This window comes from Saonia flava (genome assembly GCF_011927795.1).
GTDB lineage: Bacteria > Bacteroidota > Bacteroidia > Flavobacteriales > Flavobacteriaceae > Saonia > Saonia flava.
In genome coordinates, this window is sequence record NZ_JAATJJ010000001.1 from 1 (window position 1) to 57,671 (window position 57,671).

Consider the following 57,671-nt stretch of genomic DNA (forward strand, 5'->3'; position numbering starts at 1 on the left):
TGCGCCGATGGTACTGCCCCACAAGGGTGGGAGAGTAGGCCGCCGCCTTTCTTGAAAGCCCCTTACACATGTAAGGGGCTTTTTTTATGCACTATTTTTTAGATTTTTTTGAGGGAAAGAATTTAGGTGGTCGATAATGGATGGGCCACGTCCTGTATTGGTCTTAGATAAATGTACTGCCAATTCTTGGTCTATATAAAATAAAGGTCTCTATTCTAATATGATAGAACTTTCGTTTATAAAAAATAAGCGGTAACCACACCTAACACAATAACGACCAATTTACTAAGATTAAATGTGTGCCCCTCAGAACTTTCGAACAAAATTACTGTAGAAATATGCAAAAACACTCCTACCACCAAGCCTGTAATTAAAGATTCATACTTTATTAAGAAATCTAAATTAGAAGCTAAATAAGTTCCTAATGGAGTCATTAATGAGAATAGAAAGATAAATATAAAAGCTCTTGATAGCTTTATATTGGAGCCAACCAAAAAAATACTTAAAATTATGGCGATAGGTATCTTATGTACTAAAATCCCATAAATGATAGTTTCATGTTTTTCAATAGGAAAACCTTCCAATAAGGAGTGAATAGATAGACTAATCAGAAGTAGAACGGGAAAATTATTCGCATTCTTATCTAAATGCACATGTCCATGTTCTGCACCTTTTGAAAAGAATTCAAGAAAAATTTGAAGCAGAATTCCTAGCATTATAAATACTCCAACAATTTTTGTGTTGGAATCTTGGTAAACTTCTGGAAAAAGTTCAAAAATGGTTAAGGCCAGTAAGAAGGAACCACTAAACGCCAGAAGTAATTTAACTCCGGATTTACTCTTTGGTTTGATTATGATTACAAAGGCAAAACTTAACAATACAGCTAGTATAGGTAATAAGTAAATCATCTATTTATCGTAGAAAAATTGGTTGTTTTTTGGAAGGTATGCATAAGGGTTAAAATTAATGTATTTTTGCCGTATTCTTAAAATTGACAATGGGAAATAATTATAAAATGGTAGCTAAAACCCTTTTTGGGTTTGAGGAAATACTGGCAAAGGAACTACGGAATCTTGGGGCTGGGAATGTTAAAGAGGGAGTTAGAAGCGTTTCTTTTGATGGAGATACTGGCTTTATGTACAAAGCAAATCTATGTTTAAGAACTGCTATTAAAATTATTAAGCCCATTCATTCTTTTCAAGTAAGAAATGAGGATGATTTATATAGAAAAATGTATACCATCAATTGGGAAGAATATATTACTCCTGATATCACATTTGCCATTGATACTACGGTCAACTCGGATAATTTTACCCATTCACTATATGTGTCCCAAAAATCAAAAGATGCCATTGTAGATAAAATTAGGGACATTAAGGGAATTAGACCCAATGTTGATGTTAAAGACCCAGACTTACGCCTAAACATTCACATACAAAAAGAGCAATGTAATGTATCGTTGGATTCATCAGGTAGGTCACTGCATCAACGTGGTTATAGAATTGCCACCAATATAGCACCTATCAATGAGGTTTTGGCCTCTGGACTTTTATTGTTAAGTGGTTGGGACGGAAGGAGCGATTTTATTGATCCAATGTGTGGTAGTGGTACATTTTTGACAGAGGCTGCCATGATTGCCTGCAATATCCCTGCAAATATCAATAGAAAAGGATTTGCATTTGAAAAGTGGGCTGATTTTGATGAAGAATTGTATGACAAAATAGTTGCTGCCAGCTTAAATAAAACTAGAGAATTTCATCATAAAATTATTGGATATGATAAGGCACCTTCAGCTGTAAGGAAGGCCATAGAAAATATAGAAAATGCCAATCTATCTGAGTATATAAACGTAGAAAGAAAAAACTTTTTCAAAACACTAAAACCTACAGAAAATCATTTGCACATGGTTTTTAACCCACCCTATGGCGAACGTTTAAATATTGAAATGGAAGAGTTTTACTCTTCTATTGGAGATACCTTAAAGCAAAACTACCCAGGTACGGAGGCTTGGTTAATCACCTCAAATTTGGAAGCATTAAAACATGTAGGACTAAGACCTTCAAGAAAAATTAAAGTTTTTAATAGCCATTTGGAATCTCGCTTGGTAAAGTATGATATTTATGAAGGAAGTAAAAAAGCATCTAAGAACCGCAAGGAATAGGCTACTTAAAATCATCCGTATTTCTTATAATATAACTTGAATAGTTTTGAATAATATAGTTTAATATATTCTATTAATTATCTCATATCATTGTTTTAAACTTAAATATTTTTAAGCAATGAAATTAAAGAGAATCCTCACTTTTTCAAATATTATATTCTTTACCACAGTTGTACTACTACTTTTTTCAATTAAAACTTATGCCCAATGGTCTTATGGAATGGAGGTTTCGCCACGTCAAAGTCCTGATAAAAAACTTTTTCATAAAATAGGGTATACCGATATAGAAATTAAGTACGGAAGTCCATCAGTAAAAGGAAGAAAGGTTTGGGGAGAGCTTGTTCCTTACGACAAAGTATGGAGAGCAGGTGCCAACAATGCTACAGTAATTGAATTTGGTGAAGATGTGGAAATTAATGGTAAAGCCTTGGCTGCAGGTAAATACGGTTTTTTTATTCTTCCAATGGATAATGACCGTTGGGATATTATATTCAATAAGGTATATGATCAATGGGGTTCTTTTAGATATGATGAAAAAGAGGATGTACTACGTGTTCAAACTCTACCTGTTGAATCTAAATTCACTGAAGATTTAACCTATTCAGTTGAAAGTAAAGGTCCAGAGTATGGTATCATTTATATTAACTGGGAACGATATAAAATTGGATTTGAAGTTAAAACAAACCATTTGTCACACATTGAAATGGTTTTGACCAAGAGTTATAGAAAGGCCGACCCGATTCTTAAATGGGTTTGTTATGTGGAGGGGGCAGATTATTTATTGAAGCACAATGCTAAATTGGATTTGGCAATTAAATGGATAAATCAGAGTGAAAAGGAAGTCCTGGCTCTTAAACAGGAATGGAATCCAAAATATACTTCTAAAGAGTTTGTTATGGGAAATATGTACTGGATAAAAGCTAGACTTTTGGCCATTAAGTGTGATTTCAAAGGAGCTTTGGAGGCCGCAGATAAAATGAAAATGCTTAAAGCTGGATTTCTGTATTACCCTACATTTAAGGACAATATGAAGATTGATGAAACTATAGCAAATTGGGAGAATGGCAAAAATTAAAGTGCTGTAGTTAGTTAATTCCTAGGGCCTGTGTAAACTCCCATATTTTGTTAAAAGCCATAGTCATTTCAGCTTTGTTGAAATTTCCATGTTTTTTTCCTTCAATAGTTAGAAACTCGTTTCTTAAACCCATTTCGTTTAACTTTTTATGAAGTAGAACAGATTGCTCATAATGTGCAGAAACATCCAAATCTCCATGAATGGATAGGATAGGAACTGAGTTTTGTGTTAAATATGAAATTGGAGAGCACATTTTTAAATATTTTTCAGAATTAGCAGCATTACCTGTTACTTGTCTTATACGGTCTTCATCCCAGTTTTTTGAATCTATATAAATGTCTGTAACTCCAAACCAATTAACAATACCTGCGACGCTTAGTATTTTGCCAGTTTTTGGCATTTGAAAATCGAGGTCCTCGCTTATTAAACCAGTCATTAATGCTAAATGACCACCTGCAGACTCTCCCGACACTATAATTTTTGAGGTATCAAACTTATATTTATCACTGTTATCATAAATCCAGTTAAGGGCAGATCTGGAATCACTAATACAGCCTGCTAAATCCGTTTGGTCCAAAAGACGATAATTTGCGGTTACCACACACCAGCCTTGTTGTACAAAGGGCATTAGGAATAGGGAACGAGATATTTTATCTCCACTTGTCCAACCACCTCCATGTAAAAATAATAGAGTAGGTTTTTTATCTTCGGAATACTTAATCCAAGGTGGACCACCTAATCTAATTGCAGGAACATATAGGTCCAATTCTAGACTCTTACCATCTATATTTAAGTATTCTATATTTGAGATAACTTGATGTTCAGAAAAAAGCCCTGATACCTGATTAATTTTTGGGGCTACTTGTTGTTTTTTAACCACATTGAATTGGGTGCTTAAGTATATTTGCTTCCAATTACCATCATTATAATCACCTACTTTAAAATTATAGGTCGAATCATTTACATATTCCCACATATCCGTAACAACGGAATCCCCATAATCATATGTATAAACTATGTTCTTTCCTTGGGAAGAAACTTCCCCTTCTGTAAGCCCACCAAAAACATCAAATTCCCAAAATTTTATTTGCCCCGCTTCCTTGTCAAATCTTTTTATTCCGTGATTTCTTAAACCTATTTTGGTTTGCTCTTTATTTATAAATCCCTTGGAACTGGCTACCACTATAGTGCCCTCCAATGAATATTTAAACTCTATTTCTTGCTTGAATATACTTCCATCTTCCCAGTTTCCATCGGCTTCCCAAGTTTTCCCAACTAGATTATCAAATAAAGACAATTGTGAGTTTTGTCCATTTATAAATAAAGGAAGTAGAATAAGGATTACAAATATATTAGTTTTCATACTTTATAGGCATTGATGATTTTTATCTTATCAAGATACCTTTAAATAAACAAAATGAATATATCAGTATTGATATTAGTACAAGATATAATTTAGATTAAAGCAGCAAAAATATTTTATTTACCTTCTTGCGGTTCTTCCTTTTTCTTTTTGGCCTTTTTATAGAGTGGCAAAAAATAGGTGATAGAGTAATTGTAACCTACGCCAAAGTTACTGCCATCTGTAATTCTATTAAATCCAGGAATCCAAAGGTTTGGAAATTTATCAGATTCCTTGTTGGAGACCAAGTACCCCATACGAACACTACCTCCGAGATAAATGTTGGCAAAAAGCTCTGCTTTAATTCCTAGAACAAATTCTAACCAACTGGCATTAAGTCCGCTAAATTCTTCACTATCTTCTATACCCGAAGCAAAATCATTTGAACTCCAATACCTATTACTGTCATATATCTGATAATTATTTAGGGTTTGGCTAAAAGAGCTAAAAGCATAGCGCCCCCCAATATGAATGGAATTGTCCATACCGTACCAATTCTCATATGTGTTGTAATCTATTCCAAACTTAAGATAACTTCCAACTGTTGTAAAATTGTATAGGTCTTCTTGAGATGTTTTTTCTTCATTTCCCAATTCTGCCGCCAAATATAGTTTATAAGTTAATCTATAATCTCCAACCAGTTCTAAACCAGTATAGTCATCATTTAAAAAAGACAGGACAATTCTACTTAAATCTACCCCAGCTCTAATTCCATATTGCTGTTTGTGGACTATGGTGTCCTTGGGTTGTAAATCTATAGACTCACTTTGGGCATGCCCTAAACCAAAATGCAGAACAAAAAAAAGACTAATGATATATTTTAACATGGGCCGCAGCTTGATTTTCTATTATGGTATCCGCTATAATAACATCCTGTATCCATTCATTGGCATCTGGTTCTAGGCCCACACTTAAATTTTCAAAATTGGCGACAAAACCGCATGCTCTTGATACAAATTTCTTTTTTATGGTATAACTGAAAGTAAGCACATCCCCATTTCCTATTTCATTATTGTCTTCATCATCAGCAGAATCCTTAATTAGGACATAACTGGTGGAAACATCATTGGTTTTTAGCGGTAATCCTATGGAATCCAAATTTGTTCTGTCAGAAATTGTATTTACAGTAAATTCATTATCTATACCCCCCACTCTTAACTTAGGTACTGCCTTTGCGACTGCGGTATCGGCAATGTTATAAAAGGCAATGACCAATAATGGAGTATCACCATCTACACAGATGTCATCTTTTTCGCAACTGCCAACAAAAATGATAGTAAGGACTATAAAAAGGGCCATGCTAATTTTCTTCATAAGGGAATTGGGAAAAGCAGTTTATGATTTTCTTTTTTTCAAAAGTACAACATTTTCAACATGGTGAGTTTGGGGAAACATATCAACAGCTTGACATTTTTCGATACTGTACATATGGTTCATTAATGCCAAATCTCTTGCCTGCGTTGCACTGTTGCAACTTACGTAAACTATTTTTTCTGGTGCTATATTTAATATTTGATTAACAACATCTTTATGCATACCATCCCTTGGAGGATCAGTAATTACTACATCAGGAACACCATTTGTATCTATAAAATATTCATTAAAAACATTTTTCATGTCTCCAACAAAAAATTCAACATTATCAATTTTATTTAATACTGCATTTGCCTTGGCATCATTTATAGCCTCTGGGACCGCTTCTATACCTACAACTTTTTTTGCCTTTTTAGAAACAAATTGTGCAATGGTTCCTGTACCTGTATATAAATCGTAAACTAATTCTTCTCCTGTTAATTCAGCAAAATCTCGGGTTATCTTATACAGTTCGTAGGCTTGTTCCGAGTTGGTCTGATAAAAAGATTTAGCATTTATTTTAAAGCGTAATCCTTCCATTTCCTCAAAAATATGATCTTTACCTGCATAGCACTTTACCTCTTGGTCATATATGGTATCGTTTTGTTTTTGATTGATGACATATAGAAGTGAAGTAATTTCAGGAAATAAGGTTCTTAAATGTTCCAATAACAAAATTCTTTTGGCTTCATCATTTTCATAAAATTGAACAAGAACCATAATTTCTCCAATGGAAGTTGTCCTAATCATTAACGTTCTAAGCTGCCCAATTTGGTTTCTGGGGTTAAAGAATGTAATTCCATTTTTAATTGAAAAATCTTTGGTTTCCAATCTAATTGCGTTGGATGGATCCTCTTGAAGGTGACATTTCTTTATATCCAATATTTTATCCCACATACCAGGAATATGGAAACCCAATGCATTTTTATTTGTAATTTCTTTGTCTGAATTTATTTCGTCCAAGGTCAACCAACGGCTATCAGAAAAAGAAAATTCCATTTTATTTCGGTAGAAATATTGCTTCTTGGAGCCTAGAATAGGAGATACTTTTGGCAACTCTAAATGCCCTATTCTAACTAAGTTGTTCTCAACTTCTTTTTGTTTGTAGAATAATTGATGCTCATATCCCATATGTTGCCATTTGCAGCCTCCACAAACTCCAAAATGCTCACAAACCGGTTCTACTCGCTTGTCTGACAAAGTATGAAAGGTGGTAGCGATACCCTCAAAATATGCTTTTCGTTTTTTTGTTGTTTGTACATCGACCACATCACCAGGTACTGTATTGGTTAAAAAAATTACTCTACCATCTGGAGCTTTGCCCACAGTTTTTCCCTTGGCACCGGCATCCACAACTTCAACATTCTCAAAAACCAGTCTTTTGTTTTTTCTACGCATGCCGCAAAAATAGGAATAGGTTTGCATATAGAACAGTTATCTTTAAGATGAACCATAAAAAAGTTAAACATTTTTGAACCTTTTACGTTTTTCTCGTTCTCTATAATAGAAACCAAGCATGAAAGACACCCATAAAACATTTGATGGATTATTGGTATTGGAGTATCAATCTGGAAACACGAAGGCCATGTCCTTATTGGTAAAGAGATATCATAAAAAATTGTGTGGACATGCTTTTTGGTATACCAAGGACATTGATGTTTCCAAAGATATTGTCCAGGATTCTTGGAAAGTTATCATACAAAAAATGAACAGCCTTAAAGAGCCCAATAATTTTGGGAGCTGGGCCACGAAGATTGTCACTAGGAAATCCTTGGATTTTATAAACAAGGAGAATAGAAAAAGGGAGCATTTAAAAGGATATTATGAAGCCTCAAAAAATGGTGAGGATAGGCTTGATAAAGAATCTGAAATCAATAAACTTTTACATGCAATTCGCTTGTTGCCCAAAAACCAACAAATTGTGTTGAAGCTTTTTTATATAGAAGAGTATTCATTGAAAGAGATGAGCAATATTTTGGAAATATCCGTTGTAACAGTTAAATCTAGACTGTTCCATGCACGAGAAAAATTAAAAACAATTTTAAAAAAACAATAAAAATGAAGAAAGACATTGAAAAAATAGATGAGTTGATAAAAGAGGCCTTAACCCAAGAAGAAGCAAAGTTTTATGATGATTTGGGCGAGCAAAATCTTTTTGGAAGACTAGGAGGGGTATTTAAAGGAAAAATGGGCTGGCTGGCAGTAGTAATGAACATAGTAAGTGTTGCCTTTTTTGGATTGCTCCTTTTTTGCGCTGTACATTTTGTAGATACAAATGTTACTAATGAGCTAATAGTTTATGGGGCAGGTGTTTTTATTTCTTTGTTGGCAATGAGCATGATTAAACTATACCTTTGGATGCAAATGGATAAAAATGATATTTTACGAGAATTAAAACGGTTGGAACTCCAAATATCTGCTTTATCAAATAGGTAAGAAAACAAAAAAAATAAAAAAAAGCCTTATTCATATAAGGCTTTTTTTCTTGCATGTAGCAGGGTTAAATATATGGGAACCACCAAAATTAATTCTTCTATGTATTTAATTTTTAATCACTTGCTATATATTTGACACTACATTTATTGTTTGGTCACTTTTTATTTCATTTCTTTTTTAATGAGTGTCAACTGACAATGGAGATGCATGAGATATCATAAAAATTAGTAATTTAGCAGCTCTACAAAGGATGATTTCTCTCCCAAAGAAGGAATTGCTATAGTTTTACTTAAATAATTAATAATCATGTCAGTTTTGGAAAGAATCACTTCTGAGGATGCTATTGCTTTGGAAAATAAATATGGTGCCCATAACTATCATCCTTTACCGGTTGTTTTAAGTAGGGGAGAAGGTGTTTTTGTATGGGATGTTGAAGGGAAAAAATATTATGATTTTCTTTCGGCCTATTCGGCGGTTAATCAGGGTCATTGTCACCCTAAAATTGTGGGGGAAATGGTCAATCAGGCTCAAACTTTAACGCTTACCTCAAGAGCGTTTTATAATGATATGTTGGGCAAGTATGAGAAATATGCCACAGAACTTTTTGGTTTTGATAAACTCTTACCTATGAACACAGGGGCGGAAGCGGTTGAGACTGCTTTAAAAGTATGTAGAAAATGGGCGTATGAAAAAAAGAATATTCCAGATAATAAAGCACAGATTATAGTTTGTGAAAATAATTTTCACGGAAGAACAACAACCATCATTTCTTTTTCTAATGACCCAGTAGCACGTGAAAATTTTGGACCCTATACAGAAGGATTTATAAAAATAGCATATGACGACCTAGATGCTTTAGAGGCAACTCTAAAAAATAACAAGAATGTTGCTGGCTTCCTTGTAGAACCTATCCAGGGAGAAGCGGGGGTTTATGTGCCATCTGAAGGGTATCTAAGTTCAGCAAAAGCACTTTGTAAGAAGTACAATGTCTTGTTTATTGCTGATGAAGTACAAACTGGAATAGCTAGAACAGGAAAAATGCTTGCCGTGGACCATGAAAATGTAAAACCAGATATACTAATTCTAGGAAAGGCATTGAGTGGCGGAGCTTATCCTGTTTCTGCAGTTTTGGCGGACGACAGCATAATGAATGTTATTGGCCCAGGAAATCATGGAAGTACTTTTGGAGGAAATCCGGTGGCAGCTGCTGTGGCAATTGCTGCATTGGAAGTTGTTAGGGAAGAAGAGTTGGCGGCTAACGCAAATGAATTGGGACAACTTTTTAGAGAAGAATTAAATAAGTTTATCCCAACATGTGATTTGGTTAGTGCCGTAAGAGGTAAAGGTTTACTGAACGCTATTTTAATAAATGATTCGGAAGAAAGCTCTACAGCGTGGGATATTTGTATGGCATTAAAAGAAAACGGATTGTTGGCAAAGCCAACACATGGAAATATAATTCGTTTTGCGCCACCTTTGGTAATTAATGAAACTCAGTTGTTGGATTGTGTTTCCATTATTATTAATACATTAACTGACTTTAATAATTAAAAAAACCTCGGTGAAAGCCGAGGTTTTTTATTCAAATATATATTTTGTTTATGGAGTTGGGATAGCTTGACCACTATTGTTTTTAGCCCGCCTCAACTGTCTCTGTATTTTTTTAATTGCAGATTCAATGGACTTTTCAGGTTCTATTATATTATATTCTCCCCAAAAATCAGGGTCTGAAAAACCAATGGCTTCATCACTTAAAATAATAGATGATTTAAGTCTGTCTTTAGATTTGGGAACTTCTCCATTTATGTTACTTTCCCAATCTGTAACGGCCATTTCGGCTGTCATACTGTAGACTGAGTTGAAAAATTTATCATCCCAATTAATTTTAAACTCCAATAGAACATTGCTGTACCCATAATACCACCTACCATCTTTTTCTCTATAATTTACCCTATAGGCCATTTCTGTTGGGTAAACTTTGGCATTTTTGGGTTTTCTACGAACAAATATTCTAGCAGCCATATCTTTATTGGTAATATTTAAAGAATATACCGCAGTTGTAAGTGTTTTCTTTTCTGCATCAATATATAGCTTGCCCATATAAAGTGGTTCCAAAATGTGCGCTTTTTGTTTAAAATCAATCACAAAAACATTTTTATCATTAATTTTTGTGGAATGGTCAAAACTAAAGGTGTAATTTTCAAACGACTCTTCGGTAAAAATGTAATCGGGATATTTCATGATGTCTACAAAAAGTGTGTTGAAAGGCCCTCCTTGAAGCTTTAGAGCTACCGTGTCCAACTTACTATAGTCAGTACTTTTCCTAGCTTTGTATAGTTGCAAGGCATCCTTACGATTGGATGTATAGGGAGTTTTGTATATATTCACTACTGCTTCCGAAAGCGAAACATTCTTTTTTCTTTTTTTAATGGTTTCTCTATAAAAGGCCGTCATTAACGTTGGGTCGTTAAAATAATTTTCTCCTTTTTTCGCTAGAGTTTGCTTCACCAGTTCTCTGGCATCTTTTGGAATTGTAATATCCACTCCTGACAATTCTATCATTGACACATCCAATTTTATAACATTTTTGTCACTTTTAAATTGAGATAGGGGAATTAATTTAGTACTATATCCCAAAAATGAAATAAGAACGTTTCCATCAGTTGTAGTGTTAGGCACCTTTAGTAAAAACTCTCCCTCGGTGTTGGAAATAGTGCTGATATTTGTTCCGTCCAATGCAATTGTGGCAAAAACTAAAGGTTTTTTAGTTTGGCTGTCAACAACCTCACCTTTATATTGATTGAATGATGTTTCTTGGTCATCTTGAAAAAAAGCAGATGCCTTTATAGTTCCAGTTGCTCCCACCCATAGTAAAATAAGTATTAAAATTGCAGGAAATTTTTGCTGTAATTGTTTTTTTCTTTTTAACATGGCTTTTAAACTTTAGGATTATTTCAATATAAAATATTCCAAATGTGTAGTATAAGGTAGTGATTTTTAATGAAATAAGAATTATTTATTTTCATAAAATTAGAAGTTCTTTCCTATTTGGCATGAGTTTCGTCAATACAAAATGGAAACAAAAGCATTCAAATTGATATGGCTTTGGCACTATTAAAGAATATTTGGTTTATACCAATATGGATACCCCGTTTGCCTGAGCATTTTTATCACTGTCCAAATAAAAATCTATTCTCCCCAGATTTATACCATAACACCCAACTTGGTTCACAAGTACATTATTTCCCTGCCTATTTTTCTTTAGGGTTGGCTTATCTAAAAAAGTATGTGTATGCCCACCAATTATTAAATCGGTATAAGTTGTTCTAGTTGCTAAATCCAAGTCATGGGGCCTGTCCATATCTTGATATGTATATCCTAAATGGGAAAGACAAATTATTAAATCACATTTTTCCTCATTTTTTAACTTTTGTTCTATATCAGATGCAATTTCAAATGGATTTAGATATTGGGTTTCTTTATAGAGCTTTTTGGTAACCAAACCATCCAGAGCAATTCCCAGCCCATAAACCCCAATCTTTATATCATCAACTAAATATGTTTTATATGGTTTTACATAACCCTCTAAAAGCGTGTTGGAAAAGTCATAGTTTGCTGAAAGTAATTCAAATTTCGCATGGGGCAATTGGGCGAGAAGACCTTCTATTCCATTGTCAAAATCGTGATTTCCAATGGTTGCTGCATCATATTTTAGCATGCTCATCAACTTAAACTCCAGCTCCCCTCCATAAAAATTGAAATATGGGGTTCCTTGAAAGATATCCCCAGCATCAAAAAGTAAGGTATTAGGATTTTCATTTCTAATCTGTTCAACCAATTCTGCCCTACGGGCCAAGCCTCCTAAATTCGGAAATTGGGAATGGTCCAAGGGAAAAGTATCTATATGGCTGTGTACATCATTGGTATGAAGTATGGTGATATGTTTTTTTGAATTGGTATTACAGGAATCCAATGTTAGCCCTCCCAATCCAACAAATGCAGAAGTAGCCGTAGTCTTTTTTATAAACTTTCTTCGGTTCATTAGTATCATAATTTAATAAATCTATCATCTACCACTGGCGCGATTGTATCAATTTTTTTAAAATAATCTATCATGGCATTGCGAATCATATAGTCAACATCAGTAACACCAACATTGTCTTTGAAAAAAGACATTTTGTCGCCCCCCGTTAATAAATAGCTGGATGTTGCCACAAAATAAGTTCTATCCTCATTAAAAGGCTCACCTTTTATATTAACAGATTGTAAGTTGTTATTCTTGTCAAGAATAATTTGAAGTCCTGAAATTGGATGTGGTACTCCTGAATTTGTTAGAAAATAGACCAGCTCTCTAACTGACTTCCCCGTTAATTCTGCGATAACTATTGAATTTTCAAATGGCATAACTTGATAAGCCGTTCTAGCACTTACATTTCCTTTTGATATTATAGATCTTATTCCACCGTAGTTCAAAAGCACAAAATCTATTTCATTGGATGTACGTGATTTAAAAATGGGATTGGCCTCACTCATTATGATATCGGCCATTAGATTTCCCTCAGTCGTATTATATTTTCCGTCTTCTCTACTGATAACTCTAGGTGCATAGGCCAAAGTACTGTCCAGAATTTCATTTATTCTGTCCCTATATGGAGCCACAAAATTAGTTATGGAATCCATATCCGCGATGGAATCATTTAGTTCTATTTGTTGGCCATGTATGGATGTGAGTATAAAATTCTTTTTCTTGCATGAAAACAAACAAGACATTGTTGTAAATATAACAAAATGTTTTATTTTTAAAATCATTATAGTCCCTATCTTAGCATTAAAGTTATGTGGATATTTTTACATTTGTAAAAATGTAAAAAAATAAATGTTTATAAAGGTTCTTAAGGATAAATTTAAGGTTAAATCTGGTTTAAAGCACTTAAAGGAGGAACTTAGAAAAACTTCTCCCGTTATTGACCGAAAGAAAGGAATAGCTTCTATTGGTTGTATTGTCGATTTGGATCAATTTTCCGATGCGGAAGTCTTTTTTGAATTGTCAGAAGAATTTTCTTTGAGACCTAATGCAGTTAAGATTATAGGATATAAAAGTTTTTATGATAAAAATTCACCGTATTCCACACCTGTTTTTTCTGATAAGGATTTAGGATGGAACGGATCTGTGGAAAATAGTTATGCATTGGAATTTTTGAGTAGGGAGTATGATTTATTGATAAATTATTATACACAAGACAGTCTATTGATGAAGCTGATGACTTTAAAAACCAAATCCAGAATAAAAGTTGGTTTTGGTGAAGTTGATGAGAATTTTAATGATTTAATTTTGAATGTCCCAATCAAGGATTTTAAGACATTTAAAAAAGAACTAAAAAAGTATTTAATTGTACTAAAGGAGATTAAATAATGGAGCAATTACATGGTACAGGAGTAGCATTGATAACGCCTTTTAAAGAGGATTTTTCCGTTGATGTGGTGGCGTTGGAAAAAATTGTTGAGTACAATATAAATTGGGGAGTGGATTATTTGGTAGTTTTGGGAACTACTGCCGAGTCTTCAACCCTTTCAAAAGTAGAAAAACAAGTAGTCATTGATACCATTGTGAGTGCCAATGCTGGCAGATTGCCTTTAGTATTGGGGATTGGAGGAAACAATACTGCGGATGTTGTAAATGAGCTTCAATATTGGAATCTTGATAGTTTTGTTGCTATACTCTCTGTTTCTCCATATTACAACAAGCCTAGCCAAGAAGGTATTTACCAACATTATAGGGCGTTGGCGTTGATTTCTACAAAACCTATCATTTTATACAATGTTCCTGGAAGAACGGGAAGTACTGTTTTGCCAGAAACAGTCTTGCGTTTAGCAAATGATTTTGAGAATATTATAGGTGTAAAGGAAGCTTCTGGAGATATGGTCCAGGTTATGAAAATTATACAAAAAAAACCTGAAGGCTTTATGGTTATTTCTGGTGATGACTTTACAGCACTACCTACGGTTTTGGCTGGGGGAGTAGGGGTAATATCTGTCTTGGGACAAGGGCTTCCTCGCGAATTTTCTAAAATGATAACTTTAGGATTGGAACGGGAAGTAGATGAAGCATATAGATTACACTATGCTTTACAAGAAGGAATGGAACTTATTTTTAAGGAAGGTAATCCAGCTGGTATTAAAGCTATTTATGAAGTCTTTGAGTTATCTGGAGCAGCAGTAAGATTACCGTTGGTTGCAGCCACGGACACATTAAAAAAGGAAATTTCATATTTTTTAAAAGTATTTTCACGAGTACATGCTTAATTTTCGCAGTTTTATATAAAGTTAAAGCTTAGCCAAAATTATTGTCTGAAGATATGTACGGTCTTATTTTAGCATTGTAAAATGTTTTTTAAATCCGTTGATTATCCGTAATTTTGCAAAATGTTTTTGAAAATGAGACGACTACTTCCTATATTATTTTTTCTAACACTTTTAACATCGTGCAGTGAGTACCAAAAGGTGCTTAAGAATGAGGATGTAAAGGCCAAGTACGACATGGCCCAGAAATTCTATGATGAAGGTGATTTTAAAAGAGCAAATAGGCTTTTTGAACAAGTAGCTCCAAAATATGTTGGAAAACCGCAGGGAGAACGTATTATGTTCTTTTTTGCTGATTCCTATTATAAAATTAAAGATTATTATACTGCAGGATATCAATTTGAACGTTTTGTAAAATCTTATCCCAAGAGTGATAAAACTCAGGAGGCTTTATTTCTTGGTGCCAAAAGTTATTATGAACTATCCCCTAGATATTCTTTGGATCAAACGGACACGGATAAAGCTTTATTGAAGCTTCAAAACTTTATCAATACCTACCCAGATTCTGAATATTTGCCTCAAGCAAATATTATGGCCAAAGAACTTACAACCAAAAAAGAGAGAAAGGCCTTTGAGATAGCAAAACAGTTTACAAAGCTGGGAGAATTCTATACGTTGGATTATAATATTTCTGCAATAGCAGCTTTGGACAATTTTATTTCAGATTTCCCTGGCTCTATATACAAGGAAGAAGTTATGTATCAAAAAGTAATAGCAACTACCAATTTGGCATTGAACAGTACGGCAAACAAAATGGAACAAAGGCTATTTGATGCCCAAGAGGCATATAAAACATTAAAGAAGAACTTCCCGGAAACAAAATATCAAAAGAAAGCAGATGATTTGATGGGAAAGGTAGAAAAACAATTACAAAATTATTCTAAATAAAATCTTTATAGGATGAACATGAACGATTTAAAAAATTCGAAGGCTCCAGTATCAACTATTACCATTAACAAAAATGAGTTTGATGCACCGACCGAAAATATTTACGAAGCAATTTCAATAACTGCAAAAAGAGCAATCCAAATTAATTCTGAGATCAAGAAGGAACTTTTGGAAAAATTGGAAGAGTTTGCCACTTATAGCGATAGTTTGGAAGAAGTTTTTGAAAACAAAGAACAGATAGAAGTTTCCAAGTTCTATGAAAAATTGCCAAAACCACATGCTTTGGCTGTTATAGAATGGTTAGAGGATAAAATATACCACAGGAATACAGAGAAAGACGCATAGAGTTATGTTGGGCGGAAAAAATATCCTTTTGGGAATAACAGGGGGTATTGCTGCCTACAAAACAACTTTTCTTGTACGATTATTGATAAAAGCTGGTGCAGATGTTAAAGTAGTTTTAACGGATAGTGCCAGCTCTTTTGTTTCTCCACTTACATTATCCGCGCTTTCTAAAAATCCAGTGCTTTCTTCCTTTGTCAAGGAAGAGGACAATAGTATTTCGTGGAACAACCACGTAGAATTAGGTCTTTGGGCAGATTTAATGCTAATAGCCCCTGCTACTGCCAATACAATGTCCAAAATGTCACATGGTACGTGTGACAATCTATTATTGGCAACCTATCTATCCGCCAAGTGCCCCGTTTTCTTTGCCCCAGCCATGGATTTGGATATGTATAAACATGAATCCACCAAACTATCTTTTGAGCGATTAAAGTCTTTTGGTAATATTATGATTCCTGCCACTTCCGGGGAATTGGCAAGTGGACTTCACGGCGAAGGCAGAATGGCAGAACCTGAAGACATTGTCCAATTTATCCAGACTTATTTGTCAAAAGGACTTCCTTTAAGTGGAAAGAAAATATTGATTACTGCCGGGCCTACTTATGAAGCAATCGACCCTGTGAGGTTCATAGGTAATCATTCTTCTGGCTTAATGGGGTACGAGCTCGCTAAAGCTGCAGCCAATATGGGGGCAGAAGTTGTTCTGGTTTCTGGTCCTTCAGATTTGTCTGTTCAACATCATTCTATAAAGTTGTTAAAAGTGGTTTCTGCCGATGAAATGTACAATACAGTGCACGAGTATTACAAAGATATTGATATTGCTATTTCTGCCGCAGCAGTGGCGGACTACAAACCAAAGAAGGCTGCAGACCAAAAAATTAAGAAAAAGGAAAGTAAATTGACCATAGATTTGGTGAAAAACAAGGATATATTACTTTCTATGGGTGAACAAAAAGAAAATCAGTTCATTGTTGGTTTTGCTTTGGAAACCGAAAACGAAATTGAAAATGCACAAGGGAAGCTTAAAAGAAAGAATCTGGACGCTATTGTTTTGAATTCCTTGAATGATTCTGGTGCTGGATTTGGCAAGCAAACAAACAAAATATCTTTTATTGATAAGAATTTGAATATTAAGACGTTTGATTTAAAGACGAAGGCAGAAGTTGCCTTGGATATATTGAATGAAATAATTACCAGAATCCATGCGTAATTTTCTTATTGCATTTTTTAGTTTTTCTTTTAGCATTTTTCTTGGGGCGCAGGAATTAAACTGTACAATTACAGTTAATTCTGACCAAGTGGGACAAACCAATCAACAAGTTTTTAAGACTTTGGAACGTTCTTTAAATGATTTTGTAAATAGAACAAAATGGACCAACAAAGTTTATAAAGAAAACGAAAGGATTAATGCCAGAATGTTCATTACAGTGACAGAGTATGAATCTGATAGGTTTAAAGCCAACATACAGTTGCAATCTTCCAGACCCGTTTTTAACACTTCTTATGAAACCCCTGTTTTTAATTATAAGGATAATCAATTCGATTTTCAATATATAGAGTTTCAGCCTCTGGCATTTAACGAGAATGTTTTTGATTCCAATTTGGTTGGAGTCATTTCTTATTATGTATACATAATTTTGGGATTGGATGCAGATACCTTTGCATTGGAAGGTGGAAGCGACATGTATAGAAAGGCTCAGAATATTGTTACCCAGGCACAAGGCACGAGTTTTTCTGGTTGGAAACAAACAACAGGAGATAGAACACGTTTTGAATTGGTGGATAATTTAATGTCCAACACGTTTAGGGAATATAGAATAGCTATGTACAATTACCACAGGAAAGGATTGGACATATTGGCCGATAACAATAGTACGGGAAAACAAATTATTTCTGGAAGCATGAGATTGTTTGAAACATTGATTACTAGACGTCCCAATGCTTTTTTAATACAAACTTTTTTTGATGCTAAGTCAGAGGAAATTAGAAATATCTTTTCTGATGGCCCGAAAGTGGACATAGTTACATTAAAGGAAACACTCAATAAAATAGCTCCCTTCTATTCCACTACTTGGAATGAAATAAAATTCTGACCTCCATTTTTTTACAGGGTATAAAAAAGTATCTTTACAGCACTAATTTTCTATAAGTTGCTGTCAAACCTTTCTATAAAAAACTACGCCTTAATAGACCATTTAAACATTGAGTTTACCAATGGTTTTACTGTAATTACAGGTGAAACAGGTGCCGGTAAATCAATTTTATTGGGTGGACTGTCCTTGGTTTTGGGAAAAAGAGCAGATTTGTCTTCTTTGCGTGATAAGGAAAGGAAATGTATAATTGAAGCCGAGTTTGAAGTTGGGAGGTATAATCTCGAGTCATTTTTCAAATCCAACGACTTGGATTATGAAGCTTTGACTGTGATTAGGAGAGAAATCCAACCTAGTGGCAAATCCCGTGCTTTTATAAATGACTCACCGGTCACCTTGGATGTGTTGACAAAGTTGGGAAATAGGTTGATAGATGTGCATTCGCAGCATCAAACATTGCAATTAACCGATAATGATTTTCAAATGAAAATGATTGATGCTTTGGCAAATAATGGTTCTTTATTAGCTAATTATCAGAAAGAATTAAACAATTATAATTTAATTTTTGCTGAGTTGAAACAATTACAAGAGTTTCAACAAAATGCATCAAAAGACCAAGATTATAACAACTTTTTGCTGAAGGAACTAGAAGGTGCCCCCTTAAGGCCTGGTGTGCAGGAAGAGTTGGAAGAACAGTATGAGCAGTTGAACAATGTAGAGGTGATACTAGAAGAGCTGTCAAAAGGAAACCAGCTTTTAAATAATGAAGATATTGGAGCAGTTGCTTTGTTGTCACAGCTTAAGCAAGTTTCAATTAAATTGACATTTTTTGGAACACAATATAAATCTTTAAACGAAAGGATACAGTCAATTTTTATTGAGTTGGATGACATTGCCACTGAAATTGTAAGTAAACAGGAAGAAGTTGAGGCCAACCCGCAATTATTGGAAGAAGTAAATGGGAAGCTTCAAGTTTTGTACGACTTGCAAAAAAAGCACCATGTACAAACTGTTGAAGAATTAATTGATATAAAAGAGGAATTAACAATAAAGGTTTCTGCTTCAGAAAATGTAGAGGAGAATATTTTGGAAAAGGAAAACCAATTAAAAGAACAAGAAAAGGCACTTACTAAGTTGGCAGTAGAAATTAGCGGTAAGAGAAATAACATAATTCCTTTCTTGAGCAAGCAATTAATGGAAACGCTAACCTCTTTAGGTATGCCAAATGCTTCCTTTAAAATAGAGCTTCAGCCCGCAACTAATTTTAGAAGTAGTGGAAAGGATGATTTAACCTTTCTGTTCTCGGCCAATAAAGGAGGAGATTATGGAGAACTTAAAAAAGTTGCATCAGGTGGGGAAATGTCAAGGATTATGTTGACAATTAAATCCATTCTAACTAAATATGAACAGTTGCCCACCATAATGTTTGATGAGATTGATACAGGGGTCTCTGGAGAAATTTCAAATAAAATGGGTGATATCATGGAAGAAATGAGCAATACCATGCAAGTGTTTTCCATTACACATTTACCCCAAGTTGCATCTAAAGGTGCACATCACTATAAGGTTTATAAAGAAGATGATGGAGAACAGACACATACCAGAATCAAGAAACTATCTACAGATGAAAGAGTAGTGGAGTTGGCAGAAATGTTGGGAGGAAAGGATTTGTCCGATTCTGCTATTGCCCATGCGAAACAACTACTGAATTAACTTAATTTTAGATATCTTTGAATACTACTATTAAAATTTAAAATACAACATGGCATATAATTTATTGAAAGGTAAAAAAGGAATCATTTTTGGAGCATTGGATGAAAATTCAATTGCTTGGAAAACAGCAGAAAGAGTGCATGAAGAGGGAGGGACATTTGTGCTGACCAATGCACCTATTGCCATGAGAATGGGTCAAATAAAAGAATTGGCGGAAAAGACAGGTTCTGAGATTATACCCGCGGATGCAACTAATGAGGAGGATTTAGCTAATTTGGTTACTAAATCTATGGAAATTCTTGGTGGTAAATTGGATTTTGTACTTCATTCAATAGGTATGTCTGTAAATGTGCGTAAGGGAAGAGCCTATACAGATGAAAAATATGATTTTACAGCAAAAGGCTGGGATGTTTCTGCATTGTCTTTCCATAAAGTAATGCAAAGCTTATATAAAGAGGATGCAATGAATGAATGGGGAAGTATTGTAGCGTTAACGTATATGGCTGCACAAAGAACATTCCCAGATTATAACGATATGGCAGATAACAAAGCGTATTTGGAATCTGTTGCCAGAAGCTTTGGTTATTTCTTTGGAAAAGAGAAGAAAGTAAGAGTGAATACTATTTCCCAATCCCCAACGCCCACTACTGCAGGTCAAGGTGTTAAAGGGTTTGATGGTTTTATTAGTTATGCCGAGAAAATGTCACCACTTGGGAATGCAACCGCAGGGGACTGTGCCGATTATACGGTAAGTTTATTTTCTGATTTGACTAAAAAAGTTACTATGCAAAATTTATTCCATGATGGTGGTTTTTCTAACACAGGAGTAAGTCAAGAGGTGATAGAGAAGTTTTCATAAAAATCTTTTCATATAACGAAGGCCATCCCATTTGTGTGGATGGCTTTTCTTTTTTACATTCATGTATAATGGATTTGTACTATTCTTTTATAATTCCTGTGTACAACAGACCTGATGAAATAGGGGAGCTGTTGGAAAGCCTATTGTCCCAAGACTATAAGTCTGAATATGAGATTGTAATAGTGGAAGACGGTTCTTCATTAAGTTCACAGAATGTTATAGAAGGGTATAAAGATAAATTACCTATTACCTACCTACAAAAACCGAATACAGGCCCAGGAGATTCTAGGAATTTTGGAATGAAACATGCAAAGGGCAATTATTTTATAGTCCTAGACTCTGATTGTATTTTGCCACCCCATTATATAAGTTTTATGAATGCTTCTTTGCAAAAGGAATATGTACATTGCTTTGGAGGGCCAGATGCTGCCCATGAGTCCTTCAGTATTGTTCAAAAGGCCATTAATTATGCTATGACCTCATTTTTTACCACAGGTGGAATACGGGGAAGTAAAAAATCATTGAATAAATTTCAGCCTAGAAGCTTTAATATGGGAATCTCTAAGAAGGCTTTTGAGGCTACCAAGGGATATGGAAACATTCATCCAGGAGAAGATCCAGATCTTACTTTTAGAATTTGGAACAAAGGATTTAAAACCAAACTGATTCCTGAAGCGTATGTATATCACAAACGTAGAATTGACTGGAACAAGTTTTATATACAGGTAAATAAATTTGGAATGGTTCGGCCTATTCTTAACAGTTGGCATGCTGGAACTGCAAAAATAACCTACTGGTTCCCAGCATTCTTTTGTGTTGGACTATTAGGTTCAATTATGTTGATGTTTATAGGTATTAATATACCTTTATACGTGTTTGGAATTTATTTTGGAATTGTTTTCATGGACTCTTGGATTAAGAACAAGAATATTATAGTGGCTTTATTGTCAATTTTAGCAATAATTATTCAATTTGTGGGATATGGCTATGGTTTTTTAAAATCAACAATCCTGATTAATTTTAGCGATAAGAAACCAGAGGAATTATTCCCTAAACTATTTTTTAAAACAAATTAAATTGATAAAGAGATTGAAGTATGGACTAAGTAAAAGAAAAGTGAAGATTTTTCTATTGTTTGTGCTATGTTCCAGTTTGGCTTGGTTAATCAGTAATTTATCTGAATCTTACACTAGCAATTCTTCATTTGACTTAGAGTTTGTAAACATTCCAGATACCTTGCTTTTTAGTAATGTTTCAAAAAACAATGTAGATGCTAAACTTCAGGCAAATGGATTTCAATTTTTGAACTTTGGATTAAATCGAAAAAAAATAAATTTGGACCTTTCAACGGTTCAAAATAATGGCACCAAATATTTTATTCCTCAACAAGTCTATAAAAGACAGATTGAAAAGCAATTGTCCAGTTCTATCGACTTGCTGGATTTGGACAACGATACTATTTTCTTCGATTTTTTTAAGTTGTACATTAAAGAAATCCCCGTTGTTTCTAATTTAGGTATTACTCTGGCTCAAAACCATTTGTTGGAGGGTGAGTTGCTTATTAAGCCCAGCACAATTTCCATAAGAGGTCCAAAAAGCGAGATTGATACTATTATGAGTGTAAAAACTTCTTCGAAAGTATTGTCCGATCTTAATTCTGATTTTTCATACCCAGTAACATTGGTAAAACCAGAAGGACTTTTAAACACGGAATATTTGACTGGGACTGTAAAAATTTCAGGTATTGTTTCTAAATTTTCTGAAAAAATCATAGATGTGCCCATAAGTATTGTTAACCTTCCAGAAGGTATGGGTATACAAACCTTTCCAAATACTGTTTCTATTCTTTGTAAAGCTAAATTGGATGCATTAAAGGAATTAAGCGCTTCTGATTTTTTGCTTACTGTTGACTATGCCATGATTGAAAATAACCCCAATAACACTTTACCATTGCAATTGGTAAAAATACCCAACTCAATATACAGTGCACACCCTTTAGAGGCCGAAGTGGAATATATTTTAAAGAAGGAATAATGGTTGTAGGGCTTACAGGTGGTATAGGAAGTGGCAAAACAACAGTTGCCAAAATGTTCAAGGCTTTGGGCGTCCCGGTATATAACTCGGATAAAGAAGCCAAGCGACTTATGAAAAGATCCAAGAAAGTAAAGAAAAAAATCATTGAACTTTTAGGGGAAGAAGCCTACGTAGATAAAAAGATAAATAGATCTTATATCTCCCAAAAAATATTTACCAATGAAGGATTATTAAAAAAAATGAACAGCATTGTACATCCTGCAGTGAGAAAACATTTTTTGACATGGGTAAAAAAACAAGATGCTCCATATGTGATACAGGAAGCTGCCATTATTTTTGAAAACTCATCAGAAAGTAATTACGATAAAATTATTTTGGTAACTGCACCAAAAAAAGTTCGTATAGAACGCGTTGTGACTAGGGATGATATTTCAATACAAAAAGTTATGGAAAGAATGGGGAATCAATGGGATGATGACATTAAGATTGAAAAGGCAGACTATGTTATTGATAATTTAAACCTAGACGAGACTGAAAATGAGGTGTTAAGAATCCATAACCAACTACTTTATACTTAGACGAACTTAATAATTTTAACATAATTGTTAAGGTTTGGTTAAACACTTCAACTACAAGATGTTAAATTTCTAATTTTACAAAAATGAATAAGAGGTTATTTATACTTCTTGTAATCTTAATGACACTTTCCTTAATTGGGATAATTTTTGTTCAAGGATATTGGATTACAAGGTCGGTAGAGGATAGGGAGGAACAATTTTCCAACACGGTTTCTGAAGTTTTAAGTAGGGTAACTGATAAAATTGAGGAAAGCGAAAGAAACAACTATTTTGAACGATATTTTGGTCTGATAGAGAGTGCAGGAAAACCTAGAAGTTCTCAACTTAGTAATTTAGTTTTTGTAAACAGGGATGACAATTCCAACGAAATTCGCTTTTATCAACACGGAATTTTAGAGGAAGATTACAATATAGCATCCACGTTCTTTGATAATGGTTTTGGAATTGATACCAGTAGCGTTAAAAATTATACCAGCAAGAGGACCACAACAGTTTTTAAAGAAGATTATGGATTGGATGGTAGGCAGTATAAATTGACCCCCGTTCAACAATTAGAGAAAATTGGGGAATTGTCCAAAATGGAGAAGGCAAAGTTCGATGATATTTTTGGGCAAATGGCAAAAACTGTGCCCGTACATGAAAGAGCCTCCAGGCAAGAGATAGAGCTCTTGATTAGTAGGGAGCTTAAGAACCGGAGAATAAATATAGATTATGAATATGGTGTTTACAGTAAGGGATTGCCTACTAAGCTAAAGTCTAAGAAGTTTAAATTCTCTGAAAATAAACTTTATAAAGCTCCCATTTTTAAGGATAGCGAGGGAAACACAAATTTTTCATTATTGCTAAATTTCCCTCAGAAGAAAGAATTTTTGTTCAGGTCTATAATTGGTATGGCAATTTTGTCATTTATGTTTACTGTGGTAATCATAGTTGCTTACACAAGTGCAATTTTTCAATTATTAAAACAAAAAAAGATTTCGGAGATAAAAACCGACTTCATTAATAATATGACGCATGAGTTTAAAACACCTATAGCAACAATAAATTTAGCAGTTGAAGCTATTAAAAATCCAAAAATCATTGGTGATAAAGAGAAAGTGAACAGGTATTTACAAATGATAAGGGAGGAGAATAAAAGAATGCACGCCCAAGTAGAAAATGTATTGCGAATCTCTAGATTGGAAAAGAAACAACTGGAAATTAGTAAGGTTAGGGTGGATATGCACGACATTATCAATGATGCCATTGCTCATATTGAGTTGATAGTATCCGATAGAGGAGGATATGTTAACACAAGTTTAAATGCCAAAAGGACTGAAGTTCTAGGGAATGAAATGCATTTAACCAATGTAATCGTAAATATTTTGGATAATGCCGTCAAGTATTCAGAAGAGGCACCAAAAATTGATGTGTTTACGGAGGTGGCCAAGAATAGCATAGTTGTAAAAATACAGGATCAGGGAGCTGGCATGAGCAAGGCAGTTCTTAAAAAAGTTTTTGAGAAGTTTTATCGTGAGCACACGGGAAATATACACAATGTAAAAGGGCATGGTCTAGGTCTTGCCTATGTTAAACGAATAATAGATGATCACCAAGGTGAGGTTTATGCAGAGAGTGAAAAAGGAAAAGGAAGCACTTTTTATGTAAAATTGCCTTTAATATAAAAATTATGGAAACAATAAATAAAAAAATTCTTTTAGTTGAAGATGATCCAAATTTTGGAATTGTCCTAAAAGACTATTTGTCCATGAACGATTTTGATGTAGTTCTGGCCAAGAATGGCATGGAAGGTTTTGAAAAGTTTAAGAAGGATAATTATGATGTATGTATTTTGGATGTAATGATGCCTTATAAGGATGGTTTTACCTTGGCAAAAGAAATAAGGGAAAAGAACGAGAATGTTCCAATTATTTTCTTGACCGCCAAAACCATGAAAGAAGATGTTTTAAAAGGATATAAGGCAGGTGCAGATGACTATTTGAACAAACCTTTTGATTCAGAAGTTTTGTTAATGAAGCTTAAGGCCATAATTCAAAGAAAAGCATCAAATTCTTTGGCGGATAGTAAGCAGTTTGAGTTCACCATTGGCAATTTTAGTTTAAATTCTAAACTAAGATTTTTAAAATATAAGGACGAAGAAGCAATTAAACTTTCTCCCAAGGAAAATGAATTGTTGCGCTTACTGGCATTGCATGAAAACGATTTAATGCCCAGAGAATTGGCTCTTACCAAAATATGGAGGGATGATAATTATTTTACCTCCCGTAGTATGGATGTTTATATTGCCAAACTTCGAAAGTATCTTAAGAAGGATGATATTGTTGAAATATTGAACATCCATGGAGAAGGTTTCCGTTTGGTAGTAAAAAATAATGAGGTGGCAGAATAAAAATGCTCCCTAATATATTGAAGAGCCGTATGTAATTTGCATACGGCTCTTTTTTATAGACAGTATTTTCCATATTATAGTTGATGTAGTATTTCATCTACCATTTCTTCTGGAGTTTTGGTAATACTTATTGTTATGGCATTGTTTGGTGTTTCCAAAGTATTAAATTGAGACTTTAATAGGGAACTTGGCATATAATGACCAGTTCTTTGTTTCATCCGAGCGGATATTTCCTCAAACGTTCCTTGAAGATGTATCCAAACCACTTTTTTTTCTATTGTTTTGGATAATAACTCTCGATAAGATTCCTTTAGGGAGGAACATGCAATTATGCCTCCTTTGGGATGATTGATTGCCAACTCATTTAATCGTATTAGCCAACCTTGCCGGTCATCATCGTCTAAGGGGTTTCCAGCAGCCATTTTTCTTACGTTGACTTCTGGATGAAAATCATCTCCATCGTAAAAGGGGAATCCTAATTTTTTTGAAAGTAATGTTCCAATGGTGGTTTTTCCACACCCAGAAACTCCCATGATAAAGAAAATGTTTTTATTTGTATTATTCATTTAATTGATCTTCAATTGCTTGTATTGCATTTTGAATTTTATAGTTATAAGGAACCCATATTGTAGCTTTATTTTTTCTAAACCACGTCATTTGTCTTTTTGCAAATCTCCTTGTATTTTTTTTAATTTCTGATATGGCATGTTCCAAAGTCCATTCTCCATCAAAATATTTGAATAATTCCTTATATCCTACTGTCTGCAAGGCATTCAATTCTTTATTTTCAACTAAAGACTTGGCTTCTTCCAACAAACCTTCTTGCATCATAACATCTACTCTTTTATTAATTCTTTCATAGATAATCTCTCTTTCTGCGTTAATTCCTATAGTAAATGTTTTGAAAGGTCTTTTTATGTTCTTTTTCTTAAGGTATGATGAATAGGGTTTCCCAGAACCAATGGACACCTCCAACGCTCTAACTAAGCGCTGCGGATTTTCTATATCTACTTCTGTATAATATTTTTCATCTAGTTTTTTTAATTTTTTTTGTAACACTTCAATTCCTTTTTCTTCTAACAGTTTATTAAGTTCAATACGTATTTCTGGATTGATGTCTGGAAATTCGTCAAAACCTTTTGTGATGGCATCAACATAAAGACCACTACCACCTACCAACACCACAATATCTTTTTTTTTAAAAAGATTGTCCAATAGAGAAATAGCTTCTTTTTCAAAATCCCCAACAGTATAGGGCTCTAAAATACTTTTGTGCTGTATAAAATGGTGAGGGGCACTATCTAATTCTTCATTTGTAGGTACAGCCGTGCCAATTTTCATTTCCTTATAGAATTGTCTTGAATCCGCTGAAATAATATCAGTCTTATAGTATTGGGCTATTTCTATAGCGAGTTTGGTTTTTCCTATGGCAGTAGGGCCTATTATTGAAATAAGTACTTTTTTGGGCATTAATCTTCTTCTAATTTATGACCACATTTTCTGCAATAATCTGCATCTTCTCGTTTAATTTCTGCACCACAATTGGGACATGAACGCCCATCAACATTGTTTGAGCCCTCTTTTTTGGAAGCGTACTGGGCAGAAACAATTCCTGTAGGTACCGCAATAATCCCGTAACCAATAATCATGATTAAAGTAGCAATAGATTGACCAAGAGAAGTTTGTGGAGATATGTCACCGTAACCAACAGTTGTAAGCGTCACTATAGTCCAATATACACTATGTGGAATACTATTAAACCCATGTTCAGGACCTTCCACAATATACATTAAGGTACCTAGTAATACAGAAACTACCAACACAAAAAAGACAAAGACCATTATTTTTGCCCGGCTGTCCCTTAATGCCTTTATTAAGTTATTTGATTCACCAACAAATCTAGCAAGCTTTAGAATTCTAAACACCCGTAGTAACCTTAGTGCTCTAAAGGCAGTTAAATATTGGGACCCAACAAAGAAAAGGGCTAAATATTTTGGAATAGTGGACAGAAAATCAACTATTCCAAAAAAACTGAAAATATACTTTCGGGGTTTATTTATACAGATAATCCTTAAAATATATTCTATTGAAAAAAGAATGGTGACAACCCATTCGGAAATGTTTAAAAAAGAATGGTATTTTACATCGAACCTGGGGACACTTTCTAACATTACAATTATAATGCTATAAACGATCAATACAAGCAATGCTATATCAAAAATCTTCCCTGCGGGGGTATGAGTGCCATAAATGACCTCATGCAATTTTCTTTTCCAATCCGAATGTGGTGTTACATCTGTCAATGTTAAAATTTTACAGTTCCAATATTTTTACCCCTTTTCTTTTTCTTAGATAAGATTCAATAATATGATTGGTATTTTCATTTCCGTTCATATTTGTAATTACCGATTCTAAGATATGAATATTATTTATTTGATAATTGAGGTCGACAAAACCAAATCCCATAAAATGCCCCTTCTTTATTAAAATTGCACTGCTTTCACCCAGTTCCCTGCCTTTGTCAACAATGACCAAACTTTTTTGAAGTAGACAATTCATGTTTATGGCTTGGCTAACCCGCTCGTTATAAGCCTCAACATTTTCTCTATCAATACAGGCTCCTTGACATTTTCCCTCATTATACTTGGAACAGTTTCCTTTGGCTTCAGAAATACCATTCAATTTATCACACAAATGAAATTCTTGACTTATTTTAAACACATGATTTTTAGCAGAATGAAACCCATTGAAGGTCATGGCCCTATTTCTTTTACCTATGTTTTTTTTAACATTAAATGTAAAATAACCCTTGTTGTTTTCTGTTACATACACTGCATGGGAAAACAGTTTGTTTTTTCTTAAGACATTATAAATTGGCCTGTTCTTTGCCAACTCTTCATTTTCTTTTAAGAGGGCAATAAGCTCATTCCCTGTTTTTTCATAGGACACCTTTTTGGTCTCTTTTTGTAGTTTTCTTGCCTTTTCTCCATCATTGGTAAAATGCTGGTTTACTCTTTTTTTGATGTTGTTGCTCTTACCCAAAAAAATAATATCACCATCCTTATTGTGCATATAATAAACACCAACTTCCGATGGTAACTGTTCAACAATATCCAATTGCGTGGGAGAAAGTTCACCTAAGGTTTCATCCCTAACCACATCCTTTATAATAGATTTATTTGAATCTTTTGATAATAGCAGTTTGAACAATTTAATGGTTGCCAAAGCATCTCCATTGGCCCTATGCCGGTCGCTCACAGGAATTCCTAGGGAACGAACCAATTTACCCAAACTATAAGATTCTGCATCTGGCAGCAATTTTTTGGAAAGGTCAACTGTGCAAATCGTCTTTCTTTCAAAATTGTATCCCAAGCGTCTGTATTCAGTTCTTAGAATTCTATAGTCGAATTGAGCATTGTGGGCAACCAATACGGCATCTTGGGTTATTTCTATAATACGTTTGGCAACTTCATGAAACTTAGGAGCAGTTCTCAGCATTTTATTATTAATGCCCGTAAGCTTTACCACGAATGGCTGAATGTCTTTTTCAGGATTTACTAAACTTATAAATTTGTCCACCACTTTATGCCCGTCAAATCTATGAATGGCAATTTCGGTTATACCTTCTTCATTATACTTTCCCCCAGTGGTCTCAATATCTAAAATTACATACATTAAGTTAAAGGTAAGAAGTTAATGGTAGTTTCTTGCACCAAAAATACTACTTCCAATGCGAACCATGGTACTACCTTCTTTTATGGCAAGTGGATAATCCCCACTCATTCCCATGGAAAGTATTGTAATATTGGCGATTGAATTTTTGATTGTTGAAAAGATGGAATGTAGTTTTCTAAACTCTTTTTTAATTTGATTTTGATCTTCTGTGAATGTTGCCATTCCCATAAGTCCAACAATTCTGATGTTCTTAAGTTGTAAAAATTCTTCAGATTGAAGAATTTCGTTTAATTCATTTTCATCCAAACCAAATTTGGTGTCCTCCTCGGCAATATGAATTTGTAAAAGGCAATCAATAGTGCGATTGTTTTTTTTGGCTTGCTTATCTATTTCCTTCAGCAGCTTAAAACTGTCCACACCATGAATCAGCGAAACATATTCTGCCATATATTTCACCTTGTTCCGTTGAACATGGCCAATCATATGCCATTGTATGTCCTTTGGCAGTTTTTCCCACTTTTGGGTCATTTCCTGTATTTTATTTTCACCAAAAATACGTTGTCCAGCATCATATGCTGTTAGAATATCTAACACAGGTTTTGTTTTGGAAACGGCCACTAAAGTAACATGTTCCGGTAAGGTGTTTTTTATATATAAAAGGTTTTCTTTAATATTCATTTTACAATTCATAAATCAATAATCCACTTCGTAATTTTGGCTCTATGTAGGTGCTCTTGGGAGGCATCACCAACCCTGCATCTGCAACTGCCTTAATTTCGTTAATGGTAACGGGAACCATGCTAAATCCGATTTTAAATTTTCCACAATCAATTTCATTTTTCATTTTTTTTATATTGTTTTTCCCATAGCCATACTTAATTCTTTTATCATTTCTAAGATCTTTTATGGCCAAAATTGGGTCCAAAACAGTTTTGAAGAGGATTTGTGTATCCAATTTGCTCAAAGCATCGGTAAAGTTATATACTTTATTTTTAAGGTTTAGGCAATAGAATTCACCATCCAAGTACATAGTAAATTGATGTTTTCTTTTCGGTTTATATAATGGAAAACCAAGATTTTCTACTTCATAATATACATCAAGTTTGGAAAGAAACTCTTTTTTGCTCAACCCATTAAGGTCCTTCACCAATCTATTGAATTCATATATTTTTATTTCTGATTCTGGAATTAAGTAACTCATAAAAAAATTATATGGTTCATTTCCTGAATGATTTGGATTTTTTTCTTTGGAATTTGATGCAAACAAATGGGATGAAGCACTCCTATGGTGGCCATCAGCGATATATATGGAGTTCATTTTTTTGAATTCCTTCTGAATCAACGATATGGTATTTTTATCAGAAATTTTCCAGACTTTATGCTTTATCTTATCGGTAGTGGTAAAAAAAGAATTGGGCACCTCCATTTTTTTATTACAAACAATTTCAGAAATTAGTTCATTGTCTGGATATGTTATTAGAACCGCCTCTGCATTAAAACCAACAGTTTCCAGGTAATTGGCAAATAGTTCTTCCCTTGGCTGCATAGTTGCCTCATGCTTTTTAATGACATCATTTTTATAATCTTCTACACTGGTTCCACAAAAAATACCACAACAGGTAAAGTCTTCTTTCTCAATTTGATATATATATAAACTATCTTGGGCATCTTTCATGAGAATATTGTCCCGTAAAAACTCCATATATCGTTCATGGACCAATTTAAACCGTTTATTGCCAGATAATTTTTTGTTCAATTTATACCCAGGATGGATTATGTGTAAAAAAGAAAAGGGATTGAGGCTAAGAATCCCTTTGCGCTCTTTTTTTGTGTAGGCTTGATATGAACGCGATGCTACCAAAGCAGCTTTATCCTGAGAAGGCCTTATCGCCTTAAATGCTTTAATATTGGCCATTTTATTTGAATTGGGATGATATTATTTCAGCCTTTTTTGAGACGGAATAATCATAAAACCCTTCTCCTGATTTAATACCGAGTTTCCCTTTGTTTACCATTTTTACGAGCAAAGGGCATGGCATATACTTTGGGTTTTTAAAGCCTTTGTACATAACATTCAGTATAGATAGACATACATCCAATCCAATGAAATCAGCCAACTGCAATGGTCCCATGGGATGTGCCATGCCTAACTTCATTACAGTATCAATTTCGCTAACACCAGAAACACCATCTTGTAAAGCTTCAATAGCTTCGTTAATCATGGGCATAAGAATTCTGTTTGCTACAAAACCAGGAAAATCATTTACTTCTACAGGGATTTTGTTTAATTCTTTAGAAAGATTCATTATGATTTTCACCACTTCTTTGGAAGTCTTTTTTCCTTTAATAACCTCTACCAATTTCATTAGAGGAACAGGATTCATAAAATGCATACCAATCACATTTTCTGGTCTGGTGGTTTCATTTGCCAATTCTGTTATGGATATGGAGGACGTGTTGGATGCAAGAATGGTATCCTCATGACAAATAATACCCAATTCCTTAAAAATGGCCTTTTTAATTTTTGCATTTTCTGTTGCTGCTTCAATAACTAAATCAGCATTTTTCACTCCTTCTTTTATATCCAAATGGGTGGATATATTATCTAAAGTTGCTTTTTTCTCTTCTTCATCAATTACATCTTTAGCAACCATTCTGTCTAAATTCCTTGAGATGTTAACGATTGCCTTGTCGAGAGAGCTTTGGGAAATATCAATAAGGTTTACTTTGTAATTATATTGAGCAAAAACATGGGCTATACCATTTCCCATGGTTCCCGCTCCCAATACAGCAACTGTTTTCATTAAATGATTTTAAAAAGATTCAATAATTTGTAATGCCACTTTTAGGGCCTTGGTTCCCTGCTCTAAAGAAACAACAGGAACTGTATTGTTGTTAATTGCATCTGCAAAAGTTTCCAGTTCATCCAATATTGCGTTATTAGACTCTATATCAGGGTTTTCAAAATAAATTTGTTTCTTCTCGCCTTCAGCGTTTTGAAGAATCATATCAAAATCCCCAGGCTGTTCAGGCGCATCTTGCATTTTCACAACTTCAACTTTTTTCTCCAAAAAGTCTACCGAAATGTAAGCATCTCGTTGAAAAAATCGGGACTTACGCATATTTTTCAATGAAATTCTACTTGCTGTTAAGTTGGCGACACAGCCATTTTCAAACTCAATTCTTGCATTGGCAATATCGGGGGATTTACTGATGACTGAAACACCACTCGCATTTATTGTTTTAACTTCCGAATTTACCACACTTAAAATGGCATCAATATCGTGAATCATTAAGTCCAGTACCACGGGGACATCAGTTCCTCTTGGATTGAATTCTGCTAGTCTATGTGTTTCAATGAACATTGGATTTTTAATAGCATCTTTTACTGCTGTGAATGCTGGGTTAAAACGTTCTACATGACCAACTTGCCCTTTAATCCCATATTTTTTTTCCAAAGCTAGGAGTGATACAGCCTCATCCAGTGTATTCGTAATAGGCTTTTCTATAAAAACATGCTTTCCTTTTTCAATAGCTTTTTTTGCACAATCAAAATGCGAAAGAGTGGGGGTTACAATATCTATAACATCCACATCATCAATCAAGGAATTGATATTGTCATAATAGGTATAGCCAAATTCATCCATGGCTTTTTTACCATGTATTTCATCTGAATCATAAAAACCAATTAAATTATATTTTTTAGATTCATTAAGAAGACGCAAATGAATTTTTCCTAAATGTCCGGCACCTAAAACTCCGACTTTGAGCATAAAAAATGTTTTTTCAAAAATAGGAATATGTAATCATTTCCCAATGTATTATATAGAATAAAGAAATTATAATTCTCAATTTTAATTGTTTCTTAAATCAAGAAAAAGGTTTGGTTTTTTTAACTTAGCAAAACCAAAAACAAACTATTGAAAGATACTTTAAAGCATCAGGGTATGCGGAATAAACTTGCGGAAGTTTTATCCGATAAGGGAATAAAAGATATAAATGTTTTGAAGGCCATAAAAAAAATTCCTAGACATTTGTTTTTGGACAGTGGCTTTGAAGATCACGCTTATCAAGACAAAGCTTTTCCGATAGGAGCGGACCAAACCATATCCCAACCGTATACAGTAGCTTTCCAAACGGAGTTATTACGAATAAAACCCAATAATAAAATATTGGAAATTGGGACGGGAAGCGGCTACCAAACAGCGGTTTTGTTAAATTTAAAAGCTAAAGTCTATACAATTGAAAGACAATTGGAGCTGTTTAAGAAAACAAAACTTTTTTTTGGAAAAATGGGTTACCGTCCTAAGAAAATCATTTTTGGAGATGGGTATAAAGGGTTGCCGGAGGAAGCACCTTTTGATGGAATTATTGTAACGGCTGGTGCACCAGAGGTGCCCAAAGCCTTGATGTCTCAATTAAAAGTAGGGGGGAGGCTCGTAATACCAGTTGGTATTGATGAGCAAGTAATGACACTATTTGTTAGAAAGTCAGGAAAGGAATTTGAGAAAAAAGAATTGGGGTCTTTTAGATTTGTACCACTTTTGGAGGACAAAAATTAGTTGTTAAAGCTCTTTTTTATACGGTCTAGGTCTCTTTTATTGTCCCTATCTTTTATAGTTTCCCTTTTATCATATAATTTTTTCCCTTTTGCCAATGCAATTTTCACTTTTGCGAGCCCATTATCATTTACAAAAAGGTTTAAAGGGACTATAGTATTCCCAGATGTGTTGACTTCTTTTTGTAATTTTTTAAGCTCTTGTCTGTTCAATAAAAGTTTGCGTTCTGCCTTTGGCTTGTGGTTATAATGGGAACCATGCATATATTCATCTACTTGCATATTGATTACAAATAATTCACCCTTCTCATTAAACTCACAAAAGCTTTCAGAAATGGAAGCTTTCCCTAAACGGATGGATTTAATTTCAGTACCGGAAAGTACTATACCAGCAATGAATGTGTCCAATAGTTCATATTCAAACTTGGCTTTTTTATTCTTTATATTGATGTTTTTTTGCATAGACTTTGGCAAAAATAGAATAAATATGTGGTTTTAGATTTTAATAGGATTGAATTCTACCTAGTATCTTTGTAAAGAGTGTTGTGTTTCTTCGAACTGATTAAATAAAAAGGATGAAAAGATTTTGTTATATACTATTAGGTTTATTGTTTTTTAGTGGATGTAAGGAAGAGGTAAAACCTTTAACCAAAACAGCTCAGGAAATTGTTGATGCTTCTATTGAGGTAAGTGGAGGAGATTTGTATAGGAAGGGCAATATTTATTTCAATTTTCGCAACAGAGAATATCATTCAGAATTGATGGGAAATAGGACAATCCTAAAAAGAATATTTATGCAAGACTCTTCTTTAGTTGTTGATGTAAAAGAACCTAAGGAGTTTTGCCGTTATGTCAATGACCAAAAAGTTATTGTTCCGGACACACTTGCTAAAGCATATTCAAATTCCGTGAATTCAGTACATTATTTTGCAAAACTTCCTTATGGTTTAAATGATGGGGCGGTTAATAAAGAACTTCTTGGAATAATAAGTCTAAAAGACAAAGAGTATTACAAAGTAAAAATAACTTTTGATCAAGAAGGTGGAGGGGATGACTTTGATGATGTTTATATCTACTGGTTCAATAAAAACACTTTTAAGCCAGATTATTTGGCATATAAGTTTCATTCAGATGGTGGCGGAATTCGTTTTAGAGAAGCTTACAATGAGCGTTATGTGAAAGGCATACGGTTTGTAGACTACAACAATTACAAACCAAAAGAAAAAAACACGTCAATTTATGAAATAGATGAAGCTTTTGAAAAAGGAAGTTTGGAATTATTGTCCAAAATAGAATTGGAAAATATAAAGGTGAGCTTAGTTAATTAACTTGTAATCTTATATCAGAGGGAACACCATCAATTATTCTTACAATAAATAAGCTGCCATTATCATAATCGTCCATGGCTTCATATTTCTCTGTTCCAATTACCTTATTTACCATTTCGGGGGTAGTATTGCTGTGGCCGACAACTAATACATTACCTCCCAAATTATCAATTTTAAATTGTTCAATATCAATATCCTGTGGATTATAGTATTGTACTGTAATATCTTTTTTAACAGCCGCTGGAGCTGCTGTCATGGAAGTTCGTTCGTAGTCGGTTGTATATATCGCTGTCAATTCAACTCCATCTAAAACTTCTGCCCAACGAATTGCCCTTCCCAAACCATCCTGGTTTAGTTCAGGATCTTCATTTTCAGGATCGCTTCTATCTTTTTCAGCATGTCTAATAAAGTAAAAAGTTGAAACAACTGGCTCTTCCGCTGAAACAGGTTCTTTATCTTCTTTACAATTTAAAAAAACAATAAAAAGAAGTGAAAATAAAAGAAATTTAACTGATTTCATTTTATACTAGTTCAATATATTAATTTAACTAAATATAGTAGAAAATAGTATGTAATGCTATCAGTTTTTTGTTTTTTTGTACATGGTCAAAGTTTTGTCAACACTTTTATTTATTAACATAATTATATCATCCTATAGTCAAGGGATTGAGCTTCCAATTGATTATAGACAACATAATCTTACTGAATATAATTCCAGTTTATTCAATCCTACATTTTCCCTAAATGGCAGTAATGCACATTCAATTGCATTATGGAGTAGGTGGCAGTGGCAAACTATTGATGGTGACCCTACTTCAATTTTTGTTGGATATAATGGACGCTTATCACATAATACTAATGTTGGAGCGGGTTTTATTCAGCACAATACAGGTACTTTTCTACAAACAGGAGGAGTTATGAATTTTGCGTATGATATTAGTTTGGGTGGCAATACAAGTGTTTCGATTGGAGCCAATATATTTGGGTTTCAACAGAAATTAGCAAATGATATTTTTCAACCTGACCCAAATATTCAATTGCCGCAGCTAGCCCAGGCAAATTCTTTTATTATGCAAGTTGCTCCAGGAATTAGATTGAACGTTGACGGGTTCACTGTGGGATTTGCATCGGAAAATTTGATTTCCTTGTCCAGTGAAGAATCAAATACATCAGAAAAAGTGTATATGGCTCATACCAGTTATAATTTCCCTTTAGAAGTTTTTAGAGACACCACTTCATATATTGCCCCTTTAATCTATTTAAAATCTATACATGGTTATGACACCCAATTTGGGTTTAACACTTTGTTTTCTACTTCAAAATTTTGGGCTCAAACTGGATATAATAGTTTTTATGGATTTTCTATAGGAGGTGGAGCTAAGCTTTTTAAGCTTTTTTCTCTAGGAGCTTTGGTGGAATTCGGTACGGATTCCTCTATAGGTGATAAGGACCCTAGCTTTGAAATTGTATCAGCATTTAGTTTTGGAAAAAGTATTAGTAGTAAAAAAGTTGTCGATTTTGAGTTAGAAGACAAGGAAGATGTTTCTAATGAGAAAGAGATATTGGAACAAGAAAAATACTTAAAGGATCAACAAAGACAGGACTCTATAACGAAGGTTAAAGAAGTTGGCGCAAGAATTGCCCAGCAAAAAGAATTGGAGCAAAAGAGAAAAGATTCAATAAATACTATAAAACTAGGGGAGGCTGAAGTTGCAAAACAGAAAACTGAAATGGATAGAATTGCAATGCTAAGAGAACAAGAGTTAAGGAAACAAGATTCTTTGAATAGTATTAAGCAGGCTCAGTTGGATAAGGTGGCCCAACAAAAGGTATTAAATGAGAAACAAAATGATTCCATAGCAGCTGCTAGATTGTCACAGACTGAAGTGGTTAAGGCAAATGACACTGCGACTTTTGAGGAAAATAAAGCAAAAACCAAAGCACATTATGAAGAAGCTGTATCCGAGAACAATCAGCTTCCTGGGTACTATCTAATTGCCAACGTTTATAGAACCAAAGTTTATTTTGAGAAATTTATTAAGACATTGGAGGGTAAAGGTCTGCAACCAAAATCTTTTTATCGTACAGTTAGCAAATACAATTATGTATATTTGGAAAGGTATGATTCTATAGAAGAAGCTGAAAAAGCGAGATTGAGTAAATACAATGGTAAATATCCAGATAGTACCTGGATTTTTAGAATAAAATAAATAAGGTTTATTTTTTAATCTCCTTAGTTACCAAAAGATCTAAGTAAGCCACTGTATTTATTAAGTATTTTCTGTCCTTTGTCATTGTTGACATAGCAACTGCACCTTGTAGCATGGTGTAAAGTTGTTTTGCGAATTGTAGTGGCGGTACCGGTAACTTTAGTTCATTGTTATTTACACCGTTTTCTATAACCAATGCAATTTTGCCTTCTATTTCCCTAATAGTTTCTTTTGTGGCTGCGGCTAACAATGAGTTATTGTTTTGAGCATCTACACCAACGTTTAAGATGGGACAACCACCTAATTCATTAGTGAAAATATCATAGTTTTTGAAAAATCTTGTAAGGGAAAAAATCTTTTCCAAAGCTGACCCTTCAACATTTAAGCGCTCATCTATAGATTTAAGCAATTTCTTGCTATTGTATTCAAACGCTGACAAGGCCAAGGCCTCTTTATTTTCAAAATTCCCATATAAAGCACCTTTTGTTAAGCCAGTGGCATCGGTCAGGTCACTCATGCTTGTACCCATATACCCATATTTATTAAAAATGGGAGCTACTGTTTCAATAATATAAGCCTTAGTTTTTTGGGCTTTGGAGGTCATTTGGGTTTTATTTTTTACGAATATAAAAAAACTATATACTGTATGGTATATATTTTAACTAAAAATAGGCATTCATTATAGTGAATGCCTATTTGTTATAAATTAGAATATTATTTTACTAATTCATTTTGATTCCTAAAAACTAAATTATCATCAAAAGCATCTATTAAAATTATACTTTCGGCCTTTACTTCCCCACTTAGAAGTTCCTTGGACAATTTATTTAAAACCTCTTTTTGTATTAGTCTTTTTATTGGTCTTGCTCCATATTGTGGGTCATAACCTTTATTGGCCAAATAAATAATTGCTTCTTCAGTGGCATCAACAGTAATATGCTGCTTAGAAAGCATTTTTTTAAGTTGCCCTAATTGAAGCTTAACAATTTGCTTAATGTTATCTCTATTTAATGGAGTAAACATAATAATGTCGTCTATCCTATTTAAAAATTCGGGTCGAATTGTTTTTTTCAATAAACCAAGAACTTCCACTCTGGCAGCTTCTGTTGCACTATATATATCCTTATTGTCTTCAAATTTCTCTTGGATAATATGACTTCCCATATTACTGGTCATAATAATAATTGTGTTTTTAAAATCAGCAATACGACCTTTATTGTCTGTTAATCTTCCTTCATCCAAAACTTGTAACAATATATTAAATGTATCTGGGTGAGCCTTTTCAATTTCATCTAAAAGAACAACCGAATAGGGCCTTCTCCTTACAGCTTCGGTCAATTGACCTCCTTCATCATAACCTACATATCCAGGAGGTGCCCCAACCAGTCTACTAACTGAATGGCGTTCTTGGTATTCGCTCATATCTATTCTTGTCATGGCATTTTCATCATCAAAGAGATAGGACGCTAGGGTTTTAGCAAGTTCTGTTTTACCAACTCCAGTGGTTCCCAGGAATAAGAAGGAACCAATTGGTCTCTTGGCGTCCTGAAGGCCTGCTCTACTTCTGCGAATGGCATCGGAAACAGCTTGTATCGCCTCTTCTTGACCTACAACCCTTTTATGTAGAACATTTTCTAGCTTTAACAGTTTCTCACGTTCACTTTGAAGCATTTTTTGCACAGGTATACCAGTCCATTTGGCTACCACTTCTGCAATATCTTCACTGGTTACTTCTTCTTTTATTAAAGTTCCCGCTTCTTGCTGAGCTTCCAATTCTTTTTGTAATACCTCTAGCTGTTCATTAGCTTCTTTTATTTTACCATAACGCAATTCAGCCACTTTTCCATAGTCCCCATTACGCTCTGCACGCTCGGCCTCCAACTTAAAGTTTTCAATATCTTGTTTTGTTTTTTGAATATTGTCAACTACGGTTTTTTCACTTTCCCATTTGGCAAAAATTTCATTTCGCTCTTCTTTTAAGTTAGCTAAATCAACATTTAGTATTTTCAGTTTTGCTTGGTCATTTTCTCTTTTAATGGCCTCAATCTCAATTTCCAACTGCATAATTTTACGATCAAGAACATCTAAATCCTCGGGCTTGGAATTAATTTCCATCCTAAGTTTGGACGCCGCCTCATCCATAAGATCAATCGCTTTATCTGGCAAAAATCTATTCGTAATATAACGTTGTGACAATTCCACGGCAGCTATGACCGCTTCATCTTTTATTTGAACTTTGTGGTGGGCCTCATATTTTTCTTTTATACCACGAAGGATTGAAATTGCACTTTCCGTATCGGGTTCGTTTACAATTACTTTTTGAAACCGTCTTTCTAGTGCTTTGTCCTTTTCAAAATATTTTTGGTATTCATCTAAAGTAGTTGCTCCAATGGCACGAAGTTCTCCTCTAGCCAATGCAGGTTTTAGAATATTTGCAGCGTCCATGGCTCCTTGTCCACCACCAGCTCCAACAAGAGTATGGATTTCATCAATGAATAATACAATGTTTCCATCGGAAGAAGTAACCTCTTTTATTACTGCTTTTAATCTTTCCTCAAACTCACCTTTATACTTGGCTCCTGCAATTAAAGCCCCCATATCTAAGGAATAGATTATTTTATCCTTTAAATTTTCTGGAATATCGCCTTGTACAATTCTATGTGCCAATCCTTCCGCTATTGCGGTTTTACCTACCCCAGGTTCACCAACCAACATAGGGTTGTTTTTTGTTCTTCTAGATAGTATTTGAAGAATACGACGTATTTCTTCATCTCTACCAATTACAGGGTCGAGTTTGCCGCTATCAGCAAGCTCATTTAGATTTTTCGCATATTTATTTAAGGAGTTGTACGTATCTTCCGCACTTTGGGAAGTCACTTTGCCGCCTTTTCTTAGCTCATCAATTGCAGCCTGTAAATGTTTTTCTGTTACGCCTTGGTCTTTTAAAATTTGTGAAATTTTGCTTTTAGACTTAAATATGGCCAAAAGTAAATGTTCAATGGAAACAAATTCATCTTCCATTTTTTTTGCAATAATCCCGGCTTCAGTCAATGTTTTTCCACCTTCCCTGGAAAGCATAATATCTCCTCCAGAAACTTTGGGAAAACTTTCTAAATCTTTTTCAAGGATTTGATTTACTAAAGAAACATTGACATTTAGTTTCTTCAGAATAAAAGGCATTACATTTTCATCAACTTCTGAGATGGCCTTAAAAAGGTGCTCGTTTTCTATCTGTTGATGTCCAAAGCCCTGGGCAATCTGCTGTGCCTGCTGAATAGCCTCTTGCGATTTTGTGGTAAAATTATTTAAGTTCATTATAGATATATTTTTTGTTGTTATTGTTTACTTTTGAAATGTTATAGTCAACAACCCTACCAAGCAAAGGGATGCGACAAAATGACATATTTCACTAAGAAAAAGGAGACATTTTGACATCGTGTAAGTATTTGTGGTTTGCTCGACTTAACAATAAAATTAGTAAATGGGATTGATAAATAGTTTATTTGGAAAGAAGAATCCAGATGTGCAAAAGGAAAAAAAAGAAATTAAATGGATTCCATTGGTTTCCATAAATCAGCTTGAAGAAATTGCGGATAAATCTAATACTAAACTTCAAATTATATTTAAACATTCTACTACTTGTGGTATTAGTAGAATGGTGTTTAAGCTGTTTACCAACAGCTTTGAGGTTCCTGATAATAATGTGGATGCCTATTATCTTGATTTGCACCAGTATCAAGAAGTATCAAATGAAACGGGCTATAAATTTCAGGTGATTCACCAATCCCCACAGTTATTGGTCATTAAAAATGGAGTAGTGGTAGCCCATGCTTCACATGGAGCAATAGAGGAAATTAAGGTTAAAGATTATATATAAAAGAAAAGCCCTGTAAATCAGGGCTTTTCTTTTAATTAAAATGGTGTCGTTTAACTATTTCTTTTAATCTAAGTTTTAAGTCTTCTCCAGCATCATAAACCATTTGTTCATTACTTGGAAATGGTACCTGTGCTAGATTAAGCAAGGACAATTGGTTGTTTTCCAAAGCCCTTTTATCTCCATCGTGTTGTGCATAAATATGTTCAAAGATAAACTCACTGCTCAATGGATAAGAATTTATTTGTTGTTTGGACTTTAAATCTATGAAACTAACCTGGCCCACTACTTGGGCAGACTTTGTTTGTTCAAATTGATAAAAATCACATCTTATAGTTTTAAACTTATCTATTTTGATATCATTTCCTAAACTATCTTTTACCACGTTTCCGTTATTATCAAGGGCATAACTAAAGCCATCTTTAACTTGCTTTTCTTTTATGATTTGAATTTCCTTAATATGCTCTGGAGAAATATTTATTTCTCTAAAGGCGACCTTCATTTCATAATCATACTTTATTTCACTTAATGGAGAAGTATGGTACTCGGTCCACAAGTTGTCCAATCCGTAGGTGTTAAAATTTAGAAGTTCCTCCTGCAAGCGCTCTGGAACAATTTGTTCCGTATCATTTACCATATCTACTTTTACAAAATCCAACCCTTTTGTATATGCTTCTTCCATTTTTTGTTTGCTGTCCGCATAGCCTGGATTGATCTCATTTAGATATTTAAAATCCTCATATGCCTTTCTGAAATCATATTTTTGAACGGCGTTATCCAATAATGTCAATCCATTTTGGTACAAATAGTCTGATAGTTCATTTTTGGAACTGATGATTTTATTGCTATAATCTTTAAAAGCGAATTTGGCATTTCTATTTTCATCGTAAATAGGTAGTGGCAATATTGGCTTTATTCTTTCTTGAATACTTTTAAGATTGTTGTATCCATTATAAATATTTTCCAAATTTGCCGGGTTCCCATCTTTTTGCAAAAATGAAATACGCTCCAACTCTTGGATCATATTTTTCTCAAATGCTTCTTCTAACAATAAGATATAAGGTTGGTGCCCTTTCTTTGTTTTATTGTCTGCTAAGTTCTTTAAAGCCTTATTGATTGCACTGTTATAATTTCCAGTGTTAATGGCTTCCTGAGTTTTTTTAACCCCTCCGCAAGCGATTAAAAAAACAATGACGATACTAAAAAGTAATGCTTTTTTCATAATGATACATTTTAGGGTTTTGAAGGTTAAATCCAATTGCCGTGCCAAAACCAACTAAAATGGTAACGTAAAACGATAAAGTTTCTTATAAATCTGTTGAAATACTATATTTTTTAGGAATTCAAGCATTAACATAAAGGGATTAATATTTCTTTATTTATTAGGGCGATGAGCACATTTTTGACCCAACTAAATTGTTGATTTTTGTTTAATAAGTTTTTTATCTTAAATGGTTTTTCTTTTATTAAACAAAGCACAATTTGTATTTTTGCGCCTTATTCAATAGCCTATCATGCAAAGAGACATTAAAATATTTGATTTAATAGAACAAGAAAAAGAGCGCCAAAGTAATGGAATAGAACTGATAGCCTCTGAAAACTTTGTAAGTCCACAGGTAATGGAAGCTGCCGGGTCTGTTCTTACCAATAAATATGCAGAGGGATATCCTGGGAAAAGATATTATGGTGGGTGTGAAGTAGTAGATGTGGTTGAGCAAATTGCCATTGATAGGGCAAAAGAACTTTTTGGAGCGGCGTATGCGAACGTGCAACCACATTCGGGTTCTCAAGCCAACGCGTCCGTATACCACGCTTGTTTAAAACCTGGAGATACAATATTGGGGTTTGATCTATCCCATGGAGGTCATTTAACCCATGGTTCTCCTGTAAATTTTTCGGGAAGACTTTATAATCCTGTGTTTTATGGTGTTGATGAAGAAACAGGTGAGCTGAATTATGACAGAATTCAAGAAATTGCTGAAAAAGAAAAACCCAAAATGATCATTGCTGGAGCTTCAGCGTATTCCAGAGATATGGATTTTGAACGTTTTAGAGAAATTGCCGATAGCGTAAATGCCTTGTTATTGGCAGATATATCGCATCCGGCAGGATTAATTGCAAAGGGAATTTTAAATGATCCGATTCCCCATTGTCACATTGTCACCACAACAACCCATAAAACATTAAGGGGACCAAGAGGAGGACTTATACTGATGGGTAAAGATTTTGACAATCCTTTTGGTATTAAACTTAAGAACGGAAATCTTCGAAAAATGTCTGCATTATTGGACTTAGCGGTATTCCCAGGAAACCAAGGAGGACCATTAGAACATATTATTGCAGCTAAAGCCATTGCGTTTGGAGAAGCATTGTCTGATGAGTTTTTACATTATATGTTACAGGTAAAGAAAAATGCCGCGGCCATGGCCAGTGCTTTTGTTGCAAAAGATTATAAAATTATTTCTGGAGGAACCGACAACCATATGATGTTGATAGATTTAAGAAATAAGAACATCACAGGTAAAGACGCTGAGAAGGCTTTGGTCATGGCAGAGATAACTGCTAATAAGAACATGGTTCCTTTTGATGATAAATCACCGTTTATAACTTCTGGTATTCGTTTTGGTACTGCTGCAATTACCACTCGCGGGTTAAAAGAGAATGATATGGAAACTATAGTAGATTTAGTCGACGAAGTGATATGTAGCCCGGAAGATGAAAAAGTTCTGGGAAGTGTAAAAAGGAAAGTGAACGATTTGATGAAAAATCGTGCTTTGTTCAATATCTAATTTATCTTAAACTATTTTTTAGGAAAATGGAGCTTATTGGCTTAGAATATGAAGGTCATTCCTCAATATACTATTCTTGTACAAGTCATATACAATAGCTACTTCCCTAGATTGAATGTATAGTCCCCAATATTTATAATAGTCATTTTTTACACCTAAACCATTCTTCACTTTTGATAATTGGTTTTCCTCAAAAACTGGGATATACACTTCATATGGAGTTTCCAAAGCACAGGTGGTAAAAGACGAATGGTGTATGATGATTTTTTTTAGAATAGATTCTATTTGCTCTGGAATACTTTTAGGGTAAATTTTTTGTATTGTAAAAGAAGTTGTCGTTGTGTTGATATTTATTTCCTCAATATCTATATAAGTCTCATTTGTTTTTTCTAGATCAAGTAGAAATTTGCTAAAAGCAGTTAATTTTACTTTATTCTTTATGGATGATATACAATCCTCAAGATTTATGAGGTCATTGAATTGAATCATTTCAATAAGATTCATATTAAAATTCAACTCCAATACTAGATTTATGGAAATATCTCTTGACGAATAGGAACGAATAACTGCATTGCAAAAATATTCCTTTTCTAATACTTGCTTGAAAACATCAAGACCTTTTACATGAATTGTATTATCACTATCAAAACGAAATGAATTAGTATATACATTTTCTCTTAAAGACATATTAATGGAATTATAACAAGCGTCTTTAACAAAACTATATCATTAAAATCAATGTATTTTATATAAAAACCATAAAAAAAATATGGTTTTATACGATTTTAATAAAAATGAAAGTATTTACTGACAGGAGTATTAGATAAACCCTCTTTTTTTCGCCTCTGTGATTAAAGCAAGATCATTCTGTTTATCAATTCCAAAGATTGTTTTTAAGTGTCTTTTTCTATTTTCTATACTTGGTAAAGAAATGGAGACATAAGAAACTATGTCCTTTGTTTTAGTTCCCAATGATATATAATAAAGTATTTTTCTATCATTTTCATCCAAAACAATATCATTTGCCATAGTTTTTCTAATGGCAACCAGAGCTTTTGAAGAATAATATGGAGGTACGGTCATCACAGTATTGACCAAGTCCCTTAGGGATTTTGGGTCAATATCAGATTTCACCATATAACCGTCAGGGTTTACAGATTTAAGAATGCTATTTATTCGATAGTTATCATTAAATGAGGACATGAAAACAACTTTTGATTCTGGCACTATAGTACGGGCCAAAATTCCTAAGTCTTCCCCAGTTTGTGGTCTTTTCTCTTCAGAAGTAAACATTTGGATGTCCAAGAAAATAATATCATAATATAAGGATTTACTTGAAGCTTCAATTTTCTCCTTACCAAGATCATATGAATTGGCAATATCAACATGGACTTTATAGTCTTCAAAATCAATATCTTCCAATATGTATTTATAACCAATGATGGTCATTTCATGATCGTCAACCGCCAATATTCTTAAATTTCTCATATTCTTTAAGACTATCTTTTTTTTTCGCAAGATACGAAACCTTTATCAAATCATATTTGGATCTATTGGTATTGTGAGAGTTACAATGGTCCCTTTTCCAATTTCACTATCTATTTTATAAGAACCTTGTAGCTTTTTCATTCTAGAAGTAATGTTCTTTAATCCTATACCTTTTCTTCTTTTATTAGCAATGAAACCTTTGCCATCATCTTTAATATGCACAAGAATGGTGTTTGCCTCTACATTAAAATTTACTGATATATTGCTGGCCTCAGCATGTTTTAGACAGTTTTGAAGGCATTCTTGGACCACTCTATATAGATTTATTTTAATATCTCCATGCAATTGGTCCCATTCCATATCTTCATTGTAAACAAAGTCATAGGAAATGTTTCCTGACTCTCCGATTGTTTGGAGCAAATCCTGAATGGAAAGAATAAAATTAGTTACCTTTTCATAAGAATTATGATTTAGTTCATGGGATATGGTTCGTATTTCTTCTTCCACTCCCTGCAATTTTTTAATTAACCCCTCCCTTTTCTCAACGACATCATCACCGGTCTTTTTATTCAATCCAGAAAGAATTAAACGGATACCCAACATTTGTCCTAAAATACCATCGTGCAGTTCTTCAGAAATTCTCTTTTGTTCAAGGTGCTTGCCCTCTTCTACTTTCTCTTTTTGGGAAAGCATCAAATTAAAAATCTCTTCATTACTTTGCTGCTGGCTTTGTTGGAATTCCAATTTTTGGGTTTTTATACGTTGGAATATAATTACAAATAAAAGAACCCCCAGTAACAAGGAGGTAACCGCAATGCCAAACCATAAGCTTTTTTGTTGGTCCAATAACTCATTTTGCTCAATAAATTCATTGGTTTCAAAGCGTATACGTGCAAATTTATCCCGTATTCTACGATCTTCTTGCTGTAAACTGTCATTGAGCTTAAAGTATTGTTGGGCATATAAAGCTGCATTCTTAGAATCAATATTTGGTAAAAGTTGCAAAGTTTTTAATAACCTTTCATAATTCTTACTTTGTTCCGCCAAAGTTTTGGATTCCTTTAGATGTAAAACGGCGGTTGCAGTATCTGCCTTGTTTAGATAATATTCGGATAGACCATAATGAATAATAGACAAACCTTTAATGTTTTCCAAACTGTCTTGTATTCTTATAGCTTTTTTTAAAAGATTGAGGGGTTCAGCAGAGTTGTGATCCAATTTAATTGTGCTAACCGCTAGGTTAGTTAAAGCTTTAGCATACAAATCAGGGTTATGAAAAAATAAGCTGTCATTCGCAAGTACAGTTTTAAAATAATGGCTGGCCTTTTGGTGTTGGTTCTGTTCTTGATAAACATTGCCTAAATTGAGTTGTGTCATAGGCTCTAGCGTCCTATCTTTAGTAGAGGTTAAGTTTAAATATTCCAATGCTTGTTGGTGGTATTCCAATGCCTTGTCATACTCCTTTAAACTTAAAGCAATGTTGCCAAGTAGATTATAGTAGCTATACAGACGACGATATTGGTTATATGGTTTTATAAGTTCAATGGCCCTAACCGTATTAATCTCACTCCCTGTGTAGTCTCTTGCACCTTCCTGAACCAGAGCCATATTGTATAACATTCTTGCCGCATGTATTTCATCTTCTATTGATAGATATATTCGTAAAGCTTCCTTGTAATTGTAATAGGAACTATCTAAAACTTTATAATCTTGGAAAAATGTTGCTAAATCCCAATGAACTTCTGCGTGGGCAATGGTATCCTTTGTTATCCTGCATAGATCCATTGTCCTATTATTTAATTTTCTAAATAGAGTAGAATCTGGCAAATTAAGATAGGCAAGGGATATGTTGGAAAAATATTTGGTTTTTAAGGAATCATTATTTAGTTTTTCAGAACTATCGTACGCTTTTTTTAAAGCCTTTCTTCTTAAATCTAAAGGAAGGTCTATATTTCGTCCTTCCTCATTTACCCAATATAGAATGCTATCGTTTTTGGTGGGACTACTATTATTAACAAGAACCTCTTTTTTGCTACAAGAAATAATAAGGACTAATAGACTGTAGATAAATATCTTGTATATTTTTTTGTAGTAAAAATGGTTATTCATTGTATACAAGATATAAAAAAAGCCTCAAATTATAGATTTGAGGCCTTTTAATATATTTAAACTACTACTAATTATCACCACTTCCTCTATCATCTCTCTCATTGTGACATGTATCACAAGCTTGCTCATATAATGATTGGTCTGCGGTTTCGGTTTCACATGAAAATAAACCAAGAGTGAATACTGCTACTGCTAAAATGCTCATTACTTTTCTCATAATCTAAAATGTTTAGGGGTTATATAAATATTTCTGGGACTAAAGTATTGTAGATATAAGGAGAGTGAAACTTGCTAGAGTTTAGTTTAGTGAACACCCCTTTTTTAAGAGTATTCCTTCAAGTTTTGTGAGTATTGGATTAATTTAAGGTGGAAAATGTGCTTTTTGCCAACACTTTTTTCAAAGAATCAATGTTCTTTTTGTAGGATTTTGAAAAGGGAAGTTGCTCTTGACCCACTTTTAGGGCGCATATACTTTTTCCATAATTTATTCTGGAAACATAGTCCATGTTAAGTATATAGCTTTGGTGTACCCTTATGAAGTTTTTTGGAAGATTGTCCTCAAATGTTTTTAGTGTTTTAAATGCACTGACTACGCGACCATCTTTCATAATAAAATCTGTTGCATTGTTGTCTGCCTTTAAATAAAGAATCTCGTCCGTATTTAAATATTGAAAGTCACTATATGATTTTATACAAATGGTAGGTACCGTTTTCTCTTTTGGCACTTGTTTTTTTAAGTACATTAAGGTTTTAAGAATATCTAATTCATTATAAGGTAACAGCCAATAATCAAAAAAATTGTTTTTTAGGGCCTCATAAGCGTAATCTTTGCTTTTAGACATTCCAATAATCATTGGCATGGCAGTAACATACTTGTAGAGTTCATTTACCAATTCAAAACATTCAGTGGCATTTTTATCCAAATTAATAAAGACCACATCAGGTAAGTGTTTTAGAATAATGTTCAATCCCTGATCACTATCCTTGGCCAGCCCATAAAAGACAAAATCACCATAGTCTTCCAAGTAGTGTTGAAATTGTAAACTAGATGTGGCGTCCGAATCTATAATGATATATGTATATTCCATGGATAACATTATAATTTATAAAATTATAGTTTCTTGAAATTCCCCTACTATATATTTACCATAGAATATATATGGTTTTGATTGTAATCGTCTGAAAATTAATCAATTTGAAGGAAAAATACTACAATTGAGGAGATTATTTATTTTGAACAAACTCATAAGCTCCAATATCCGGAGAACTAGTTCTGTCGGTTCCAATAATATCTAGAGGGAGTGTTTGGGCAGCATTAGTATCTCCTTTATCTATTACTTCCGATTCCTCGCCAATCCTGAAGTCGTTTTTTTGAACTTCTATAAAATTTGTAAGAGGATTTAGGACAATAGAATTATATCCTGGATTGTCGAGATCCAATATTGGATTGCCAACCACAAGATTGGAGGATTCATTGTACTTTAGTGTACAATTCTTGAATGAAAAGTTAAAAGAAGCCAATTCGTTGTTCTGCAAAAACAGTTCGTGGGTGTTGTTGCCGTCTACAATGCAATTTGTAAAATTAGCTTCAACTAAATCCTCCAATACAGTACCGTTTTCGGTCTCAATTAGGTTATCTATTAAAAGAGATGGGCTGTTACGGAAGCCATTGTTCCAATAATTTGCAATTGTAGCGTGGGTAAAATAATAAGAACCTCCTAGATTACAATATAATGATGAAGCCCCTGCATTGCCAAGAACAAGATTTTCCCCAATGATTGATGCTGTTCTAGCCCATAGATTAACACGTGAACTATTATGAATTTGAGAATTTCTAAATGTTAGAGTGGGGGAGCTTAAAATTCCATCGCCCTCTGCCAATATTCCGATAGTGGCATTTTTTATTGTTAAATGATTTATTTCATTGTTTATGCTTCCCGGAGCTAACCATATGGTCCCCCATTGGCCAGGAATGTATTCAAATTCTGGTTCAAGTCTATCTCCTTCAAATATCACCTCATTTTCCATTTCAGCAACATCTAGACTTAATTGCCCTTGGACCTTTATAGAGGCATTGTTTTGTACAATAATTCCAGAATTCTCATGAAAATGAACCCTTGCCCCAGCATTTATGTTCAAGGTTTCATTCTCAGGAACAGCAGCGTACCCATAAACAACATAGGCCTTTTCATTGGTAAGTGTAAGTTGTGAACTTTCAAGAATAAAGCCTTCAACACTAATTTCATTCCCTTCTTCATCCACTCCCAAACCCAAGGTTTCTTTAGTGCCGTTTGACAATTGTTTTGGGAACAGGAAAATGGCATCCTTGATCAGGGTAACCAATTGTACTTTTTGAGTATTGCCATTGGATATAAATTGTAAGGCATCTGTATATAAAAAATCTTTTTCATTGGTTGGTGCAATATCAAAAGTGGTCTCAATGAAAATAAAAATACTGTCTTTTGCCAGAATGGGAATATTGTTAAACTCTTTTCCCGCAACTCCATCAACATTTAATCTATAATTACTGTTTTCTCCATTTTCCAAATTAATATGGGGTATCTGTATATCTATATTACTTTTATTGTACACTTTTAAGGAATAGGTGCTACTGCCAATATTGGTGAAAACAGTATCCAAATAAACAGTATCCTTGGAGAACTCTAAATTCCCTATACTAGCCTGATATTCAAAATCTTTGCGACAAGAGCTCCAAAAAAGAATTAAAACCAAAGCTAAGATGGAAAGCAGATATCGTTGCATATAGGAACTTCAGAAAAGATTTAGTTAGAAAAAATATCCTCAATGTTTTTGGGCACTTTCATTGGTTTGCGGGTTTTAGCATTGAGAAGACAAAATTTAGTTTCAGAATGCACATACAAATCACCAGTTTCTTTATTGTACATCTCTACGGCCCTAATAGAAAAACAACCCTCTGTTTTGACAACATAAGTGCGTACAATAATTTGGTCATTCAACTTAGCTGCATTTTTGTATGTGATGTTATGATTAATAACGACCCAAATGACGGAATCTTGTATGTCCTTAGAAGCCAATAGTTGCCAATGTTCTCTAGAAATATCCTGAATCCAATGTACATATTGTACATTGTTCACATGGTTTAGGTCATCCAAATCACTTTCTTTGACCCGGATAACTTTTTCGTGAACATTCATTATTTTTTCATCAATTTAACCTCAAAGAGCTTGTCCCAATACTTGCCCGTCACAAAAAAAGTTTCGGTTTTTGGGTTATAGGCAACACCATTGAGAACAGAATTAACCTCGTCCCATTTGGCTCCTTTCGTCACTAATTTCTTAAGCCCTCCAAAATTAATAACCCCTTCAATGGCACCACTTTTTGCATCAATAATCATCATGCTTTCTTTTTCATATACATTGGCATATATTTTTCCTGCCACATATTCAAGTTCATTTGCCTTGTTGAAAATGGATTTATTGGTGACTATTTCTATGAAATCTTCTTCAATCAAAGTATTTGGATCCAATAGCCATATTTTTTCGGACCCATCACTCTTGTATAGTTGTTTGCCATCATTACAAAATCCCCAGCCCTCTTTACTTTGTCCATATTTAAAACTACCAACTTTTTTAAACTCATTTAAGTCGTAAATAAAACCAGTACCACTTTGCCATGTCAATTGGTAAATTTTGTCATTTAATATGGTAATCCCCTCTCCAAAAAAGGCATTTTCCAAATCAATTTTATTTAACACCTCCCCAGTTTTATAATTAACCTTTCTTAGGGAAGAACTTCCCCTTTTTCCGGTACTTTCATATAAAGTGTCTGCATAAAATTCCAAACCTTGGGTAAAAGCCTCATTGTCATGAGGGTATGTGTTAATTATTTCGTAGGTATAAATTTCCGGAGAGCTGGCTGATAAAATCTTTATTTCTTTTAACACCTCCCCGGTACGATCTTCGTAATCTATGGATGCCTTTATAGTTTTGTTCCCCAACTTGGCAACATTTAATTGAATTTTGTTGTCTTTTACGGTTAATTCTTGTCCATCTATGGTATAGACAACATTGTTTATGGTCTTTCCTTTTTTATTTTTTAGGCTAATACCAACAATTTCATTTTGACTAAATTGTTTTTTGTTTCCCTCAAGTTGAATATCGAAAAGTTCAGATGTAGAAACATTTCCACCCCCGCAAGCATTAAGTAGCAGGGTTAATGAACTGAGCATTAAAAATTTATAAAAATTCATGGTTTCATGTTAATAAGTAGGCAAGTTATCCAATAAAATTTAGAAAGTAAAACGATTGCTTCAAATTTAAAAGGTTGTATATTTGCCATTGGCAAGTCCTACACGACCAGCTCCTGCAGAATCCCCCAGGGTGGGAACGCAGCAAGGGTATGTGGTTGAAGCGGTGCGATGTAGGTAGCTTGCCATTTTTTGTGCCCAAAAGTTAAGTATAACACCTCCTTTTTTTCATTCTCTTATTTATTACTTTATTTGCATATTTATTACACTATTATGAAAGGTAAAGTAGTATTGATCACCGGTGGTTCTTCTGGAATAGGAAGAGCAATAGGTGTTTTTTTAAAGTCAAAGGAATTCACTGTTTATGGAACAACAAGAAATTTAAAGAACCATAAAAATTTTAATGAATTTGAACTGTTACAGTTAAATGTTAGTAATACAGAAAGTATTCAAAGTGCTGTTAATCATATTATTGAAAAAGAGGGAAGAATCGATATTTTGATTAATAATGCCGGTGTTGGAATAACTGGTGCGGTAGAGGAGACCCCACATGAAGAAATCCTAAAAGTTTTTGACACCAATTTTCATGGCCCATTGCATATGATAAAGGCCGTTTTGCCTCATATGAGAAGCCAAAAAGAAGGTTTGGTGATTAATATAACATCTATAGCAGGATATATGGGATTGCCGTTTAGAGGGTTTTATTCTGCAACCAAAGGAGCCTTAGGACTTATTACAGAAGCTTTAAGGATGGAGACCAAGGACTTTGGAATTAAGATTACGAATTTGGCTCCTGGAGATTTTGCTACCAATATTGCCGCTGGAAGATACCATGTACCATTACTTGACGACTCTCCATATAGGGAAAATTATGGTACTACTTTAAGCACGATGAACGAGCATGTTGACAATGGCAGTGACCCAATTGATGTAGCAAAGGAAGTCTATAAAATTATTGGAACAACGAAACCAAAAGTGCATTATAAAGTTGGAGAATTCATGCAAAAGTTCTCAATTGTTTTAAAAATGGTATTACCGGATAAAGTATATGAGAAACTATTGCTAAACCATTATAAGTTGTAATTTTACATTCTTGATAACAATCATTTAGCTAATAATAATTTTAAACCAAGTATAGAATGAAATTTTTCATAGACACGGCCAATTTGGGACAGATTAAGGAAGCTCAGGAATTAGGAGTTTTGGATGGTGTAACCACTAACCCGTCCTTAATGGCAAAAGAGGGAATTACAGGTAAAGACAATATCTTAAAACATTATGTGGATATCTGCAATATTGTTGATGGAGATGTAAGTGCAGAGGTTATTGCTACCGATTTTGCAAATATGGTAAAGGAAGGAGAAGAATTAGCGGAGTTGCATGAGCAAATTGTGGTAAAGTTACCTATGATAGCTGATGGTGTTAAAGCATGTAAATATTTTTCTGATAAAGGTATTAGAACCAATGTAACATTAGTTTTTTCTGCAGGACAGGCTCTTTTGGCGGCAAAGGCCGGTGCATCGTATGTTTCTCCTTTCCTAGGACGTTTGGATGACATTTCAACAGATGGTTTAAATTTAATTGCAGAAATACGTCAGATATATGATAATTATGCTTTTGAAACAGAAATTTTAGCAGCATCTATAAGACATACAATGCATGTGATTGACTGTGCTAAAATTGGGGCGGATGTTATGACGGGTCCCCTATCATCTATTGAAGGTTTGTTGAAACACCCATTGACAGATATTGGTTTAGCAAAATTCCTGGCAGATTATAAAAAAGGAAACTAAAGAGCCATAAAATTTCCGGACAATAAAAAAAGCCTTGAAGAAATTCAAGGCTTTTATATTTTAATATGTTTTGTGCTCGTTAGAATGAAGTATAAAGATTGGCAAATGCATCGACAATATGGCCGTCTTGGGCAATAAATGCTTTGTTTGGGTCAAAGACAATCATAGTATGTGCAATTTTAGTATAGTCTTCGGCTCTATATTGTTTGGACAAATCCAATCCTTTGGAGTCTAACATATTCATCCAAATTTTATTATCAGTTTTTACATTAATACCAACAAATTCATAATCTAGGTATTTGCTGTTTAATTTAGTAATATGCTCCGTTATATTATCAAAGTGTTTCTTTTGAGTGCCAGACCAAAAATAGAAAACTACTTTATTCCTACTTGCTATATCCTTTAATTGTACTTGCTGCCCATTGGTATTATACAAAGTGATATCTGGAATTTCCTTATTGGGCTGTATTTGCTTTATGTTTTTATAAAGGGCATCTATTTCGGCAATATGCTTATTATGGGCCGAAAACTTATGAAAAGAAGCTATAAAAGAGTCATTGTTTATCTCCACATCATTTTTTAATAAATAATCAACGGCGACATTTCTAAAAAGATTGTCCCTAAGATCCTTTTGTTTTACACAACTGTCGATCAACTTTAGCTTATGTTGATAAAAATGAAGGTTGTTTTTCACAATGCCATTTTCAACGGCACATTTATGGGAACAATCATTAAAAGATAAGTTTCCATAATGAAACTTCATAAAGTCATAATAGGGTCTAAAATAAGTTAGGTTCTTATTGTTGAAGCTAATGTTTTTTCTATAGTCATAAAAATTTTCCGAAAGATTGTGGAATCTATCTTCACCTGCCTTTCTCTTATGGTAAAAGGGATATTTTTCCTTAAATGTATAATAGTTATAGTCAATACTGGCTTGCGCCATTTCAATAGCATTGCTAGATAGGTCAACGGAAGCTTGTAAATCTAATAAACCCTCTTTTTTTTCATTTCTTAATGAATCTATTTTTTTTGAAAATACCTCTGGTTCGAGTTTGTACAATGAGTGAATAAAATGTACTTCTTGCTCTTGTGTCAAGAACATATCAATCAAAAAATTATTGATTTCTTCTCCTTGTCCAGAAAATGCAAGGGATTCATCAAAATCTGAAGTATTTAAACGAGCTAAAATACTATCGCCTTTTTCAAAGTATACATATTGTAATTCTGGCGCATGATTAAAATGATGTAGCCCTTCATTAACAGAGTCCAATTTAAAAGAAAACCTATTTTGGGAGTCCAATTTTGCGGAATCAACGACTACATCATCCTTGTAAAGCACAACATAATTGCTCGTGGGGTTTACAATTTCACCCGCAAAATATACTGTTGAGGTCGATTTTTTTTCAACCGAACTACAACCAATAAGTAAAAACGTACATAGGAAAGGTAAAAATTTATCCATATATAATACATCCATATTCTAAACAAAGCTACTAAACCCTGTAAATACTGATTGTTAATAGGTAGTTAAATGTTGCAAAACCCTGTTAAACCATGGACAAAGTACAAGCTTTTTAAGTTTATTGGTTTAAGGGACTAAAATTATCTATTTTCGCAAAAAATTAAATTAAGCTATGTTATCTGTATCAAACTTATCGGTGCAATTTGGAAAAAGAATCCTTTTTGATGAAGTTAATGTATCCTTTACACAAGGGAACTGTTATGGAATAATTGGAGCCAATGGTGCGGGAAAATCTACTTTCCTAAAAATTTTGGCTGGGGATATTGACCCAACATCTGGACACGTACATTTGGAACCCACAAAGAGAATGTCCATCCTTGAGCAAAACCATAATGCATATGACGAATTTCCGGTATTGGAAACAGTAGTAATGGGCAATAAACCTTTGTTCGCAATAAAAAAGGAAATCGATGCTCTTTATGCAGATTATAATGATAAAAATGCGGATAGAATAGGGGAGTTGCAAGTGGAATTTGAAGAAATGGATGGTTGGAACGCGGATAGTAATGCTGCCGCTCTATTGTCCAACCTTGGTATCAGTGAAGAATTCCACCATATGACCATGGCGGAGATGGATTCTAAACTAAAGGTTAGGGTATTGTTGGTACAGGCATTGTTTGGGAATCCAGATGTTCTTATCATGGATGAACCTACAAATGATTTGGATTATGAAACTATTGGTTGGTTGGAGAACTTTTTGGCTAACTATGACAATACGGTGATTGTTGTATCACATGATAGGCACTTCTTGGATTCTGTATGTACACATATTGCAGATATAGATTTTGGTAAGATAAACCTCTTTTCAGGTAACTATACATTTTGGTACGAGAGTAGCCAATTGGCATCTAGGCAACGGGCACAGCAGAATAAAAAGGCAGAGGACAAGGCAAAGGAATTACAAGAGTTTATTCAACGTTTTAGTGCTAATGTGGCAAAAAGTAAACAAGCCACTTCTAGAAAGAAAATGTTGGAAAAATTAAAAGTTGAAGATATTAAGCCTTCAAGTAGAAGATATCCAGCTATAATATTTGAAAGGGAAAGAGAAGCCGGAGACCAAATTTTGAATGTGGATAAGCTATCTGCTTCTTCTGAGGATGGCGATCAGCTGTTTAATAATGTAAACATTAACTTGGCAAAAGGAGACAAAGTAGCTATAATTTCTAGAGACTCCAGGGCAACAACCGCTTTCTATGAAATCATCAATGGAAAGAAAAAGGCAACAGAGGGAAAATTTCAATGGGGAGTAACTACCAACCAATCTTATTTACCCGCCAACAACGAGGAATATTTTAATGAAAATATCAATCTAGTTGATTGGTTGAGACAATGGGCAAAAACTGAAGAAGAAAGGGAAGAAGTCCATATTAGGGGTTTCCTTGGCAAAATGTTATTCAGTGGGGAAGAAGCTTTAAAGAAATGTACTGTTCTTTCTGGAGGGGAAAAAGTACGTTGTATGTTGAGTAGAATGATGATGCTCAGGGCCAATGTTCTTATGCTGGACGAGCCTACCAACCATTTGGACTTGGAAAGTATTACGGCTTTTAATAACTCTTTAAAGAATTTTAAGGGCACAGTTCTCTTTACTACACATGATCATGAATTTGCACAAACCGTGGCAAATAGAATTATTGAATTGACGCCAAAAGGAAATATTGATCGTTACTCCACTTTTGACGAATACATGTCCGATGCATCCATAAAAGAGCAACGCAATAAAATGTATTCTGTTAATTCATAACATTTTTTTTTACTTAATTATGATTTTAGGAATGCTAAATGTTAGTTTTAGATAAACTTGAATTAAATTATTAAAATTTATTTGCACGGTTTAAGATAAGTTGTATCTTGTCCATGAACCTAGACAGTTCACCGAGAAACACTATATTTTATTGCCCCCATGAAAGACCTATTAAAATGCCAATTGGCAATTTTGTTGACTCTTCTTTTCTTCAATTTTGGCCAATCTCAGGAAGTGGCCATGGCCATTGTTCCAAGAATAACACATATTGATTCTGAACATTCCATTGCCAAGGGAGCACGGGAATCTGGAATACATAATACCCTTTCGAAAGCCATAAAAGTGGCCAAGTTGGAAGAAATACTGGATAATGATGGTGCATTTACCTTTTTTGCACCCTCGGATGAAGCTTTTAAAAAATTTCCCCAAGAAAAATTAAAGTCTTTAATTAAGTCAGAAAACATCAAAGAATTACGTGCACTTTTGACATACCATATTGTGGCCGGTAATTTTTCTGCCTCTAAAATTTTGAGTGCTTTGTGCAGAGGTAATGGAGTTGCTACTTTTACCACTTTACAGGGAACAAAAATAACAGCAACTATAGATGGTGTGGATATTGTCCTAACAGATGGCCATGGGAATTCAGCAAAAATCACAAAGGCTGACACAAATC

At 34.0% G+C, this 57,671-nt stretch carries 56 protein-coding genes and 1 other RNA gene (1 of these 57 running past the window's edge); 28 read left to right on the forward strand and 29 right to left on the reverse strand.

The annotated features are described in order from the left end of the window. Positions 1-236 precede the first annotated feature (236 nt). The gene (locus GGR42_RS00005) at positions 237-908 is read right to left on the reverse strand and encodes a ZIP family metal transporter (RefSeq protein WP_167959113.1); all 672 of its coding nucleotides are present in this window, start codon (positions 906-908) and stop codon (positions 237-239) included. Positions 909-997: 89 nt separating this feature from the next. Here GGR42_RS00005 and GGR42_RS00010 point away from each other — a divergent pair, with 89 nt between their 5' ends. Together GGR42_RS00010 and GGR42_RS00015 are read left to right on the forward strand one after the other, a co-directional pair. Then, positions 998-2,161 (forward strand): THUMP domain-containing class I SAM-dependent RNA methyltransferase, encoded by a 1,164-nt coding sequence (locus GGR42_RS00010; RefSeq protein ID WP_167959117.1) that lies wholly within the window; start codon positions 998-1,000, stop codon positions 2,159-2,161. Between the two features lie 118 nt (positions 2,162-2,279). Further along, positions 2,280-3,236 carry a DUF2911 domain-containing protein gene (locus tag GGR42_RS00015; protein ID WP_167959125.1) on the forward strand — a complete coding sequence of 319 codons (957 nt, stop codon included), beginning with the start codon at positions 2,280-2,282 and terminating at the stop codon, positions 3,234-3,236. Between the two features lie 10 nt (positions 3,237-3,246). On the opposite strand, the gene GGR42_RS00020 is transcribed toward GGR42_RS00015, so the two are convergent. The 4 genes from GGR42_RS00020 to rlmD form a co-directional block, all read right to left on the reverse strand. Further along, positions 3,247-4,599, reverse strand: coding sequence for an alpha/beta hydrolase (locus tag GGR42_RS00020; RefSeq protein ID WP_167959128.1), 1,353 nt, complete (start codon positions 4,597-4,599; stop codon positions 3,247-3,249). A 116-nt stretch (positions 4,600-4,715) separates the two neighbouring features. Then, positions 4,716-5,465, reverse strand: a complete 750-nt coding sequence (locus GGR42_RS00025; RefSeq protein WP_167959135.1) for a DUF6048 family protein — start codon at positions 5,463-5,465, stop codon at positions 4,716-4,718. After that, a complete protein-coding gene (locus GGR42_RS00030) occupies positions 5,446-5,952 on the reverse strand; it encodes a DUF6452 family protein (RefSeq protein ID WP_167959193.1) in 507 nt (168 codons plus the stop codon). The genes GGR42_RS00025 and GGR42_RS00030 overlap by 20 nt, the downstream gene beginning before the upstream one ends. A 21-nt stretch (positions 5,953-5,973) precedes the next feature. After that, complete coding sequence (gene rlmD / locus GGR42_RS00035) at positions 5,974-7,389, reverse strand: 23S rRNA (uracil(1939)-C(5))-methyltransferase RlmD (protein WP_167964265.1); 1,416 nt, start codon at positions 7,387-7,389, stop codon at positions 5,974-5,976. Positions 7,390-7,507: 118 nt separating this feature from the next. Between rlmD and GGR42_RS00040 the strand changes: the two genes are divergently transcribed. From GGR42_RS00040 to rocD, 3 genes are all read left to right on the forward strand, one after another. Next, complete coding sequence (locus GGR42_RS00040) at positions 7,508-8,047, forward strand: RNA polymerase sigma factor (RefSeq protein ID WP_167959195.1); 540 nt, start codon at positions 7,508-7,510, stop codon at positions 8,045-8,047. Between the two features lie 2 nt (positions 8,048-8,049). Then, a complete protein-coding gene (locus GGR42_RS00045) occupies positions 8,050-8,427 on the forward strand; it encodes a DUF6768 family protein (protein WP_167959197.1) in 378 nt (125 codons plus the stop codon). Between the two features lie 306 nt (positions 8,428-8,733). Then, entirely contained in the window at positions 8,734-9,978 is a 1,245-nt protein-coding gene (gene rocD, locus GGR42_RS00050; RefSeq protein WP_167959208.1) for an ornithine--oxo-acid transaminase, read from the forward strand. A 48-nt stretch (positions 9,979-10,026) separates the two neighbouring features. Here the strand turns inward: rocD and GGR42_RS00055 are convergent, their stop codons facing one another. The 3 genes from GGR42_RS00055 to GGR42_RS00065 all read right to left on the reverse strand — a co-directional run bounded on the left by GGR42_RS00055 (position 10,027) and on the right by GGR42_RS00065 (position 13,197). Further along, complete coding sequence (locus GGR42_RS00055) at positions 10,027-11,358, reverse strand: carboxypeptidase-like regulatory domain-containing protein (protein WP_167959210.1); 1,332 nt, start codon at positions 11,356-11,358, stop codon at positions 10,027-10,029. A 199-nt stretch (positions 11,359-11,557) separates the two neighbouring features. Then, positions 11,558-12,469, reverse strand: coding sequence for a metallophosphatase (locus GGR42_RS00060; RefSeq protein ID WP_167959212.1), 912 nt, complete (start codon positions 12,467-12,469; stop codon positions 11,558-11,560). 5 nt (positions 12,470-12,474) lie between these two features. Further along, positions 12,475-13,197 carry a 5'-nucleotidase C-terminal domain-containing protein gene (locus GGR42_RS00065; protein ID WP_245201361.1) on the reverse strand — a complete coding sequence of 241 codons (723 nt, stop codon included), beginning with the start codon at positions 13,195-13,197 and terminating at the stop codon, positions 12,475-12,477. Positions 13,198-13,303: 106 nt separating this feature from the next. Here GGR42_RS00065 and GGR42_RS00070 point away from each other — a divergent pair, with 106 nt between their 5' ends. The 13 genes from GGR42_RS00070 (at position 13,304) to GGR42_RS00130 (ending at position 25,683) form a co-directional block, all read left to right on the forward strand. Next, the gene (locus GGR42_RS00070; RefSeq protein ID WP_167959216.1) at positions 13,304-13,840 is read left to right on the forward strand and encodes a DUF6913 domain-containing protein; all 537 of its coding nucleotides are present in this window, start codon (positions 13,304-13,306) and stop codon (positions 13,838-13,840) included. After that, a complete protein-coding gene (gene dapA, locus GGR42_RS00075) occupies positions 13,840-14,730 on the forward strand; it encodes a 4-hydroxy-tetrahydrodipicolinate synthase (protein WP_167959218.1) in 891 nt (296 codons plus the stop codon). Before GGR42_RS00070 ends, dapA begins: the two co-directional genes overlap by 1 nt. Before the next feature lie 132 nt (positions 14,731-14,862). After that, positions 14,863-15,675 (forward strand): outer membrane protein assembly factor BamD, encoded by an 813-nt coding sequence (locus GGR42_RS00080; protein WP_245201362.1) that lies wholly within the window; start codon positions 14,863-14,865, stop codon positions 15,673-15,675. A gap of 18 nt (positions 15,676-15,693) precedes the next feature. Then, entirely contained in the window at positions 15,694-16,020 is a 327-nt protein-coding gene (locus GGR42_RS00085; protein ID WP_167959231.1) for a DNA-directed RNA polymerase subunit omega, read from the forward strand. Positions 16,021-16,024: 4 nt separating this feature from the next. Continuing rightward, positions 16,025-17,230, forward strand: a complete 1,206-nt coding sequence (gene coaBC, locus GGR42_RS00090; RefSeq protein ID WP_167959233.1) for a bifunctional phosphopantothenoylcysteine decarboxylase/phosphopantothenate--cysteine ligase CoaBC — start codon at positions 16,025-16,027, stop codon at positions 17,228-17,230. Beyond that, a complete protein-coding gene (porD, locus tag GGR42_RS00095; RefSeq protein ID WP_167959235.1) occupies positions 17,223-18,113 on the forward strand; it encodes a type IX secretion system protein PorD in 891 nt (296 codons plus the stop codon). Before coaBC ends, porD begins: the two co-directional genes overlap by 8 nt. Before the next feature lie 57 nt (positions 18,114-18,170). After that, positions 18,171-19,823, forward strand: a complete 1,653-nt coding sequence (recN, locus tag GGR42_RS00100) for a DNA repair protein RecN (protein WP_167959237.1) — start codon at positions 18,171-18,173, stop codon at positions 19,821-19,823. Between the two features lie 49 nt (positions 19,824-19,872). Further along, complete coding sequence (locus GGR42_RS00105) at positions 19,873-20,682, forward strand: enoyl-ACP reductase FabI (RefSeq protein ID WP_167959239.1); 810 nt, start codon at positions 19,873-19,875, stop codon at positions 20,680-20,682. Positions 20,683-20,750: 68 nt separating this feature from the next. Continuing rightward, positions 20,751-21,758, forward strand: a complete 1,008-nt coding sequence (locus tag GGR42_RS00110; RefSeq protein WP_167959241.1) for a glycosyltransferase — start codon at positions 20,751-20,753, stop codon at positions 21,756-21,758. 1 nt (position 21,759) lies between these two features. Beyond that, positions 21,760-22,716 (forward strand): CdaR family protein, encoded by a 957-nt coding sequence (locus tag GGR42_RS00115; RefSeq protein WP_167959243.1) that lies wholly within the window; start codon positions 21,760-21,762, stop codon positions 22,714-22,716. Next, the gene (gene coaE, locus GGR42_RS00120) at positions 22,716-23,294 is read left to right on the forward strand and encodes a dephospho-CoA kinase (protein ID WP_209023904.1); all 579 of its coding nucleotides are present in this window, start codon (positions 22,716-22,718) and stop codon (positions 23,292-23,294) included. Before GGR42_RS00115 ends, coaE begins: the two co-directional genes overlap by 1 nt. Before the next feature lie 83 nt (positions 23,295-23,377). Then, positions 23,378-24,958 carry a sensor histidine kinase gene (locus tag GGR42_RS00125; protein WP_167959246.1) on the forward strand — a complete coding sequence of 527 codons (1,581 nt, stop codon included), beginning with the start codon at positions 23,378-23,380 and terminating at the stop codon, positions 24,956-24,958. Between the two features lie 5 nt (positions 24,959-24,963). Beyond that, positions 24,964-25,683 carry a response regulator transcription factor gene (locus GGR42_RS00130; RefSeq protein WP_167959248.1) on the forward strand — a complete coding sequence of 240 codons (720 nt, stop codon included), beginning with the start codon at positions 24,964-24,966 and terminating at the stop codon, positions 25,681-25,683. A 74-nt stretch (positions 25,684-25,757) separates the two neighbouring features. Here the strand turns inward: GGR42_RS00130 and GGR42_RS00135 are convergent, their stop codons facing one another. Genes GGR42_RS00135 through GGR42_RS00170 form a run of 8 tightly spaced genes read right to left on the reverse strand, consistent with a single transcriptional unit; the run spans position 25,758 to position 33,131 of the window. Beyond that, positions 25,758-26,249, reverse strand: coding sequence for a gluconokinase (locus GGR42_RS00135; protein WP_167959250.1), 492 nt, complete (start codon positions 26,247-26,249; stop codon positions 25,758-25,760). Beyond that, a complete protein-coding gene (gene miaA / locus GGR42_RS00140) occupies positions 26,242-27,153 on the reverse strand; it encodes a tRNA (adenosine(37)-N6)-dimethylallyltransferase MiaA (RefSeq protein ID WP_167959252.1) in 912 nt (303 codons plus the stop codon). Before miaA ends, GGR42_RS00135 begins: the two co-directional genes overlap by 8 nt. Next, positions 27,153-27,986, reverse strand: coding sequence for an ion transporter (locus GGR42_RS00145; RefSeq protein ID WP_167959263.1), 834 nt, complete (start codon positions 27,984-27,986; stop codon positions 27,153-27,155). Before GGR42_RS00145 ends, miaA begins: the two co-directional genes overlap by 1 nt. Before the next feature lie 10 nt (positions 27,987-27,996). Continuing rightward, complete coding sequence (locus tag GGR42_RS00150) at positions 27,997-29,358, reverse strand: exonuclease domain-containing protein (protein WP_167959354.1); 1,362 nt, start codon at positions 29,356-29,358, stop codon at positions 27,997-27,999. An 18-nt stretch (positions 29,359-29,376) separates the two neighbouring features. Then, entirely contained in the window at positions 29,377-30,036 is a 660-nt protein-coding gene (locus GGR42_RS00155) for a YggS family pyridoxal phosphate-dependent enzyme (RefSeq protein ID WP_167959355.1), read from the reverse strand. 1 nt (position 30,037) lies between these two features. Continuing rightward, positions 30,038-31,273, reverse strand: a complete 1,236-nt coding sequence (locus tag GGR42_RS00160; RefSeq protein ID WP_167959356.1) for a DUF1015 domain-containing protein — start codon at positions 31,271-31,273, stop codon at positions 30,038-30,040. Position 31,274: 1 nt separating this feature from the next. Further along, entirely contained in the window at positions 31,275-32,162 is an 888-nt protein-coding gene (locus tag GGR42_RS00165; protein WP_167959357.1) for a 3-hydroxyacyl-CoA dehydrogenase family protein, read from the reverse strand. A 9-nt stretch (positions 32,163-32,171) separates the two neighbouring features. Then, positions 32,172-33,131, reverse strand: a complete 960-nt coding sequence (locus tag GGR42_RS00170) for a Gfo/Idh/MocA family protein (protein ID WP_167959358.1) — start codon at positions 33,129-33,131, stop codon at positions 32,172-32,174. A 147-nt stretch (positions 33,132-33,278) separates the two neighbouring features. Between GGR42_RS00170 and GGR42_RS00175 the strand changes: the two genes are divergently transcribed. Next, a complete protein-coding gene (locus GGR42_RS00175) occupies positions 33,279-33,920 on the forward strand; it encodes a protein-L-isoaspartate(D-aspartate) O-methyltransferase (protein WP_167959359.1) in 642 nt (213 codons plus the stop codon). On the opposite strand, the gene smpB is transcribed toward GGR42_RS00175, so the two are convergent. Next, a complete protein-coding gene (gene smpB / locus GGR42_RS00180) occupies positions 33,917-34,378 on the reverse strand; it encodes an SsrA-binding protein SmpB (RefSeq protein ID WP_167959360.1) in 462 nt (153 codons plus the stop codon). The two genes, GGR42_RS00175 and smpB, sit on opposite strands and share 4 nt — an antisense overlap. Before the next feature lie 113 nt (positions 34,379-34,491). Here smpB and GGR42_RS00185 point away from each other — a divergent pair, with 113 nt between their 5' ends. Next, a complete protein-coding gene (locus GGR42_RS00185) occupies positions 34,492-35,244 on the forward strand; it encodes a DUF6503 family protein (RefSeq protein ID WP_167959361.1) in 753 nt (250 codons plus the stop codon). On the opposite strand, the gene GGR42_RS00190 is transcribed toward GGR42_RS00185, so the two are convergent. After that, positions 35,237-35,764, reverse strand: a complete 528-nt coding sequence (locus tag GGR42_RS00190) for a SixA phosphatase family protein (protein ID WP_167959362.1) — start codon at positions 35,762-35,764, stop codon at positions 35,237-35,239. The genes GGR42_RS00185 and GGR42_RS00190 overlap by 8 nt on opposite strands. A gap of 94 nt (positions 35,765-35,858) precedes the next feature. Here GGR42_RS00190 and GGR42_RS00195 point away from each other — a divergent pair, with 94 nt between their 5' ends. Continuing rightward, positions 35,859-37,454, forward strand: coding sequence for a PorP/SprF family type IX secretion system membrane protein (locus GGR42_RS00195; RefSeq protein WP_167959363.1), 1,596 nt, complete (start codon positions 35,859-35,861; stop codon positions 37,452-37,454). Between the two features lie 7 nt (positions 37,455-37,461). Here GGR42_RS00195 and GGR42_RS00200 read toward each other — a convergent pair whose 3' ends face one another. Together GGR42_RS00200 and clpB are read right to left on the reverse strand one after the other, a co-directional pair. Then, complete coding sequence (locus GGR42_RS00200; RefSeq protein ID WP_167959364.1) at positions 37,462-38,058, reverse strand: TetR/AcrR family transcriptional regulator; 597 nt, start codon at positions 38,056-38,058, stop codon at positions 37,462-37,464. Positions 38,059-38,168: 110 nt separating this feature from the next. Continuing rightward, positions 38,169-40,769, reverse strand: a complete 2,601-nt coding sequence (gene clpB / locus GGR42_RS00205) for an ATP-dependent chaperone ClpB (RefSeq protein WP_167959365.1) — start codon at positions 40,767-40,769, stop codon at positions 38,169-38,171. A gap of 166 nt (positions 40,770-40,935) precedes the next feature. Between clpB and ytxJ the strand changes: the two genes are divergently transcribed. After that, positions 40,936-41,331 (forward strand): bacillithiol system redox-active protein YtxJ, encoded by a 396-nt coding sequence (gene ytxJ, locus GGR42_RS00210; RefSeq protein ID WP_167959366.1) that lies wholly within the window; start codon positions 40,936-40,938, stop codon positions 41,329-41,331. Positions 41,332-41,362: 31 nt separating this feature from the next. Here the strand turns inward: ytxJ and GGR42_RS00215 are convergent, their stop codons facing one another. Beyond that, positions 41,363-42,550: a hypothetical protein gene (locus tag GGR42_RS00215; RefSeq protein WP_167959367.1), complete on the reverse strand. Its 1,188-nt coding sequence runs from the start codon at positions 42,548-42,550 to the stop codon at positions 41,363-41,365. 292 nt (positions 42,551-42,842) lie between these two features. Between GGR42_RS00215 and glyA the strand changes: the two genes are divergently transcribed. Continuing rightward, a complete protein-coding gene (glyA, locus tag GGR42_RS00220; RefSeq protein ID WP_167959368.1) occupies positions 42,843-44,117 on the forward strand; it encodes a serine hydroxymethyltransferase in 1,275 nt (424 codons plus the stop codon). 33 nt (positions 44,118-44,150) lie between these two features. On the opposite strand, the gene GGR42_RS00225 is transcribed toward glyA, so the two are convergent. From GGR42_RS00225 to GGR42_RS00255, 7 genes are all read right to left on the reverse strand, one after another. After that, positions 44,151-44,804, reverse strand: a complete 654-nt coding sequence (locus GGR42_RS00225; RefSeq protein ID WP_167959369.1) for a hypothetical protein — start codon at positions 44,802-44,804, stop codon at positions 44,151-44,153. A gap of 132 nt (positions 44,805-44,936) precedes the next feature. Further along, entirely contained in the window at positions 44,937-45,605 is a 669-nt protein-coding gene (locus GGR42_RS00230) for a response regulator transcription factor (protein WP_167959370.1), read from the reverse strand. Between the two features lie 45 nt (positions 45,606-45,650). Continuing rightward, positions 45,651-47,714, reverse strand: a complete 2,064-nt coding sequence (locus tag GGR42_RS00235; protein WP_167959371.1) for a tetratricopeptide repeat protein — start codon at positions 47,712-47,714, stop codon at positions 45,651-45,653. A gap of 356 nt (positions 47,715-48,070) precedes the next feature. Further along, entirely contained in the window at positions 48,071-48,802 is a 732-nt protein-coding gene (locus GGR42_RS00240; protein WP_167959372.1) for a LytR/AlgR family response regulator transcription factor, read from the reverse strand. A gap of 136 nt (positions 48,803-48,938) precedes the next feature. Continuing rightward, a complete protein-coding gene (locus GGR42_RS00245; protein ID WP_167959373.1) occupies positions 48,939-50,477 on the reverse strand; it encodes a choice-of-anchor Q domain-containing protein in 1,539 nt (512 codons plus the stop codon). Positions 50,478-50,497: 20 nt separating this feature from the next. Beyond that, positions 50,498-50,890, reverse strand: a complete 393-nt coding sequence (locus GGR42_RS00250) for an acyl-CoA thioesterase (RefSeq protein WP_167959374.1) — start codon at positions 50,888-50,890, stop codon at positions 50,498-50,500. Beyond that, entirely contained in the window at positions 50,890-51,945 is a 1,056-nt protein-coding gene (locus GGR42_RS00255) for a glutaminyl-peptide cyclotransferase (RefSeq protein WP_167959375.1), read from the reverse strand. Before GGR42_RS00255 ends, GGR42_RS00250 begins: the two co-directional genes overlap by 1 nt. An 89-nt stretch (positions 51,946-52,034) precedes the next feature. On the opposite strand from GGR42_RS00255, the gene ffs reads away from it, so the two are divergent. The 3 genes from ffs to fsa all read left to right on the forward strand — a co-directional run bounded on the left by ffs (position 52,035) and on the right by fsa (position 53,735). Next, positions 52,035-52,133, forward strand: an RNA gene (gene ffs, locus GGR42_RS00260) — signal recognition particle sRNA small type. An 82-nt stretch (positions 52,134-52,215) separates the two neighbouring features. After that, positions 52,216-53,025, forward strand: coding sequence for an SDR family oxidoreductase (locus GGR42_RS00265; protein ID WP_167959376.1), 810 nt, complete (start codon positions 52,216-52,218; stop codon positions 53,023-53,025). A gap of 56 nt (positions 53,026-53,081) precedes the next feature. Continuing rightward, on the forward strand, positions 53,082-53,735 hold the full coding sequence (fsa, locus tag GGR42_RS00270; protein ID WP_167959377.1) for a fructose-6-phosphate aldolase: 654 nt from the start codon (positions 53,082-53,084) through the stop codon (positions 53,733-53,735). A 79-nt stretch (positions 53,736-53,814) separates the two neighbouring features. Here fsa and GGR42_RS00275 read toward each other — a convergent pair whose 3' ends face one another. Then, positions 53,815-55,197: a peroxiredoxin family protein gene (locus tag GGR42_RS00275; protein ID WP_167959378.1), complete on the reverse strand. Its 1,383-nt coding sequence runs from the start codon at positions 55,195-55,197 to the stop codon at positions 53,815-53,817. 172 nt (positions 55,198-55,369) lie between these two features. Between GGR42_RS00275 and GGR42_RS00280 the strand changes: the two genes are divergently transcribed. Continuing rightward, entirely contained in the window at positions 55,370-56,998 is a 1,629-nt protein-coding gene (locus tag GGR42_RS00280) for an ABC-F family ATP-binding cassette domain-containing protein (RefSeq protein ID WP_167959379.1), read from the forward strand. Positions 56,999-57,157: 159 nt separating this feature from the next. Further along, on the forward strand, positions 57,158-57,671 hold the 5' portion of the coding sequence (locus GGR42_RS00285) for a fasciclin domain-containing protein (RefSeq protein ID WP_245201363.1). The gene runs 65 nt beyond the window's last position; only the first 514 of its 579 coding nucleotides appear in the window; it begins with the start codon at positions 57,158-57,160; the stop codon falls past the right edge of the window.

Bases quoted from the DNA above. Each gene is read 5' to 3' on its own strand.
- porD (WP_167959235.1), top strand. From the start codon at position 17,223: ATGCGTAATTTTCTTATTGCATTTTTTAGTTTTTCTTTTAGCATTTTT.
- GGR42_RS00005 (WP_167959113.1), bottom strand. From the start codon at position 908: ATGATTTACTTATTACCTATACTAGCTGTATTGTTAAGTTTTGCCTTT.
- GGR42_RS00155 (WP_167959355.1), bottom strand. From the start codon at position 30,036: ATGAATATTAAAGAAAACCTTTTATATATAAAAAACACCTTACCGGAA.
- rlmD (WP_167964265.1), bottom strand. From the start codon at position 7,389: ATGCGTAGAAAAAACAAAAGACTGGTTTTTGAGAATGTTGAAGTTGTG.
- GGR42_RS00150 (WP_167959354.1), bottom strand. From the start codon at position 29,358: ATGTATGTAATTTTAGATATTGAGACCACTGGGGGAAAGTATAATGAA.
- GGR42_RS00185 (WP_167959361.1), top strand. From the start codon at position 34,492: ATGAAAAGATTTTGTTATATACTATTAGGTTTATTGTTTTTTAGTGGA.
- GGR42_RS00275 (WP_167959378.1), bottom strand. From the start codon at position 55,197: ATGGATAAATTTTTACCTTTCCTATGTACGTTTTTACTTATTGGTTGT.
- GGR42_RS00125 (WP_167959246.1), top strand. From the start codon at position 23,378: ATGAATAAGAGGTTATTTATACTTCTTGTAATCTTAATGACACTTTCC.
- clpB (WP_167959365.1), bottom strand. From the start codon at position 40,769: ATGAACTTAAATAATTTTACCACAAAATCGCAAGAGGCTATTCAGCAG.
- GGR42_RS00045 (WP_167959197.1), top strand. From the start codon at position 8,050: ATGAAGAAAGACATTGAAAAAATAGATGAGTTGATAAAAGAGGCCTTA.
- GGR42_RS00040 (WP_167959195.1), top strand. From the start codon at position 7,508: ATGAAAGACACCCATAAAACATTTGATGGATTATTGGTATTGGAGTAT.
- GGR42_RS00170 (WP_167959358.1), bottom strand. From the start codon at position 33,131: ATGCTCAAAGTCGGAGTTTTAGGTGCCGGACATTTAGGAAAAATTCAT.
- GGR42_RS00080 (WP_245201362.1), top strand. From the start codon at position 14,863: ATGAGACGACTACTTCCTATATTATTTTTTCTAACACTTTTAACATCG.
- GGR42_RS00265 (WP_167959376.1), top strand. From the start codon at position 52,216: ATGAAAGGTAAAGTAGTATTGATCACCGGTGGTTCTTCTGGAATAGGA.
- GGR42_RS00135 (WP_167959250.1), bottom strand. From the start codon at position 26,249: ATGAATAATACAAATAAAAACATTTTCTTTATCATGGGAGTTTCTGGG.
- GGR42_RS00105 (WP_167959239.1), top strand. From the start codon at position 19,873: ATGGCATATAATTTATTGAAAGGTAAAAAAGGAATCATTTTTGGAGCA.
- GGR42_RS00110 (WP_167959241.1), top strand. From the start codon at position 20,751: ATGGATTTGTACTATTCTTTTATAATTCCTGTGTACAACAGACCTGAT.
- GGR42_RS00255 (WP_167959375.1), bottom strand. From the start codon at position 51,945: ATGAATTTTTATAAATTTTTAATGCTCAGTTCATTAACCCTGCTACTT.
- miaA (WP_167959252.1), bottom strand. From the start codon at position 27,153: ATGCCCAAAAAAGTACTTATTTCAATAATAGGCCCTACTGCCATAGGA.
- GGR42_RS00070 (WP_167959216.1), top strand. From the start codon at position 13,304: ATGTTTATAAAGGTTCTTAAGGATAAATTTAAGGTTAAATCTGGTTTA.
- GGR42_RS00160 (WP_167959356.1), bottom strand. From the start codon at position 31,273: ATGGCCAATATTAAAGCATTTAAGGCGATAAGGCCTTCTCAGGATAAA.
- smpB (WP_167959360.1), bottom strand. From the start codon at position 34,378: ATGCAAAAAAACATCAATATAAAGAATAAAAAAGCCAAGTTTGAATAT.
- GGR42_RS00025 (WP_167959135.1), bottom strand. From the start codon at position 5,465: ATGTTAAAATATATCATTAGTCTTTTTTTTGTTCTGCATTTTGGTTTA.
- GGR42_RS00230 (WP_167959370.1), bottom strand. From the start codon at position 45,605: ATGAGAAATTTAAGAATATTGGCGGTTGACGATCATGAAATGACCATC.
- coaBC (WP_167959233.1), top strand. From the start codon at position 16,025: ATGTTGGGCGGAAAAAATATCCTTTTGGGAATAACAGGGGGTATTGCT.
- GGR42_RS00225 (WP_167959369.1), bottom strand. From the start codon at position 44,804: ATGTCTTTAAGAGAAAATGTATATACTAATTCATTTCGTTTTGATAGT.
- GGR42_RS00085 (WP_167959231.1), top strand. From the start codon at position 15,694: ATGAACGATTTAAAAAATTCGAAGGCTCCAGTATCAACTATTACCATT.
- GGR42_RS00130 (WP_167959248.1), top strand. From the start codon at position 24,964: ATGGAAACAATAAATAAAAAAATTCTTTTAGTTGAAGATGATCCAAAT.
- GGR42_RS00235 (WP_167959371.1), bottom strand. From the start codon at position 47,714: ATGAATAACCATTTTTACTACAAAAAAATATACAAGATATTTATCTAC.
- GGR42_RS00245 (WP_167959373.1), bottom strand. From the start codon at position 50,477: ATGCAACGATATCTGCTTTCCATCTTAGCTTTGGTTTTAATTCTTTTT.
- GGR42_RS00190 (WP_167959362.1), bottom strand. From the start codon at position 35,764: ATGAAATCAGTTAAATTTCTTTTATTTTCACTTCTTTTTATTGTTTTT.
- coaE (WP_209023904.1), top strand. From the start codon at position 22,716: ATGGTTGTAGGGCTTACAGGTGGTATAGGAAGTGGCAAAACAACAGTT.
- GGR42_RS00030 (WP_167959193.1), bottom strand. From the start codon at position 5,952: ATGAAGAAAATTAGCATGGCCCTTTTTATAGTCCTTACTATCATTTTT.
- glyA (WP_167959368.1), top strand. From the start codon at position 42,843: ATGCAAAGAGACATTAAAATATTTGATTTAATAGAACAAGAAAAAGAG.
- rocD (WP_167959208.1), top strand. From the start codon at position 8,734: ATGTCAGTTTTGGAAAGAATCACTTCTGAGGATGCTATTGCTTTGGAA.
- GGR42_RS00065 (WP_245201361.1), bottom strand. From the start codon at position 13,197: ATGTCTTGTTTGTTTTCATGCAAGAAAAAGAATTTTATACTCACATCC.
- GGR42_RS00250 (WP_167959374.1), bottom strand. From the start codon at position 50,890: ATGAATGTTCACGAAAAAGTTATCCGGGTCAAAGAAAGTGATTTGGAT.
- GGR42_RS00200 (WP_167959364.1), bottom strand. From the start codon at position 38,058: ATGACCTCCAAAGCCCAAAAAACTAAGGCTTATATTATTGAAACAGTA.
- GGR42_RS00240 (WP_167959372.1), bottom strand. From the start codon at position 48,802: ATGGAATATACATATATCATTATAGATTCGGACGCCACATCTAGTTTA.
- GGR42_RS00015 (WP_167959125.1), top strand. From the start codon at position 2,280: ATGAAATTAAAGAGAATCCTCACTTTTTCAAATATTATATTCTTTACC.
- GGR42_RS00280 (WP_167959379.1), top strand. From the start codon at position 55,370: ATGTTATCTGTATCAAACTTATCGGTGCAATTTGGAAAAAGAATCCTT.
- GGR42_RS00020 (WP_167959128.1), bottom strand. From the start codon at position 4,599: ATGAAAACTAATATATTTGTAATCCTTATTCTACTTCCTTTATTTATA.
- ytxJ (WP_167959366.1), top strand. From the start codon at position 40,936: ATGGGATTGATAAATAGTTTATTTGGAAAGAAGAATCCAGATGTGCAA.
- dapA (WP_167959218.1), top strand. From the start codon at position 13,840: ATGGAGCAATTACATGGTACAGGAGTAGCATTGATAACGCCTTTTAAA.
- GGR42_RS00010 (WP_167959117.1), top strand. From the start codon at position 998: ATGGGAAATAATTATAAAATGGTAGCTAAAACCCTTTTTGGGTTTGAG.
- GGR42_RS00055 (WP_167959210.1), bottom strand. From the start codon at position 11,358: ATGTTAAAAAGAAAAAAACAATTACAGCAAAAATTTCCTGCAATTTTA.
- GGR42_RS00215 (WP_167959367.1), bottom strand. From the start codon at position 42,550: ATGAAAAAAGCATTACTTTTTAGTATCGTCATTGTTTTTTTAATCGCT.
- GGR42_RS00060 (WP_167959212.1), bottom strand. From the start codon at position 12,469: ATGAACCGAAGAAAGTTTATAAAAAAGACTACGGCTACTTCTGCATTT.
- fsa (WP_167959377.1), top strand. From the start codon at position 53,082: ATGAAATTTTTCATAGACACGGCCAATTTGGGACAGATTAAGGAAGCT.
- GGR42_RS00165 (WP_167959357.1), bottom strand. From the start codon at position 32,162: ATGAAAACAGTTGCTGTATTGGGAGCGGGAACCATGGGAAATGGTATA.